Here is a 44,847-nt window from a genome sequence, read left to right on the forward strand (position 1 = left end):
CGCGCCGTCATCCGATCCTGAACATCATCCGGGCGCACAAGGGTGTTGATTACGCTGCCGCAACCGGAACGCCGGTCCACACTACGGGCGACGGCAAGATCCAGTTCATCGGCAAGAAGAACGGCTACGGTAACGTCGTCGTCGTTCGCCACAGCGGCCAGAACGAAACCCTGTACGCCCATCTGTCCCGCTTCAAGCCGGGCTTGACGCTAGGCTCGAAAGTTCGCCAGGGCCAGGTCATCGCGTTCGTCGGCTCCACCGGCCTCGCCACGGCACCGCATCTGCATTACGAGTTCCTGGTCAACGGCATTCACAAGAACCCGATGACCGTGACCCTGCCGCGCGCCGTACCGCTGAACTCGCAGTCGCTCGTGCAGTTCCGTCGCGAAACGGCGCCACTGGTCGCCAAGATCGACGCCATGAGCAACAGCAACGTCGCCCTTTCCAAGTACAAGTAAGCGCTGGCGGCCTTTCCGATGTCAGGGTTGTATCTTGGCCTGATGTCAGGAACCAGCATTGACGGTATTGATGCCGTCATTGCCGAGTTCGAGGCGGGTCGGCTGGTCAAGTTCCACGCCGCGCACCACCACAATTATCCAGCAGCTCTTCGGGCAAGGCTGATCGAGCTGTCGCTGGATCAGCCCGAGATTTCGATGCGCGAGTTCTGCACGCTCGACGTCGAAATCGGCCTGAGCTTCGCAGCAGCTGCACGTGAAGTCATTTCCCGCAGCGGAGTTCCGGCCGGCGCGATCACGGCCATCGGCAGTCATGGCCAGACCTTGTTCCATGACGGGCCACGTGGCCTGACCCTGCAACTGGGTGATCCCAACCGGATCGCAGCAGCCACGGGCATCACGACGGTCGCCGATTTCCGGCGCATCGATCTGGCGCTGGGCGGTCAGGGCGCTCCGCTGGTGCCGGCGTTCCACCACGCGATGTTTGCCCACGCCCGCGAATCCCGCTGCGTATTGAACCTTGGCGGCATCGCCAATATCACCGTGCTGCCGGGCTCGGGCCTTGAGGGTGTGATCGGTTTCGATACCGGCCCCGCCAACGGTCTGATGGATGAATGGGTGCAGGCCTGCTCAGGCCTCGCTTTCGACGCGGAAGGTACCTTTGCTGCCAGCGGTTCAGCCGATGAAGAATTGATCGCTGCGCTGCTCAGTGAGCCCTATTTCGCCAGGCCGGCACCGAAAAGCACGGGGCGAGATTACTTCCGCCTCGATTGGGTCCGCTCCTTATACCCCCCAATCGAGACGTTACGCGCAGAAGACGTGCAGGCCAGCCTCGCGGCCGTCACGGCCCGCAGCGTCGCCAATGCAATCAAGGCCGCTGCGCCCGGCGCTGCCAGGCTGATCGTCTGTGGTGGTGGTGTCGGCAACACGCTGTTGCTGCGGCTGATCGGGGACGCCTTGCCGGACGTTGTCGTTGAATCCAGCAGCCAGCATGGCCTGGCACCGGAATGGATCGAAGCCACTGCGTTTGCCTGGCTGGCGATGCGCCGTATCGAAGGCAAACCGGGCAATCTGCCGGCCGTGACCGGCGCCAGCCGCTTGTCACCGCTCGGCTGCGTGGTGCTGCCGCCTCGGTGAATTGGCTTATCGGCGCGCGGTACCCGCCCGCCAATAAGCCTGCCAGGCGACTCGAGCTCAGACTGCGAAAGACGAGCCGCAGCCGCAGGTAGTCGTCGCGTTCGGATTGCGGATCACGAACTGAGCGCCGTCGACATCGTCCTTGTAATCAATCTCGGCACCACTGAGGTATTGCAGGCTCATCGAATCGACGAGCAAGGTCACGCCGCCGTTCTCGACCGACAGATCGCCGTCCTCCACGCTCTCGTCGAAGGTGAAGCCGTACTTGAAGCCTGAGCAACCGCCGCCGGTCACAAACACGCGCAGCTTCAAGGCTTCATTGTCTTCATCGTTCAGCAGTTCCCGCACCTTCGCGGCTGCGGCGGAGGTGAAGACCACTTCAGACTGGGCACTACCCGGTATCTCGTTGCCATCCATGTCGCTCTCCAATCAATCTCGCGGAATCATCCCGCCTTGCTGCAACGCGCGTTCCTGAACGTCGAGGATTACCACGTCGGCCCTGCTTTCCAGCGACATCTGCTGACTCTTCGCCAGCGTGTCGCCGCTATCGTGCGCCAATTGCCCGTTAATGGCGGCGCCCGGTTCCATCTGCAAGACCTTGTAATAAACGTTTCCGGTCACTCGGGCCTTGGCGGTAAGCACCAACTTCTCGCTCGCTCGGACATCACCGACGATCGAACCGTTCAACATGACCGTCGGAACGCGCACATTGCCTTCAACAACGCCTGACTCGCTGATTGACAGTATGGCCGCTTCGTCGCCAGATGCCTGGACCGCGCCCTTGACCCGACCATCGATGTGGATCCCGCCCACGAAACGCACGTCACCGATGATTTCGGTCTGTCGTCCGATCAGAGTTTCGACGGTGGCAGCCTTGCCGCCAGCGCTTGATCCACCGCCGAGAAATCCCTTCATGGTTCAGCGTTCTCCCGGATTATTTTTTTCCAGTCGTACTCGTCTTCAATCGCCGCCTGCCCGCCACCGGGTTGCAGCGTCACCATTGCCCGCAGCGGCCTGAAATCCTCGGGAAGCTTCAGCTGTCCGCTGAATTCTTCGAAATACTTGAATGAAAATAGCAGATTTCGCGCGCCGTCCACGGCGATGTCGGCGAGCTTCAAGGTCTGCTTCTTGCCGCTCTTCAAACCTTCGATCGACAACTCAACCTGACCGCCGACCCGTTTGTCGCTGCGCACCGGCTGGATCAGCACCAGGTCGAAGCGATACTGGTTCGGCAGGGTCTTCACCACACTGACGCGGAACTCGTAGACTCGGACGCCGGCCTGCGATTCCTGCGGGGAGACGATGCCGCGATAGAACGCGAGCTGTTCGCGCAGGTCCGACGACTCGGCCTGCAACTGACCCAGCGACTGCTTCACGTCCTGACAGGCACCGCTATCGATCTCCTGAGAGCGGCTCAAATAGGCCACCTGATCGCGCAGGGTTTCAGCTTCGGTCTTGGCGACGCGCAGGTCGTGCGTCAGCTGCCGTCGTTCGTCGAGCAGGCGATCGCGCTCCACAGTCGCCGCAGCGAAATCCGAAACCGCCGTCGCGCGGGTCACGCTGTACAGCGCGAATCCAGCCACGAGCGCGGCTACCACCACCCAGGTGACCAGCCAGCGGCGACGCGACGACCGTTCGCTGGTGATGACAACTCGGTGCTGCCAATCAGCCATTCCGGCGAGCCTTGCCGACGATCAAGGCGCGAGCGGCGCGGCGTCGAGCGCCACGCGCTCGTCGAAACCGAACATCAGGTTGAAGCACTGCACGGCCTGACCGGCTGCGCCCTTGACCAGATTGTCGATCGCCGACAGCACCACCACCGTATCGCCATCGCCCGGCCGATGCACGGCGATCCGGCATAGGTTCGAGCCGCGCACCGAACGCGTTTCCGGATGTGAGCCCTTCGGCATCACATCGACGAACGGCTCATCGCGATAACGTCCTTCGTACAAGGCCTGCAGATCGATGTCGGTCTTCAGCAGCGTCGCGTAGAGCGTCGCGTGGATGCCGCGGATCATCGGCGTGAGATGGGGCACGAAGGTCAGCTTGACCGGGCCGTTCGCAGCCCGCGTCAGGCCCTGTTCGATCTCCGGCAGATGGCGATGACCGGCGACGCCGTAAGCCATCATCGAATCGGCCGCTTCGGCGAACAGGGAGCCGACTTTCGCTTCCCGGCCAGCGCCACTGACGCCGGACTTGCAGTCGGCGATCAAACGGCCGGTATCGACCAGTCCCGCTTCGATCAACGGCAGAAAACCAAGCTGGGCGGCCGTCGGATAGCAGCCGGCAGCCGCCACCAACCGCGCGCCGCGGATCGCCTCACGATTGACTTCCGGCAGGCCATAAACGGCTTCGGCGAGCAGTTCGGGGCTGGCGTGATCGTGCGCATACCAGCGCTTGAACACTTCGGCATCACGGATGCGGTAGTCGGCCGACAGATCGACGACCCGGACGCCGCGCTCGATCAGCGCCGGTGCCAGCCTCATCGAGGTCGCATGCGGCGTTGCGAAGAACACTGCCTGGCAGGCGGCCAACGCGTCGTCATCCGGCGCGGTGAAGCTCAGATCGCAGCGGCCGCGCAGATGCGGGAACCAGACATCGGCACGCTTGCCGGCCTCGGCACGGGAGGTCAGCACGCGCACGCGCACGCCCGGGTGCGCCGACAGCAGCCTGAGCAATTCGGCGCCGGTGTATCCGGTGCCGCCGACAATTCCGACTTCGATCACGTCCTTCCAGCCTCATGCCCATCCAGGGGGCGACGATGATACCTTGCGCACCTGCCCGCGTTGCTGGATGCCCGATGCTCTGGATCAAGGCGTTTCATGTGATTTTCATGGTGTCCTGGTTCGCCGGGCTGTTCTATCTGCCGCGTCTGTTCGTCTATCACTGCGATGTCAGCGACGACGCGGGCCACGCGCGCTTCCTGATCATGGAACGCAAGCTGTACGGCATCATGACGATCGGCATGATCGGCACCTGGGTTTTCGCGCTGACCTTGCTGGTGATGAATCCGGCCTACCTGCATTCCGGCGGCTGGCTGCATCTGAAGATCGCGCTGGCGGTGGTCCTTTCCGGCTATCACGGCTGGTTGAAGACGGTGATCCGGAAATTTGCCGCCAAGGCCAATACGCGCAGCCACAAGTTCTACCGGCTGATCAATGAAGTACCGGCCGTCCTGCTGGTCGCGATCGTGATCCTGGTCGTCGTCAAGCCGTTCTGATCTGCACGCAGCCAACAAAAAGCCCGCATCGGATGCGGGCTTTTTGTTGGGCGTTACTTGAAGCGGATCAACTTTCGCCGATCTCGCCCATCGCCGACTGCATGTAGTTCTGGATGCCGATCTTTTCGATCAGACCGAGCTGCTCCTCGATCCAGTCGATGTGGTGCTCTTCGCTTTCCTGGATCTCGACCAGCAACTCGCGCGTCACATAGTCCTTGACCAGTTCGCACTGAGCGTTGCCATCGCGATACAGCGGGTGTGCCTCGTACTCCAGCTTGAGATCGCACTCGAGGATTTCCTTCACGTCCTCGCCGATGTATAGCTTGCCGAGGTCCTGCAGGTTCGGCAGGCCATTCAGGAACAGAATGCGCTTGATCAGCTTGTCGGCATGCTTCATCTCGTCGATGGATTCGCCGAACTCGTACTTTTCAAGCTTCTTCAGGCCCCAATTGCCGAAGATGCGGGCATGCAGAAAGTACTGATTGACGGCCGTGAGCTCGTTCTTCAGGGCTTGGTTCAGGAATTCGAGAACTTTGGCGTCGCCGCGCATGGTGATGATCCGATTGAAGTGCGGGCGGAGTATAGCCAGGGACTACCGCTCAGGACAAGTCCAAGCCATTGATTTATTTGTTCTTTTGAACGATTTTGCGTGTGATTCTCAGTTCTTCGTCGCTGCGGCGATGCAGATCATGTGCCCACAGAAGCGAAACAGCGCCCACGGGAGCGCCGGAAACAAGCTGAACGGAGACGAGGCAAGGGCTGGAAACTCCGGCAGTCGCCGGAAATCAGCAGGCAGCTTGGGCGGAAAGCTCTTGGCTGCCAAGGACCGATGACGAACGCGGCAGTGCCGACAAGGCCTGCGCAAGCGTCGAACGAGCCGCGGGAACGCATTTGCCACAGCAGGTGCCGAGGCCGGTTTCGCGGGTCAGATCACGCAGCGAAATCGCATCGCCACGCTCGACCGTGCGGCGAATGGTCTTGTCGGAGACGGCTTTGCAGACGCAAATGATCATGCCCGGAGCTTAAAACTTAATGAGAATGATTGTCAATCGATGGGAAATCCAAACCATCGATGCACTTACTCCCACTGGTCACGACACCGTGATGACCCGCTTCCACGCGCCATCCCACGCTGAAATCCAGGCTACGGGCTGGCCTGATCCGGCTGCGGTTTCGACGCCGGCACCGACAGCGGCTGGCTTGGCGCCCCAATCAGCGGCGCCAGTTCACGCAGCGCGCCGCTGTAGACCTCACGCTTGAACGACACCACTTCGCTCAAGGGATGCCAGTAATCGACCCAGCGCCAGTGATCGAATTCGGGCTTGTCGGATTTGTCGAAGCAGACCATCGATTCGCAACTGGTCAGTCGCAGCAGGAACCACTTCTGCTTCTGGCCAATGCACACCGGCCGCCGGCCGCGTCGCACCAGCCGGGACGGCAGGCGATAACTGAGCCAGCCGGAAGTAACGCCCAGACATTCGACGTGCTCGGCCTTCAGGCCCAGTTCCTCTTCCAGCTCGCGATAGAGCGCGGCCTCCGGCGTCTCGCCGAACTTGATGCCGCCCTGCGGGAACTGCCAAGCGTCCTGGCCGATGCGCTTCGCCCACAGCACGCGGCCGTCGACGTGCGTCAGGATGATCCCGACGTTGGGTCGAAAGCCATCGGCGTCAATCACTTGGGCGCACTTTGCAAGGAAAGATTCACAATCGATTCTTTCATAGCCGCGTCGCCTGCGGCAAACTTCCGGCAGCATGGCGTCCTGCCAAGGCCGAGGCCTCCCGCCTCGGACTATTCAATGAAAATCCGATGAATCTCGCCGTCTTCGATCTCGACCACACGCTCCTCAACGGCGACAGCGACTACCTCTGGGGCCAGTTCCTGGTTACCAACCGTCTGGTCGATGCCGAGTACTACGCCCGCGAGAATCAGCGTTTCTACGACGAATACGCCGCCGGCACGCTCGACATCCACGAGTTCGCGGCTTTTTCGCTGCGGCCGCTGATGGCGCTGCCGCTGGCTCAGCTCGAAGGCCTGCGCGCGCGCTTCGTCGCCGAACAGATCGTGCCGGTGATCTCGACCCACGCGCCGGCTCTGCTCGAACGGCATCGTCAAGCTGGCGACGAACTGCTGATCACCACGGCCACCAACCGCTTCATCGTCGAGCCGATTGCCGCCCATCTTGGCGTGTTGCACCTGCTGGCGACCGAGCCGGAACGCGACGGCATCGCGTTCACCGGCCGCATCGCCCGCTCGAACTTCCGCGACGCCAAAGTCACCAATCTCAAGGCCTGGCTGGCCGCACATCCGGTGAAATTCGGCAGCTTGAGCGGCTACAGCGACTCGCAGAACGATCTGCCGCTGCTCGAATTCGTCGATCACCCGCATGCCGTCGATGCCGATCCAGTGCTGCGCGCCGCCGCCGAAGCGCGTGGCTGGCCGGTGATTTCGCTGCGCTGAGCTAAAGGCGGACCAAGGGGCTCAGCAGCGCCCGATGCTCGGGATGCTCATCAAGCAGGCGCTGATCGGCAAACGAGTGATCGGCGAAGTCGAAACCCGGCACCACGGCTTCCGAGACCAGTGCGTGGCTGGCGCCGTCGATCAGCTGCGAGGCTTTCCAGACGCCGCCCGGCACGTGCAGGAACAGCGCCTGACTCGGCTCGCTGCCGAGCACTACACGGCGCAGCTCACCTGAATCTTCCAGCAGCAGGTATTCCACTGGCCCGCCGCCTTGCAGGTAATGGAGGATGTCCGAGCGGTTGCGATGCAGGCGCCCGCGCGGCTCTTCGGTGGTCAGCAGGTAATGGATCGACGTGACGCGCGCACGCGGGCCGTGCGCCGTATCGACGATGGCGTCCGCAGTGTGGATGCGCCTGAACCAGCCGCCTTCCGGATGCCGTTCGAGGCCAAGGCGAGCAATCAGCGCGTCGGCCTTCATCGCAGCAGCCATTCAGCACCGTCCCGTATCAGCAGGGCCGCCAAGCGGCATTCAAGCGGGCTCAATGATCCCGCTCCGGCTTAACCTCGAAGCGATAGCCGTAGCCATACACCGCCTTGATCAGCGTCTGCTGTTCATCGGCAAGTGCAGTCCGCAGCTTGCCGATGGCATTGGTCAGCGAAGTCTCGGAAACGATGCGGCCGGGCCATATCGCTTCCATCAACTGGTCCTTGCCGACTATCTCTCCGGCGTGGCGCAGGAAATACATCAGCACTTCCAGCGGCTTCTTCGGCAGCTCCACACGAGCGCCCTCGACTCGCAGTTCCAACGCCCGCTCGTCCAGGCTGCGCCCCGCGAAATGCCAGAACACAGGACCCGCGTTGTCGTCATTGACCACCGGCCGCGGGGCACGCGCGGCCTTGAGCCGACGCAGCTGGCTGCGCACGCGGGCCAGCAGTTCGCGCGGTTCACAGGGCTTGGCGAGATAGTCGTCGGCACCCAGTTCCAGCCCGACGACACGATCGGTCGTCGCATCCTGGCTGGTCAGCATGATCACCGGAACCTGTGAAAAGCCGCGCAGCCAGGACAGCAAGGCCAGGCCGTCTTCGCAGGGCATGACCAGATCGGTAATGACGATGTCCGGCAAGCCGGCAACGGCAGCTGCGCGGAAAGCGCCAACACTGTCGAAACTGCGCACCTCGAAACCGACGCTGCTCAGGTAGCCGCCGATGAACTCGCGCAGCACGGCGTCATCGTCGACGAGATGGATGGAAGCAGTCATCGGCGAATAGTACACACGGGCGGCGCTGCCTCAGGCTTGCAGCCGACGCCATAGTGCCAGCGCGGCGTCGTACTCCATATTCGCGATCAGACTGCCGAGCGGTGCATGGGAGGCGCGCTGCGACTCGGGCAGCGCAGCCCGGAATTTCTCGAAGGTATCCCAGGCCTCGTCTTCGTCGTCTTCGAGCTGTTGCTGCAGTTGCAGGCCCAGATTCACGGCCAGCCCGGTCATGCCGGGTTCCTGCGGCACCGCCGCCGGCAGCAGCGGCAGAGCCATTCGGCTGCGCGCTTCGCTCAAGGCCGAGGCCAACTCGTCCAGTTCTTCGACCAGCGGCAGGCGCGATGCCAGGGTGGCCTCCATGTGCGCGGCCAGCCGCGACACTTGCAGGGCACCGATCTGGGCCGACGAACCCTTGAGCGTATGCGCAGTGATCGCAGCGGCCGCCGGCTGGTTCGTGGCGATCTGACCGCGCAGCAGGTCGACAGGATCGGGATCACGAAGGAAGCGCTCGACCACCCGTTCGTACAGGCCTGGCGTACGTGCCACGCGTGCCCGGGCGCGCTCATAGTCGTGGTCCGGCTGGTCAGCCTCCAGCGCGAGTGTTTGCCGCAACCCACTTTCTGAGCGTCGTCCGGTGACCCGCGTCAGTGCGCCGAACAAATGATCGACGTCGATCGGCTTGCCGACGAAATCATCCATGCCGGCAGCGAGGCAGCGCTCGCGGTCCGGTGCCATGACGTTGGCGGTCAGCGCAATGATCGGCACTCTGCTATCGCCCTCGGCAGCACGAATGCGCTGCGTCGCCTCGATGCCATCCATGCCGGGCATGCGCATGTCCATGAAGATCGCATCGAAGTGCTGTGCCGCTGCTGCCGCGATGGCCTCGTTGCCGGACGCCGCCAGCCGCACCGCGACGCCGGCCGATTGCAGAAGATCACGCGCCACTTCCAGATTGGGCGCGTGGTCGTCGACCACCAGCACCGACAGGCCGGCGAGGTCGGCTTCATCAACGACGGCCCGCACCGTCGGTAACGGGGCCGCGTCGGCTCGCTCGAACATCGCCGAGAAACGGAAGCTGCTGCCGACGCCAGGCTTGCTGTCCACGCTCATGCGGCCGCCCATCATCTCGACCAGACGCTTGGAGATGGACAGGCCGAGGCCCGTGCCACCGAAGCGTCGCGTGGTCGACGAATCGGCCTGACTGAACGGCGAGAACAGTTTCTCGATCTGTTCCGGTGATATGCCGATGCCGCTGTCGCGGATTTCGAAACCGAGACCGCAGGGACCGTCTGCGCTCGCTGGCGGGTCCAGCGCAATCCTGATCGCCACCCGTCCGGACTCGGTGAACTTCACGGCATTGCCGCCGAGGTTCATCAGCACTTGGCCCAGGCGCAAGGGATCACCGACCAGAGCGCTCGGCACATCGGCTGCCACGTCGATGCTGAAGGCCAGCCCTTTTTCCTGTGCGCGCAGGCCGACCACGCTTTCGAGATTGTCCAGTACCTGGCCGAGCAGGAACGGCGTGCGATCGAGTTCGAGCTTGCCAGCTTCGACCTTCGACAGATCGAGCACGTCGTTGATGATGTCGAGGAGCGAGCGCGCCGCCGTTTCGATCTTGGCGAAGTACTCGCATTGCCGCGCCTGCCCGGTGCTGCGCTGACCCAGGTAGGCGAAGCTGAGTACCGCATTCATCGGCGTGCGGATCTCGTGGCTGACATTGGCCAGAAACTCGCTCTTGGCACGGCTCGCGTCTTCCGCGTGTTCCTTGGCCTGCGCGAGCTGCCTTTGCAGTTCGAGCGGGCCGCTGATGTCCTGCAGGCAGGTGATGGTGACGATGGCGCCGCCGGGCTCCCTGTGCTTGCGCGTGAAATCGCGCATCGAGCGGATACGGCCGTCGCGATGCACCAGCCGGTAATTGAGCGAGACGTCGCCAACCACCCCGGAAAGGATCGACTGCATGACGGTTGGCAAATCCTCCGGCACGATCAAGCCCACCATCACGCTGGGGTCTTGAATGCAGGCTTCCGGCTCGACTCCGCAGAGCTCCCGGATGCCGTCGCTCACATAGGTGAAGTGCAGGCGGCCATCGGCTTCGAGCCGCATCTCCATCACCACGCCGGACATGCGATTGGTGACATCGCGCAAGCGCTCCGCCTCGGCCCTCGCCGCGTCACGCTCGGCCTCCAGGGTCTTCAGCAACAGCGCGCCAGGATGGTCGTCGGCCATGGTCAATCCCCTTTCACTTCGTGCCTGCCCGTTGGTCGTCATTCGGCAGCTTCACTGACAAGGCCGGACGAGGCATGCGAGCTGCCCCGTCCGGCGTGAAACGATGACTGCTGTTTGGGTGCCGGTTCTATGCCCCCGTCTGCAGCCGGGTGCGCTCCACTTCGCGGTCGTTGATCGTATTGTCGTCCAGCTGATTGCCTCTGACGCTGGCGTCATTCTGCAGCGTGACGCCATTGCTGTTCGGCGTGGTCAGGCGCACTTCGAGCGGACTGGCCGCCATCCCGGCGCGCAGCACTTGCGTGTAGCGGCAGACCACCTTGCCGGTCGGCAGGGTACAGAGCCAGTTCGCTCCCGATGCGCTGACATTGGTCACGCCAGTCGGCAGGCTGTCCTCTACGGTGACGCCAGTGGCCGCACCCAGCCCCGCATCGATGGCGGCAATGCCGGTCAGGTACTCCGGCGCGTCGAAGTTGCTGACATTGATGGTGTAGGTCAGTGCGCCGGCGGTCGGCGCCGGGTCCTTCGAGTCTGACTGGACGAGGCTCAGATTGATCCGCTGCGTGGCCTGATAGCGCTGGGCAAAAATGTCGTAGCTGGAGTTCAGGTTGGTCACGCCATGCCAGGCCGCCACCAAGTCGCCATCGGCGTCCAGGCCGATGGCCGGTCGCCGATCGGTGCCGGCGTTGCCATTGCTGACGTTGATCTCCGGGCCGATCAGGCCGCCATTGGCATTGAAGCGCTGGGCACTGATCCCGGTGCCGCTGCTGCCGGTGGAGCGGGTCCAGCCGACCACGAATTCGCCGGCCAGGTTGATGCTGATGGCGGCACCGGTCTGGTCGCCGGGCTGCAGTCCGCTGACGTTGAACTGCGGGCCGGCCAGGCTGCCGGTGGCGGTCACGCCCCGGGCCACGATGTCGTAGCCCGAAGAACTGCCGGCGGGACCTTCCCAGGCCACCACGAACGCACCGTTGCGATCCACCGCAACGGCGGGCCGTTGCGAGGGTTTGCCGCTCTGTCCGGGGCCGCCGATGAAAACGGGAGCGCCGCGCAGCGTGCCGTCACTGTTGAAGCGCTGCGCAAGGATGCTGCTCTTCAAGAACGTATCCCAGGCCACCACGAACTCGCCGCGCGGGTTGGTGGCAACCGAGGGATGCTCCTGCTTGAACTGCGTTGCGTCGCTCAGGATCCGGCGCGTGCCGTTGCGCGTGCCGTCGGCGTTGAAGCGCTGCGACTGGATGCTGGTGATCCCATCTCTTTCGGCCTGCCAGGCGATCATGAAGCGGCCCTGTGCGTCGATGGCAACCGAGGGTGCGCTGTTGTAGGCCGGTTCGAAATCGACGCCGATGACGCTGCCGATCAGGGCACCGCTGGCGCTGACTCTTTGGGCATGGATTGCTGTTCCCACCGTGGCGCCGTCGTACGGCTGCACCCAGGTCACCACGAAATCACCGTTGGCGCCGATCGCGACGGCGGGCACGGCCTTGTCGCCGGCGGAGTAGCTACCTTCATGCAGCTTGATGGCCGCGCGACCAAGGGCTTCGCCGTTGGCGCTGTAGGCGCGCGCCATGACCGAGTAATAGCCGCCAGAATTCTTGGGCTGCGACTGCCACACCGCGACGAAATTGCCGTCTGGACCGGTTGCGATCGCCGGATCGATCTGCGGGTAGAGTTCCGAGCCATTGATCGCAATGCGCTCGCCCACCGGGCCGGGATCAGCGGCTGCGGCGATGCCCGTGTGCAGCATGAAGGAGGCAGCGAGGGTGGCGAAAGCGGTGCGGCGAAGGTTCGAGCAGTTCATTGGAAATCTCCGGGGGGAAGTGGGTTCGCGAGTCGGCAGGTGCCGGTGACGAACACTTTGCCCACGCCCCTCGGGAACATCTCCACCGTTTCCAAACTTGATTCAAACCCTTTTCAAACCGCCTCCGGCACCGGCCGCCCCTCCTTCAGGGCTCCAGCCGCTCCAGGCGCCAGACGCCGCCCACCTGCCGATAGACGAGCCGGTCATGCACGCGATTGGCGCGGCCCTGCCAGAACTCGATGGCATCGGGTTTCAGCCGATAACCGCCCCAGTCGCTCGGGAACGGCAGGTTGCCGCCACCGTACTTCTGCTCGTTCTCGGCGAATCGCGCATCCAGCGATTCGCGTGACTCGACCACCCGGCTTTGCCGCGAAGTCAGCGCGCCGATCTGAGAACCCAAGGGCCGGGAACGGAAATAGGCTTCGGACTCAGCCGGCGTCAGCTTCTCGACCCGGCCTTCCACCCGGACGCTGCGCTCCAGTCGATCCCACCAGAACGTTGCAGCCGCGTGCGGATGCGCCGCCAGCGCGCGAGCTTTCCGCGAGTCGTAATGGGTGTAGAAGGCAAGGCCTGCGGCATCGAGACCTTTCAGCAGCACCACGCGAGCAGACGGACGACCATCGGCGTCGACCGTCGCCAGGGTCATCGCCGTCGGCTCGATCATGCCGATGGCGACGGCATCATCGAGCCAGCGCTGGAGCTGCTGCAGCGGATCGGCGGTGACATCGGCTTCGAGCAGCGGCGGATTGCGGGTGTACTGATTGGCCATCGGGATTGGTATCGGGGTGGGGACCGGGTTCGCCATCGGGTCGGTCGGCGTTCGAAGTCGGGCAAAATAGGAACTCGATCCATTCTGCCGGAATCCCCGATGACCTCCCCCGCCACGGAAGTACCTGCAAGCTTCAAGGCGCTGCGCATCCATCAGGTCGACAAGAAGACCGAGGCGCGTCTCGAAGCGATCACGCTCGCTGATCTCAGCGCCGGCCAAGTGGTCATCCGGGTCGCCTATTCATCGATCAACTACAAGGACGCGCTGGCGGTGACCGGCAAGGGCCGGATCATGCGCGGCTATCCGAAAGTCGCCGGCATCGATCTGTCCGGCGTCGTGGTGTCCAGCGAAGTGCCGGACTACAAGCCGGGCGACAAGGTGGTGGTCACCGGCGGCAATGTCGGCGAGCAGTTCGACGGCGGCTTCGCCGAATACGCCCGCGTGCCGGCCGAAGCCGTGGTGCGCCTGCCGGCCGGCCTTAGCCTGCATGAAGCGATGGCGCTCGGCACCGCCGGCTACACGGCAGCGCTGGCCCTGCGCCGCATGCTCGAAAATCATCAGCGGCCGGATCTCGGCACGATTGCCGTCACCGGCCCCACAGGCGGCGTCGGCTCGATCGCCATCAGCCTGTTCAAGCGCGCCGGCTTCACCGTGGCGGCAATCACCGGCAAGCCGGGTGCGGAGAAGTATCTGCGTGATCTCGGCGCCGACGAGATCGTCGATCGCAACACGCTGGATATGGGCTCCAAGCCGCTGGAAGCTGCGCGCTGGGGCGGCGCCGTCGACAACCTCGGCGGCGACACGCTGGCCTATCTGGCCCGCACCGTGAAGCCCTGGGGTTCGATTGGCGCGGTCGGCCTGGCCCAGGCGCCGACGCTGAACACCACGGTGATCCCGTTCATCCTCCGCGGCGTCAGCCTGCTCGGCATCTTTTCGGTGGAATGCCCGCGCAGCTGGCGTCTGGCGATCTGGGAGCGTCTGGCCAGCGACTGGAAGCCGGAAGGCCTGCTCAGCCTGATCGCGCCGAAGATCGTGCCGCTGGAAGAAGTGGCTGTCGTCGCCGAAGAACTGGTGGCCGGCAAGGCGCAGGGCCGCACCGTGGTCCGCATCGCCGACGATCTCTGATCGACCGCCTGCAGCCCAGCCAGCGACCATGAGCCAGCGCCACAGCCACGATGAGCATGATCATCACGATCATGGCTTGCACGACCATGACTCGCATGATCACGGCGCCGCGCACAGCCACAAGCCGGCGAAGGCCAAAGGTCATGACCACGATCATGGCCATGGTCACGGTCACCACCACCACGGCAGCAGCAACGAAACACGGCTGACCTGGGCGCTGGTGATCACGGCGCTGTTCATGGTCGTCGAGGTCGCTGGCGGCGTGATTTCCGGCTCGCTGGCGCTGATCGCCGATGCCGTGCACATGCTGACCGACTCGGCCTCGCTGCTGCTGGCACTGATCGCCCTGCGCATCGCCAAGCGGCCAGCCGACGCGCTGTTCTCCTACGGCCGCGCCCGCCACGAAGTGCTGGCGGCGTTCGTCAACGGCCTGGCCCTGCTCGGCTTGAGCGTCTGGATCATCGTCGAATCGGTGCAGCGCCTGATCACGCCGCATCCGGTGATTGGCGAGACGATGCTGATCGTTGCGGCACTCGGCTTCGCCGCCAACCTGCTGTCGTTCCTGATCCTGCGTGATGGCGAGGACTCGCTGAACCTGCGCGGCGCGCTGCTGCACGTGCTCAGCGATCTGCTCGGCTCGGCCGCTGCGATGGCTGCCGCCGTGGTGATCATGCTGACCGACTGGGTGCCGATCGATCCGATCCTGTCGGCCTTCGTCGCGCTGCTGATCGTCCGCAGCGGCTGGCGGGTGACGAAGGAATCCGCGCACATCCTGCTTGAAGGCGCACCGCGCGATCTCGATCCCGATGCGCTGGCGCACGAGCTTGCCGCCGCCGTGCCCGGCGTCACCGGCATCCACCATCTGCACGCCTGGTCGCTGACCGACAAGCATCCGGTGATGACCCTGCACGCAGTGCTTGCCGAAGGCACCGATCGCGATGTCGCGCTCGGCGCGATCCTGCAGCAGCTGAAAGTTCGCTTCGGCGACGTGCACGCCACCGTGCAGATCGAGCAGGTGGCCTGCGGCGAGCGCTGCGGGGAACCAGCGCCGCTGCTGAAAGCCTAGCCGCCTGCGCTCAGCGCTTGCGGTTGCGAATCTCGTCGAGCAGACGATTGACCGCGGCCTTTGCGCTCGCCGCCGTGCCGCCGCTGCCGAACTCGCGAACGATCACCTCCTCGACCTTGCGGACGACGTCGTCGACCGTGGCATCACCGATGTGCGCGCTGGCCCGGCTCGATGAAGGACCGGTGGCGTGATAGCCGCCGATCGCGCTGTAGATGTTGATCCGCTCTTCGAGATCGCGGGCGATATCGAGCACCTCGTAGAACGGCGTGCCCATGCGGCCCGCCTTCTTGGTGAACAGCGAATAGACGGCGGCGATGATCGACACCGGCAGCAGCACCACATTGAGCACGTTGCCCAGCACCAGCTTCAGCTGGAACACCAGCACGTCGCGAACGTAGGGCCAGCGGCCGGCCGCTGGTTCACCCTGGTAACCGGATTCGGGAAGATTCATGTTCATGGTCCTGAGTCTAGCTTGCGTCTGCGCAGCAAAAGATACGCGGCCGGCAGCACGAACAGCGACAGCAACGGTGCCGAAATCATGCCGCCGACCATCGGCGCCGCGATCCGCCGCATCAGTTCCGAACCAGTGCCGCCACCGATCAGGATCGGCAGCAGGCCGGCGACGATCACCGCAACGGTCATCGCTTTCGGCCGCACGCGCAGCACCGCGCCTTCCTCGATCGCCTCACACAGGCTGGCTCGCGTCAACGAAGCACCGCGCCTGGCAATCGCCTGATCGAGATAGATCAGCATGATCACGCCGAACTCGGCCGCCACGCCGGCCAGCGCGATGAAGCCGACGGCCGAGGCGATCGACAGGTTGTAGTCGAGCGCCAGCAGCAGCCACAGCCCACCGACCAGCGCGAACGGCAAGGTCGCCATGATCAGCAGCGCCGGCAGGAAAGCGCGGAACGTCAGGTACAGCAGGATCAGGATGATGAACAGGGTGAACGGCACCACCAGCTGCAGGCGTTTTTCGGCGCGCTCCAGATACTCGAACTGCCCGGACCAGGCCACCGAATAGCCAGCCGGCAGTTTCAGTTTCGCAGCGATCAGCGCCTGCGCATCGTGGACGTAGCCGCCAAGATCGCGGCCCCCAATCCCGGTTGCAATGTCGACATAGACCCAGCCGTTGAGCCGCGCGTTCTCGCTCTTCAACTGTGGCGGCCCATCGCTGATGGCGATCTCGGCGACTTCGCCGAGCGTGATCGTTGCGCCGGCTTTAGTGACGATCGGCAGCACGCGCAGGGCAGCCACCGAATCACGCAGCTCGCGCGGATAGCGCAGATTGATCGGGAAGCGCTGCCGGCCTTCGATGGTCTCACCGATGTTCTCGCCGCCGATCGCGAGAGTCACGACTTGTTGCACATCGGCGATCGACAGGCCCAGCCGTGCGGCCTTCAACCGATCCGGCCGCACGTCGACATAACGGCCGCCACGCACCCGTTCGGCATAGACCGAGCGGGTACCGGGCACGTCCTTCAGCAGGGTTTCGATCTGGGTGCCGATCTGCTCGATGACCTTCAGATCCGCACCGGCGATCTTCACACCGACCGGGCTCTTGATGCCGGTGGACAGCATGTCGATGCGATTGCGGATCGGCTGCACCCAGAGGTTCGCGAGGCCGGGAATCGCCAGCGCGGTGTTCAACTCGTCGATCAGCGCGTCCTGTGATTTGCCAGCGTCCGGCCAGGCGCTGCGCGGCTTGAAGCGGATCGTCGTCTCGAACATTTCCAGCCCGGCCGGATCGGTCGCCGACTCGGCACGCCCGGCCTTGCCAAACACCCGTTCCACTTCCGGGAATTGCATGATCAGCCGATCGGTCTGCTGCATCAGCTGCGAGGCCTTGTCCGCCGACAGGCCCGGCAATGCCGACGGCATGTAGAGCAGATCGCCCTCGATCAGCGGCGGCATGAACTCGGTACCGAGCCGCGCGATCGGGATCAGCGCCGACAGCATCAGCAGGCCCGATGCGACCAGTGTCGCCACCGGATGGCGCAGCACGAACGCGAGCGCCGGCCGGTACACGGCGATCAGCAGACGATTCAGCGGATTGCGCTGCTCGTCCGGAATCCGGCCACGAATGAACAGCAGCATCAGCACCGGAATCAGGGTCACCGACAAGCCCGCCGCCGCGGCCATCGCATAGGTCTTGGTCAGCGCCAGCGGGCCGAACAGCTTGCCTTCCTGCGCTTCCAGGGTGAACACCGGCACGAAGCTCAGGGTGATGATCAGCAGACAGAAGAACAGCGCCGGGCCGACTTCGACGGCCGACGCGGTGATGATCTTCACGCGTTCCTCGAAGCTCAGCGTCTCGCTGCGGCCCGCGTGTTCGAGATGCTTGTGGGCGTTCTCGATCATCACCACCGCGGCATCGACCATCGCGCCGATGGCGATGGCGATGCCGCCGAGCGACATGATGTTGGCGTTCAGCCCCTGCGCCTTCATCACCGCGAATGCGGCCAGAATGCCGAGCGGCAGGCTGACGATTGCGACCAGTGCCGAGCGCAGATGGAACAGGAACAGCGCGCAGACCAGAGCAACGACGATCATCTCCTCGATCAGCCGCGTCTTCAGCGTGCCGACCGAGTTCAGGATCAGCTCCGAGCGGTCATAGGTCGGCACGATCTCGACACCTGCCGGCAGGCCCGGTTTCAGGCTTTCGAGCTTGGCGCGTACCGCGCGGATCGTTGCCAGCGCGTTCTTGCCGGAACGCATGACGATGATGCCGCCGACCGCTTCGCCCTTGCCGTCCAGCTCGGAAACGCCGCGCCGCAGTTCAGGGCCGATCTGCACGCGGGCGACATCGCCGAGCAGCACCGGCACCCCGGCCGCACCGAGGCCAACGGGTATCGCGCGGAAGTCGTCGAGCGTCTTCAGATAGCCGCTGGCGCGCACTGCGTATTCGACTTCGCCCAGCTCCAGCACCGAGCCGCCGGCTTCGTTGTTGCTGGCGCGCACGGCGTCGATCACGGTGCTGATGGTGGTGCCGGTGGCACGCAGGCGATCCGGATCGAGAACGATCTGGTATTGCTTGACCAGGCCGCCGACGCTGGCCACTTCGGCCACGTTCTCGACACTCTTCAGCTCGTACTTCAGGAACCAGTCCTGGATCGCGCGCAGCTGGGAGATGTCGAGACGATTGCTGCGATCGACCAGTGCGTACTCGTAGATCCAGCCGACGCCGGTGGCATCCGGACCCAGTGTCGGCCGCGCCGCAGGCGGCAATCGGCCGCTGACCTGGTTGAGGTATTCGAGAACACGCGAACGCGCCCAATACAGGTCGGTCGCGTCATCGAAGATCACATAGACGAAGGAGTCGCCGAACATCGAATAGCCGCGCACCGTGCGCGCACCGGGCACCGACAGCATCGTCGTGGTCAGCGGATAGGTGACTTGATCCTCGACCACTTGCGGTGCCTGCCCCGGCCAGCTGGTACGGATGATCACCTGGGTGTCGCTGAGGTCCGGAATCGCATCGAGCGGCGTGGTCAGCGCCGCTCGCGTGCCCCACAACGCCAGGACTGCAGTGACCATCAGCACCAGCACTCGGTTGCTGATCGACCAGCGGATGATCGTGGCGATCATGGCTGGTGGCCCTGGTGGCCTTCGTGGCCGGCGTGTGGGTCTTTCACAGGTTCGGCTGGCATCACGTGGCCAGCGTGCGGATCCACCATCGGTTGTGGCTCGGCAGCCGGTGCCGACAAGCGATCCAGCGCCCCCCGCAGACTCGCTTCCGAATCGATCAGGAACTGACCGCTGGCGACCACCTGCTGGCCTGCGCTCAAGCCGTCGAGCACTTCGATGCGCTCGCCGACCTCGACGCCGGTGCGCACGGCCACCGGCCGGAAGCGCGCCTCGTCTTCGGCGATCAGCACGACGCTGCGGGTACCGGTGCGGATCACCGCTTCGGTGGGCACGGTCAGCGCTACGGCACGCGCCGCAGCTTCGAGCTGCACGGTCGCGTACATGCCGGGCCGCAGCTGCGCGCCGGGATTCTGCAGGGTGATGCGCAGCTTCACGGTGCGGGTTGCGCCGCTCAGTTCCGGATAGACGTATTCGACCTTGCCGGCGAAGGCCTCGCCCGGAACGGCGGCGACCGTGGCGCTGGCCGCATCGCCGGGCTTGATCGCCGCGCCCTGCGCTTCCGGCAGTTCGGCAGCCAGCCAGACGGTGTCCAGGCTGGCGATCTGGAACAGGGTCATGCCGGGGCTAAGCATCGCGCCCTGGCGTGCGCCGAGTTCCATCACGTAGCCATCGTTGCTGGCCAGGTAATCAACCCGACGCTCGGCCTGGCCGCGCGCCGCGATGCGGCGTATCTGTGCGTCGCCAAGCCCGAACAGCGCGAGACGCGCGCGGGAAGCGTCCTTCAGGCTGGCATCGCCGCTGCGCTGCGCGAGCAGGAATTCGTCCTGCGCGGCCAGCAGTTCCGGCGAGTAGACCGACGCCAGCAGTTGCCCACGCCGCACCGGGTCGCCGACCGCGCGCACGGCGAGTTGCTCGACCCAGCCGGCCGCACGGACCTGCACGGCTTCGATGCGGTGCTCGTCGACGGTGATCACGCCGGCCGCCAGCAGCCGCTGCGTCAGCGCCTGCCGCTCGACCGTCGCCAGCCGCACGCCCAGGTTCTGCACCACTCGCGGGTCGATGCGGAAGGCGCCGTCATCGTCCTGCGCCGTGCCAGCTTCCGCGGGCACATCGCCGTACTTAGGGACCAACTGCATGTCCATGAACGGCGATTTGCCGGGTTTATCGAAATGGCTGTCCGGCACCATCGGGTCGTACCAGTACAGCGCTTGAGGCTCGGCGGCCTGCTCGACGGGCTCCGCTGGCTTGCCGGGCCGGAACAGCAGCACGGTGAAAACGGCGATGACAGCAAGCGCTGCGAGGCCGAGGAGCAAGGCGCGATTCAAGGGACGGTTCATCAGTGGGCTCCTGCGGCGTAGGTGTCGGCAGTGGCGCCGAGGTAGCGCAGCGCCAGCGCATGGCGGCTGCGGTCGGTTTCGAGATCGAGTCGGCTCAGGCGCAGGTCGAGCGCGGCGCGGCGGGCTTCGAGCACGGCGGCGAGGCTGCCGCTGCCGGCGGCCCAGGCCAGGCGGGCCGCTTCGATGCGGGCATCGGCCTCGGGCAGGATCGTGTCGTCGTAGTGGCTCAGGCGCTGGCCGAGCAGGATCCAGTCCCAATGGTTGAGGCGCAGCTCGGCGGCGTGCTCGCGCCAGCTGTCTTCACGCAGCGCTTCGGCACGGGCCAGCTCGGCCTGCCGCGCGGCCAGGCCGCGATCCTGGCGATTGGCGGTGAACACCGGCAGATCGATGCCGACCTGCAGGTTGATGTAATCGCTGAACGCCGGCCGGTGGCCGTAGCCGACTTCAACGCTGAAATCCGGCCGGTAAGCCTGCTTCGCCAGCGCCACATCGGCGGCCGCGACTTCCACTTCGGCGGCGGCGATATCGACATGCGGATGGCGGCGCAGCGCTTCCAGCATCGCGCCCAGCGGCGGCGGCTCGGGGAAGGTTGGCGTGCCAGCCGGCAACGGTGCGTAGGCCGCTTCTCCAAGCCAGCGGGACAGCGTGCCGCGGGCGTGATAGCCGTCCTGCTCGAGCTTGGCGATCTGGTCGCGCAGCAGTTCCAGCGCCACCGTTGCAGCACGGACATCGGCCTGGGCGCTACGGCCATTGCGATAGGCGATGCGCAACGCGTCGAGCTGCAATTGCGCTTCGCGCTCGCTGGCGCGCGCCAGGTTCAGCGCCTGCAGCGGCTTCCAGACATCGAGCCAGGCGAGGCCGACATCGCGCTCGATGCTCAGTGCGTCCTTGCGCAACTGGCGTTCGGCCAGCCCGGCTTCTGCTTCGGCCCGCTCGCCACGCAGCCGGCGCTTGTCGGCACGCGGAAAGGCTTGCGCTAAGCCGACAGTGAACTGGGTGTCGTTCTGCCGGGTCAGGGTGCCGACGTGATCGCCGGTGATGGTCAGATCGCTGATGCCGCCTTTCAGCTGCGGATCCGGCAATTGCCGCGCGGCGACTGCCGATTCGCGCGCAGCGTCGATCGCCAGCGCCTGCGCTTCAAGCATCGGCTGATGATCGACGGCAATGCGGCGCGCGGCATCGAGCGTCAGCGGCTCGGCAGGCGGTGGTTCAGAAACTTCGAGCGCTGCAACAGGCAGCACGGCCAGCCCGAACAGCAGGCCGGCGAGCGTGCACCGGGCACGCGACAACAGGGGGCGAGACATGGACGGCTCCGCAGCGAACGCAAGGCACGCCGGAGAAAATCCGGCGCTTGGTGAACGTCAGACGGAGGCCGCGATCGGAGGTCGGAACGGGTGAGGCGGCGCTGCATCGGCGGTGACCGAGGTCATCGCGGCAGGCAACGAGGCGGGAGCAGGCAACAGGTTCAGCGCCAGAGCCGGCATCGGCAGCGCCGCGCTGCCGCAGGCCGCGGCGCACAGGCAGTACGCGCCGGCAGCACAGCAGGAAGGCTTGGCAGGCGCAGGCGTTTCATCGGCAGTAGCCGATGCCTGCATGCCGGCCATATCGTGGCAGTGCTTCATCGGCGCGGTCTCGTGAGTAGAGACCGGCACCTTTGCAGCCATCGCCAGCATCGCCGGCGCCATCGCAGCCGACACCGCGCCCTGCCAGAGCAGGGCGAGGATGGTCAGCAGCGAAATGGCGATTCGGCGGTTCATCGGCTCCGGAGAGACTACCCGACTGCTGCGAAGTTCAGACCGTCTTCATCAACAGGGCGACGATCTTGCGCATCCGGTCGGTGTACGGCGGGAAGAACATCTTGGCCAGCATGAAGCGCGTGCGGATCACGGCGCGCTCGTGCGAGAAATCCCTGAAGCCGTAGTGGCCGTGGGCGCGGCCGATGCCGGAGTTGTTGACGCCGCCGAACGGCAGGTTGCCGTGCAGGAAGTGGACGACCGTGTGGTTGATGCAGGTGCCGCCGGCCGAGGTCTTCTTCAGCACCGCGTTGATGGTCGGCTCGTGCTTGCTCCAGACGTACAGCGCCAGCGGCTTCGGATCGGCGTTGATGCGGTCGATCACTTCGTCGATCTGGCTGAACGGGATGATCGGCAGCAGCGGCCCGAAGATTTCCTCGGACATGATCTTGGCGTCCGCCGGAATATTGTCGATCAGGGTCGGCGCGATGTAGCAGTCGCTCTCGTCGACCTTGCCGCCAGTGAGCACTCTGGCGCCCTTGGCGGTGGCGTCATCGAGCAGGCCGCGGATGCGCGCCGTGTGCCGGGTGTTGACGATGCGGGCGAGGAACGGGCTCTGCTGCTGGCTGGCGGCATCGGCGCCGTAGCTGGTTTCGAGCACCGCCTGGCACTGGCGCACGAACTCGTCCTTGACCGAGGCGTGCACGTAGATGTGATCCGGCGCGATGCAGGTCTGGCCGTTGTTGGTGAACTTGCCCCAGAGGATGTTCTGCGCGGCGAGCTTCAGGTCCGCCGTGGCGTCGACGATGGTCGGGCTCTTGCCGCCCAGTTCCAGGGTGACGCTGGTCAGATGCTTGGCGGCGGCGGTCATCACCACCTTGCCGATCGCCGGCGAGCCGGTGAAGAAGATGTGGTCGAAGGGCAGCGCCAGCAGCGCGCTGGAAACGGCGGCATCGCCTTCGAAGATCGCCACTTCATCCGGGCTGAAGTTTTCCTTGACGATCTTGACCATCACCGCCGACAGATGCGGGGTCATTTCCGATGGCTTGAGGATCACCGTGTTGCCGGCGGCGAGCGCCGAGATCAGCGGGCAGAACGTCAGGTTTACCGGGTAGTTCCACGGCGAGATGATCAGCGTGCGGCCCTTCGGCTCGTACTGCACCCAGCCGCTGAGGCCGAAGGTCATCCGCGACGGCCAGACCGACATCGGCTTCATCCACTTCTTCAGGCCGCGCATCGCGTCATTCGCTTCAGCGACCACCGGCAGCACTTCGGTCAGATCGACTTCGGCCGGCGGCTTCTTGAAGTCGGCAGCACCGGCGGCAATGATTTCCGCGCTGTGCGCGAGCACCGCATTCTTGAGCTTCTTGATCTTGGCCAGACGCTCGTCGAGCGTCGAGGTGCGCAGGCGCAGGGCCGTGGTGCGCTGGGCCTCGAACACGCGGCGGATCTCGGTCTCGCTGACCTGGGTCTGGAACTGGGACTGCGCGGAGTTCGCGGTCGGAAGATAGGAAACGACAGTGCTCATGAACGGAACTCCTCGCGTGGTGCTACCTGGAAACCGGATCGTGGCGGCCCTCGTTACGCGCTAGCGCGATGCTTCGGGGCCCGGTGTCCGGCACTGTTTGTTTATTGAATAGCTGTTCAAGGTTTATTGAATAGCTGTTCAAGCTTAAAAAATAAGCGGCTGACGTACCAGCCACCATTCGTCACCGTATGGCTTCGCCCGACAAACGTCGTCCGGAATCCTCGGCCGATGTCCGTTTCGCAGCTTCCTTGTCCGCACCGGCCTCGGCATCATCGCCCGGCTATCCGATGCCGCCGGCCAAGACCGCGGCCACCGTTTTCGAGGAGAAACGCTTGTCCGCCTTCAAAGCCGATGCTGCCCAGGAAAATGATTACCTGCCGTTGAACCTGCTCGCCCACTGGGCGCAGACCACGCCCGATGCGATTCACCTGAGCCAGCCGCTGGCCAATGGCGAGTGCCGCGACTGGACCTGGGCGCAAGCGCAGGCCGAAGCGCAGCGAATGGCCGCGCACCTGCTGGCACAAGCTTGGGAACCGGGTTCGCGGATCGCCTTGCTGTCCAAGAACAGTGCCTGGTGGTTCCTCGCCGATTACGCGATCTGGATGGCCGGCCATGTGTCGGTGCCGATCTACCCATCGCTCACCGGCAGTTCGGTGCGCTACGTGCTCGACCACTCCGAAGCGAAGGCGCTATTCCTCGGCAAGCTCGACTCCGATGATCGCGATGCGATGTGCGGCGGCATCCCAGACGGCCTGCCGGTCATCCATCTGCCCAACGCCGCGCCGCCGAGTGCTGGCACTCCGGTCACCGAATGGGACGCGATCATCGCAACCACGCCGCCGCTGACCCCGGCAAGCTCGCGCCGCATCGACGAGCTGGCGACGATCATCTACACCTCCGGCACCACCGGCACACCGAAAGGCGTGATGCACAGCTTCGCCAGCCTGGTCGCCTCCGCAAAGCTGCTGACCACGGTGTTCGGCACCGGCCGCGACGATCGGCTGATCTCCTATCTGCCGCTGGCCCACGTCGCGGACAGAGTCGCCTCCGAACTGCATTCGCTGGCCAGTGGTTGCCGGGTATGGTTCTCGCAGGGGCTGGATACCTTCGCCGCCGATCTGCAGCGCGCCCGGCCGACGTTCTTCTTCTCCGTGCCGCGGCTGTGGACCAAGTTCCGCCAGGGCGTCAACGCGAAAATTCCGCAGGCCACCCTGGCCGCGATGCTGGCCGATCCGGTCAAGGGCCCGGCCGTGCGCCAGCAGATCCTCAGCCAGCTTGGGCTCGATGCCGCGCGCGTCGCGATGTCCGGCGCCGCGCCCATTCCACCCGACATGCATCACTGGTATCGCGATCTCGGGCTGGAACTGCTCGAGGTCTACGGCATGACCGAGAACATGGCGATCTCGCACATCACCCGGCGTGGACGTGCTCGCATCGGCTATGTCGGCCAGCCGGCAGACGAGGTCGAAGTGCGCATCGATCCCGCCAACCGCGAAGTGCTGGTCAAGAGCCCGGGCATGATGCTCGGCTACTTCCGCGAGCCGGCGAAAACCGCCGAAGCGGTCACGCCGGACGGCTACCTGCGCACCGGCGATGTCGGCGATGTCGACGCGGAAGGCTATTTCCGCATCACCGGCCGTGCCAAGGAAGCGTTCAAGACCGCCAAGGGCAAATACGTGGCCCCGGCCGGCATCGAGAACCGGCTCGGCGCCCATCCCCAGATCGAAGCCGTCTGCGTCGCCGGCCTCGGCTACCCGCAACCTTTCGCATTGCTGATGCTGTCACCCGCCGTCGCCGACCAACGCAACGACGAAGCCGGCCGCGCCGCGATCAGCACGTCACTCGCCGCGCTGCGCGAACAGGTCAACGCCCAACTCGACCCCCACGAACGCCTTGATTGCCTGATCGTGGTGCCAGACGCCTGGACCGTCGACAACGGCTTGGTGACGCCGACGTTCAAGGTCAAGCGGGCGGCGCTGGAGGCGCTTTATGGAGATTCGTTCGAGGGCTGGGTGGCTCGGCGGGAGGCGGTGGTCTGGGCTTGACTGGCAAGGCGCGACTGCAGATCGTTGAAATCCGCCCTCAGTCCCGCGCCCCAGCGTTGAAGCTCAGCAGCAGCGGAGTGATTGGCTGGAGCGCTTGATCGGGTGGTGCTACGCGGAACGGATGAGCTGGATTGGCTGCCACAAACAACGGAACCTCTCGGAGACGCTCAGGCAAACGCGGCGCATCGGGGTAGCTGCGATAGCTGAAGAACCTGAAACCGTGAGCGTAGAGCGCTTGAACCTTGGCCCACTGCTCCGTGTTCTTCATTGCTGGCGCCCGAAATGACCGTCCCATGCAGTGAATCTCACTCCCACACTGCGGGCAGCGAGCGACTGCGTCGGTACGCGGATGCACTTTGAAGCTCTTGCAACAAGAAAAGCAGGCGTGCGCGACGAGATAGGCCTCCACAGAGGCCGAACGCCGCTTGGGTGCTGATGGCGCGCGATTTCCCAGCGCACGTCTCAGAGCCATGCGCCGCCACTTTTCAGAATCAGAGTTCATTGGGCAGGCGCTGAACGCTTGGTCTTGGCCGGCTTGCCGAGATTGGCAACCCACGTGTCGATGTCTTCCGGCTTCAATTCCATGGAGCGGCCGGCGGCGATGTCTGCGAAACCGGCCTGAGCTGCCTTGCGCATGGCGTCCAGCTTCGCCGCTTCGAGCTGTTGCTGCCGTTCCAGCAGCCGCGGCCCATCCCGCACGACTTCGCTGCCGTTGTTGTACTGGCCGTTGGCGATCTGGCTCTGGATGAACGATTCGAGGTGATCGGTCAGCGCGACGCTGGTCGGCATGGCGAGGCTCCGTAGTTGTTAATAATTATTAAGCGACCGGCCGTGCCTTTTTCAAGCTCGATAGGGATGACCTTGCCGCCGCCATCAGCCTCCCCCCTCTCCCAACCCTCTCTCGCAAGGGGGTGGGCTTTCAGTTCCGCGCTGCCTGCTGGTCTCCCCTCTCCACCTGCGGGAGAGGGCAGAGGGGTTACCAGACTTACCGCCCCCTCCTTCGGCATGATCGCGGCCTCAGCGCTTTTCCAGTTCGCGATCCTTCGGAGCAAGCATGCAAAACCTCGACAGCCTGCCGGTAATCATCGGTGTCGGCGACATCACCGACCGCCCGGAGAAAGGTCAATCCGGCCATGAGCCGATGCGCCTGATCGAGCAGGCGGCGCGTCTCGCCGATCAGGACGCCGGTGGCGGCTGGCTGGCCAAGGTCGATCGGCTGTACGTGGTGCCGCAGCTGACCTGGCCCTACGAGGACCTGCCCGGTCTGGTCTCCGAGACGCTGGGCATCACGCCGACGGTGATCCCGACCGAAGGCATCAGCGGCGATTCGCCGGTGCGCTATCTGATGCAGGCCGCGGTTGCGATCGCATCCGGTGAAACCGGCACGGTGATGATCTGCGGTGCCGAGGCTTTCGGATCGGTGAAGGCGGCGGCGATGCAGCGCAAGCAGCCGGATGGCTGGACCCAGGTTTCGAAAGCGGCGCCGATGCTCGATGGTTCGGCCTATGTGACCAAGCTCGCCGCCCGCTACGGCCTCAAGGACCCGACCGAGGTCTACACGCTGTACGAGAACGCCACCCGCGCCGCCTGGGGCCAGACGGCCAGCGAAGCGCAGAACGAATCCGCTGCACTGTGGGCGCGCTACGCCGAGGTCGCCGCCGACAATCCGCTGGCCTGGGATCGCAAGGGCCACAGCGCCGAGGAGATCGCCACGCCGACTTCGAAGAACCGGCCGATCTCCTATCCGTATCCGAAGCGGATGGTCGCCCAGCTGTTCGTCAACCAGGGTGCAGCGATCATCGTCACCTCGCGCGGCGCGGCACTCGCGGCCGGCGTGCCGGAGGACCGGCTGATCTATGTCTGGTCCGGTGCCGGCGCCACCGACATCGACGATTTCCTGTCCCGTCCGGATTTCAGCAGCTGCCTGCCGATGGCGACCGCGCTGCAGCGCACCCTGGCGGTCAACGGCCTGCAGGCTAGTGATCTCGATGCGATGGAGATCTACAGCTGCTTCCCCTGCATTCCGAAGCTGGCGCTGCGTGCGCTCGGCCCGGTGCGCGACGGTGTTGCGCCGAGCGTCACCGGCGGCCTGAGTTTCTTCGGCGGCCCGCTCGGCGATTTCATGAGCCACGCGATCACCGCAATGGTCCGCAAGCTGCGCGGCGGCACGGCGAGCACCGGCCTGCTCTATGGCAACGGCGGCTATGTCACCAAGCATCACGCCGCCGTGCTCGCCACGCGGCCACCCGCCAAGCCACCGCAGGATTTCGATCTGCAAGCCGAAGTCGACGCCGGGCGCGGGCCTGCGCCGACGGTGCTGGACAGCTACGAAGGCCCGGCGACGGTCGAGTCCTATCTGGTCAAGTACGACGGCGGTGGCGATCCACAGCTGGCCACCATCGTTGCCCGCACGCCGGACGGCGCGCGCACCGTTGCCGCCATTCCGGCCGGCGATCTGCGCGCCCAGGCGCTGCTGATCGAAGGCTCGCGCGAACCGATCGGCCTGCCCGGCCGCATCGCCCTGGTCGATGGCCAGATGCGCTGGAGCTTCGAGGCGGCTGATCTGCCGCCGGTCGGCGCCCCCGGCAGCCCGGTGCTGCTCGAACGGCGTGACGGCTACGTCGCCGTGGTCACCCTGAACCGGCCGCTGCGGATGAACGCGGTCAACGCCCGCCTGGCGCGGGCGGTGGCCGAGATCATCAAGGTGACCGAGGCCGATCCGGAGATTCGCGTCGTCGTCTTCGCGTCATCGCGGCCGGAAGTGTTCTGCGCCGGGCTTGATCTGTCGGCGATGTCGAACCCGCGCGCGCTGCAGGAACTGATGGCCGTCGAAGGCGGCTTCGCCGGCTTCGTCAACGCCGTGCGCCGCAAGCCCTGGATCGCTGCAGTGCGCGGCCAGGCACTCGGCGGCGGCTTCGAACTGGCGCTGGCCTGCGAGTTGATCGTCGCTGCCGATAACAGCGCATTTGGCCTGCCCGAGGTCAAGCGCGGCATCATCGCCGCCGCGGGCGGTGTTGCCCGCCTGCCGCGCGTGTTGCCACGCAATCTCGCTGCCCAGGCGATCCTCACCGGCGAACCGATGGCCGCCGAACTGCTGCATCGTCACGGTGTGATCAACGCACTGGCACCGGCCGATCAGGTCATCGAACGCGCCGTCGAACTGGCGCGCTCGATCGCGGTGAACGCGCCGCTGGCGATCGGCGAAAGCATCCAGCTGCTGAAGTCCTGCATCGACGAGAGCGACGCCGATCTGTCGCGGCTGAGCCTGGAAGCCGGCGGGCGGCTGATGATGTCCGCCGATGCCCGCGAAGGCGGGCAGGCGTTCATGGAGAAGCGGGCGCCGGTCTGGAAGGGCAAGTAGCACGGCCCTTAAGGCAGCCCGGAGATCCATAATGGCGCCATGCATCCGAGCGCCATTCCTGCCGCCACCATCGATCTGCCCGAACGCTGGCGGCTGCTGTGGTCGAAGCTCGGCCTGGTGCCGCCCGCGGATGCCGGCACGGCGCTGATCCAGGCCTGGCGCGAGCCGCATCGCCGCTATCACACGGTCGAGCATCTCGAGGAATGCCTCAAGGCGGGTGATGAGGTTGAAACGCTGGCCGAACGGCCCGGCGAGATCGAGCTGGCGATCTGGTATCACGATGCCGTCTACAACACGGCCAGCGACAGCAACGAACTGAAGAGCGCCTATCTCGCCGAGCGGACGATGACTGCCGCCGGCTGCGATCACGAAGCGATCGGCCGGGTGCGCAGCATGATCCTGGCGACTCGCCACCACGCCCAGCCGCAGAGCACCGATGAGGCGCTGCTACTCGATATCGATCTGGCGATCCTCGGCAGCGCGCCAGCGCGCTTCGATCGCTACGACGCCGACATCCGCGAGGAGTACCACGCGGTGCCGTTTTCGAAGTACGTCGCCGGGCGGCGCCAGGTGCTGCGCGGCTTCCTGGAAAAGCCGCGCCTGTATTTCACCGGCCACTTCCATGATCGGCTCGATCAGCCGGCGCGGATCAATCTCAGCCGGGCGCTGAAGCGGCTGCGGCCGACGCGCTGAGCCGCGGCCGCAGCGGCCTGCATATTCCGGAATGAGATAAGCACCGACGGTTCGTTGCCGCAATGCGATAGAGGCCTTATCGTGCGCGACCGTCCGTTACCCATCGTTCGCACCACGCCGATGTTCCGCTCCCGCACTGCCTTGCACTCCTTCGCGCTGTGGTTGGCGCTGAGTGCGGTCGTGCTGCGCAGCCTGATTCCGGTTGGCTTCATGCCCGGCTGGACCGGCACCGGCGAGGAAGGCGGACGCTGGCTGATCATCTGCCCGGCCAGCCCGCTGAGTACGGCGCTGGCACCGCCCGCCAACAAGCACGCAGGCCATCACGATCACGCCGCGATGATGGCGGCGATGGCCAAGGCCCATGCTGCCGATCCGCATGCCGCTCATCGCGGCATGGCCAACATGGCCGCGGATATGGCGGGCATGTCGCACGACATGCACGCCGGTCACGATCTGGCGCAGCACGAGGCGCATCGCATTGCCTCGGAGCATCAAAGCTGTCCGTTCGCCGGTGCCGTAGCGCCAGCGCTGCCGGTCAGCCTGGCCAGCTTCGCGCTGGCCATTCCTGTGGCAACGCTGGGCCGTCCTGCCGCAGCCGTCAGCACCGCCACGGCCAGCCAAAGACGGCTGCCGCCGGCCCGCGCACCACCCGCCGTCATCGACACGTTCGTAGCCTGATTCGCCGCGCCCCAGAGACAAACTCTCTGGGCGCAGCGCAGGGCTGCCGTTTCGTTCGTCGATGCCGGGAAGCGTTCCCGCTGCGCCGTTCCTGACCCTGCCGCCGGCCTTGCGCCGTGCGGCTCCTGTCGAGGAAATGCTGTGCGCAGGAACACCTACCTGCATCTCCTGTCGCCCCTGACCGGGCGAGTTCTCCGGCGCGTCCAGACGACGCGCAGGAACTGGAGTGCTCTGCATGTCTGCTTTCACGATGTCTGCGCTCAGTCGCAGCACCGCTGTGTTGTCCCTGCTGGCCCCGTTGTCGCTGAGTTTTTCCGCACTTGCTGCCGATGGCATCGAAGTCGCCGTTGCACCGGTGACCGTGCTGTCCGAAGTGAAGGTCACCGCCGAGAAGGACGGTTCTTCCACCGCGCCCAGCGTTGCCGATGCCCGCGCGCAGATCGAGAAGACGCCGGGCGGCGTCGATCTGGTTGACGCTGAAGCCTTCGAGAATCGCTATGCGGTGTCGTTCAAGGACACGCTGCGCGATGTCCCGGGCGTGTTCGCCCAGGCCCGCTTCGGCGAGGAAGTGCGGCTGTCGATCCGCGGCTCCGGTCTTGGCCGCAGTGCCCATCTGCGCGGCGTCTACCTGCTCGAAGACGGCCTGCCGGTATCGCGCGCCGATGGCTTCGGCGATTTCCAGGAAATCGATCCGCTGACCACCCGCTACCTGGAGGTCTACAAGGGCGCCAATGCGCTGCGCTACGGCAGCTCGACGCTCGGCGGCGCAATCAACGTGGTGACGCCGACCGGCCGCACCGCCGGTCAAACCTGGCTGCTGCGTCTCGATGGCGGCAGCAACGACACCTACCGCGAGCATCTGGCCTACGCCAAGGATTACGGCGATGTCGATGTCTATGCGGCGTTCACCAACAGCCAGAGCGATGGCTATCGCGATCAGCAGCGCAGCGACAACCAACGCTTCAGCGGCAACATCGGCTATCGGATCACGCCGGCCGTGGAATCCCGCTTCTATCTGAACTTCAACGAGATCGATCAGGAGCTGCCGGGTGCCTTGTCCCTCAACGATGCGCTGAACAATCCGCGTTCGGTCGCGCCGACTGCCAACAGCTTCAACACCAAGCGCGACCCGACTACCCTGCGCCTCGCCAACAAGACCAGCATCAAGTTCGGCGGCGGCCAGCTCGATGTCGGCGTCTATTACTGGGACCGCCGGCTGTTCCATCCGGTGACCGGCGTGGTGGTCGACCAGCGCGGTGATTTCTACGGCAGCTTCGCGCAGTGGAATGGCGAAGGGCAGCTGTTCGGTCTGCGCAACGAAGTCACGCTCGGCAGCAATGCCGCGCTCCAGCACAACAACGCCAAGGTATTCGCCAACAGCGGCGGCCAGCGCGGCGCGATCAGCGGCGATGCCACTGAAGAAGCCGGCAGCTACGATCTCTACGGCGAGAACCGGCTCTGGGTCCGCGAAAATTTGAGCCTGATCATCGGCGCGCAGGGCCTGGTCACCACGCGTGATTACACCGATCGCCGCAATGCCGCCGAATCGGCCGAGCGCAGCTACAAGGCCTTCAATCCGAAGCTCGGCCTGCTCTGGGCGGTGGACGATCACACGCAGGTCTTCGGCAACGTCAGCACCAGCTACGAAGCCCCGGACTACGGCGCGCTGAACCAGACCACGGCGATCATCGCCGGCGGCGCGGCACTGGGCACCGGCGGCTTCGTGCCGCTCGATGCCCAGCGCGCCTTGGCGGTGGAAATCGGCACTCGTGGCGAATGGCAGCGACTGGCCTGGAACCTGAGCTACTACCACGCCAACGTCGACAAGGAACTGCTGCTGCGCGCCAACACGCCGACCACGGCGGTGCAGTTCAACGCCGATGAAACCGTGCATCAGGGCGTCGAAGCCGGGCTGGCCATCCGCCTGCTCAGCGATAGCCTCACCGCCGGCGACAAGCTGACTTTCCACCAGACTTACACCTGGAACGAGTTCAGCTTCGATCACGATGCGACTTACGGCAACGCCCGCCTGGCCGGTGTGCCGGAGCACTACTACCAGGCACAGCTGCGCTACGAGCATCCGCTGGGCTTCTTCGTCGAGCCGGGTGTGGAAGCGGCCAACCACAACTATGTCGACTACGCGAACACCCAGACCGCACCGGGCTACGCGATCTGGAACCTGTCGACCGGCGTGACCTTGCCGCACGGACTGTCGTTGTTCTTCGACGCCCGCAACCTGTTCGACCGGGGCTATGTCGGCAGCGTGTCGACCACCACCAACTTCCAGGCGGTGTCGAACAAGAACCTGTTCCTGCCCGGCGAAGGCCGTTTGTTCTTCGGTGGCCTGCGCTGGGCCTTCGGCTAGGGAGTATTGCGATGTCGAACTCTCCAAAGTTCCGTAGGGCGCATCGCGCGCTGGCCTGGATCGCCGCCGTCACGGCGATGGTCTGGGCCAGCAGTGGCGCGATCCATCCACTGATCGTCGCCATCGGCCCGAAGCCGGTGACCTTCCAGCCGCCGCAGACGAGCTTCGAAGCAGCTTCGTTCAAGGCGCCGAAGGAGGTGCTCGCAGCTGCCGGCATCGGCGAGGCCAGCCAGCTGCGCTATGTCGCCGTCGATGGCCATGCGGCGCTGCAAGTGCAGCCGGCGGGCAAGGCTGAACGCGTCTATCTGAATGCCGAAACCGGCAGCCCGATCGCCGATGCCGATCGCACGCGGGCAATCACGCTGGCGCGCCATTACAGCGGCGAGCAGACGGCGCCGATTCGCGATGCCCGGCTGATCACCCAGTTCGAGCGCGACTATCCCTGGATCAACCGCCTGCTGCCGGTCTGGGCCGTGGCTTTCGAGGACGACATCGGCACGGTGGTCTATGTCGACACCGGCAGCGATCGCCTCGGCACCTTGAGCGGCAGCAGCAAGCGCTACTGGCAGGGCCTGTTCCAGAGCTTGCACACGCTGAGCTTCATCGAGGTGCCGTACCTGCGGCCGGCGGCGATCGGCCTGATGGTCGGCCTGTTCTTCGTAACCACCGTGCTCGGCGCTGCGATGCTGCTGCGCCGTGGCAGCCAGCAGAGCAGTCGGCGTTTCCATCGTCGGCTGGCCTGGATCGCGGTGCTGCCGGCGCTGCTGTTTCCAGTCACCGGCCTGTTCAAGCTGCTGACCGATGAGCTGCCCGGTCAGGCCGCACCGCTGCCGCCAGCAATCAGCACGGCGCAGCTATCGGCACTACCGTTCAAGGCTGGCGACGGCGCGCTGATCGAAGCGATCGCCGTACCGGTGTTTGGCGGCCCGCCGGTCTGGAAAACAGTTGCGCTGCGTGACGCCAAGCCGGAAGTGCGGCTGAGTGCCGCCGATGGCAGCACGATCGACGGCGGCGACGAAGCACTCGCCCGCCGTATCGCCAGCGGTGCGTTCGGTGAGGACCTCAGCGCAGCACCAGTGCTCATCAGCAGCTTCGATCGCGACTACGGCTTCGCCAACAAGCGCCTGCCGGTCTGGCGCGCGACCGGGCCCGCCAACCAGACCTGGTACTTCGAGACGCGCAGCGGCCTGGTCGCAGCGCAGCTCGGCGGCCCGTACGGCGAGCTGAAGCAGGCGCAGGCGCTGCTGTTCAACCTGCTGCACAAGGGCCATTTCCTCGATCCGCTCGGCCTCACGCCGAACCAACGCAATCTGCTGATGAGCGGGCTGGCCGCGATCATCGTGCTGATGGCGCTGTTCGGCGTCGCCATCCGGCTGCGCGGCCGGCGCGAGCAGCGATAATCACCCTCCGCTGCGCTGCCACGAGAGAACACCGTGCAAACCCCCGCTGACACCCGCATTCCGATGGTGCTGCTGACCGGCTTCCTCGGCGCCGGCAAGACCACCTTGCTGAATTTCCTGCTTCGTCATCCCTCGATGACCGGCACGGCGGTGGTGATCAACGAGTACGGCGATGTCGGCCTCGATCATCATCTGGTCGAGCAGGCCGAGCCGGACGAAGTCGAGCTGATCGAGGGCGGCTGCATGTGCTGCACCTCGCGCGGCCGGCTCGCCGAAGCGTTGATGACCTTGTTCACCAAGGCGCAGCGCAAGCAGATTCCCAGCCTCAAGCGCGTGATCATCGAAACCACCGGCCTGGCCGAACCGGGGCCGATCCTCAGCCAGATCCTGCGGGCCCCGCAGCTGGCCGAGCGCTTCGTGCTCGATTCGGTGGTGACCCTGGTCGATGCCGCGAATGCCGGCACCACGGTCGAAGAGATCGACATCGCCCAGAAGCAGATCGCCAGCGCCGACGCGCTGCTGATCACCAAGAGCGATCTGGTCGACGAGGCCGCGCTGGCCGCGCTACGCGAGCAGCTCAAGGGCCTGAACCCGGATGCCGAGGTCTATGTGCCGAGGAAGGGCGCGGCTCAGCCGGACTGGCTGTTCACCAACGGCCGGCGGCGGCCGCAATCGGCGGACTTCAGCTTGAGCCCGCTGATCCTGAAGGCCGATTCGATCCGCCTGCTGCCGGTGGCGCCGGGCTCGGACGACAGCGTCGATTCCTGGGGCGACGGCCCGGACTGGAACGATATCCAGACCTTCAGCCTGATCCTCGATGAGCCTGTCGCCGCCTGGAAGCTGTTCGGCTGGCTGGATTTCCTGCGTTCGCTGACCGGCGCCGATCTGCTGCGCTTCAAAGGCATCGTCAATATCCAGGGCCAGGACAAGCCGACCGTGCTGCACGGCGTGCAGAACCTGCTGCATCCGGCCGAGGAGCTGCCGGCCTGGCCGAGCGACGATCACCGCACGCGGCTGGTGTTCATCACCCGCGGCTGGGGCCAGGAAACGGTGCGCAACACCCTGGCCTATCTGCAGGACACGCCGAACGAAGATCCCTTGCTGAAACCGGCCACGCCATGACCATCAACCTTCGACTGAGCTGCATCGCCACGCTATCCGCCGTCGCCCTGCTGGCCGCCTGCAAGCCGGCCCCGCCGCCGGCTGCCCCAGCCGCATCGGCGGCTCCTGAAGCCGCGGCCAGCAGCGAAACCAGGATCGGCGATCTGCTGATCCGCTCGGCGCGTTCGCGGGAGACGCCAACGGCCGGCGGTACCGGCGTCGGCTTCATGAGCATCGTCAACGACGGCAGCCAGGACGACCGCCTGATCGCGATCAGCAGCCAGGCCGCCACCAGCGTCGAACTGCATCAGATGTCGATGGCCGATGGCCAGATGCAGATGCGTGCCGTCAACGAGGGGCTGGCGATTCCCGCCGGCCAGACCGTGGAGCTGGCGCCCGGCGGCTATCACCTGATGCTGATCGGGCTCAGCCAGGCGCTGGTTGCTGGCCAGACGGTGACGCTGGAGCTGCAGTTCGAGAAAGCCGGCAAAGGCAGTGTCGAGCTGGCGGTCGCCCCGCTCGGCCCCTGACGAAGTCTCAGTTGTAATCCTCGTTCAAGGCCCGCAGGAACGCCGTCAGATCGGCTTGGTCCTGGGCGTTGATCGCGATGTTGGCGATCCTCGAATCGGCGTTGCGCAAATTTCCGGCAGCGGCCAGCGCCGCGCTCTGCGCGTAGAAGGCCAGGATCGCTTCCAGGGTATCGAAAGCGCCGTCATGCATGTACGGCTGGGAATCGCCGAGATCGCGCAGGCTGGGGGTCTTGAAGACGGCGACCGCGCGAGCCAGCAGCTCGGCATCGCTGATCGCATTGCAGGCGGTCGCCGACGGCGTGCTGCTGCATAGCAGGCTGCGGACAGCGTTCTGGCTGCGCGGGAAATCCTCGTTGGCGAAGACATTCCAGGCGCCCAGATCAGTGCGCCCCGGCGACCCCACGGCAGCGATCGCCCGGAACTGGCCGGCTCGCGTCGGATGCGCGCCCGTCGGCGGCAGCGCCTGATCGGCAACGGCCGGCACCGCTCTTTCGTCGAAGCTCGGAATCGCCAGCGCCCGAAAGCTGCCAGCACCGTGCGCACCGTCGTACTCGTTCTGGGTGACGCCGGTGTTGTGAAAACCGAAGTCGCTGAACTGAGGCGGCGCGTGACAGCTGATGCAGTTGCCGACGCCGCCGGCCGCGCGCTCGGCGGCACTCAGTCCGGCAACACTGTCCGCCGGCTCGCGCAGGAATACGCGCAGTCCGCGCAGCTCGGTTTCGGTGAACGCGAACGGCTGCAGGTGTAGCTGGAAGCGACGCAGCACATCGGCCGCGACGAACTGCGGGCTGCTCAGCGCATCGAGCTGGCTGCGCAGACGCCGCGCATAGTCGAGATCGCTTTCGCCGAACGCGGGGGTTGCCGGCAGCGCGTTGCGGGCCAGGAACAGGTCATACGGGGCGTTGACATTGAGACCATCGGCATTGGTGACGAAGCGCAGCTGGTCGACATACACGCCGATCAGCTGCGCGACCGCCTTGACGATCTGCTCGTCACTGGCCGTGTTGACATCGAGCCGAAACGCCGCCGGCAGCTTCAACGACGCGCTGGTGCCCGACAGCACGGCGCGGTAGCTGCCGCCAGCATCGGCAGCGAGCGCACCGAGGCCGTCGTCCTCGCGGATCACGCGGGCGATGTGAGCGATTGCCTGCGCTTCTTCGCCGGGCAACCAGCCGGTGTTGCGACCAGTCAGCGTCGCGAAAGCCAGTTCGGCAAGGCTGGTGAATTCACCGTCTGCATGCAGTACCAGCGTATTGGCGCGGGGCACTGTCGCATTGACCAGCGGCGGCGAGTTGCGAACCGTCAGCGCCGGGCCGTCACCGCGGTCGGTGATCACCGAGCGGCGGGCGAAATCGGCGTAGGTTCGGGCACCGCCTCCGGGCGTCGCGATCTGCTCGTCGACCAGATGGCACTGCCGGCAATTGATCGACTGCCCGGCGAAGGGCCCGGACAGCGGGCTGCCGAGACTCTGCAGGTTGGCGACGGCCGGATCGCCGACGGTCAGCGGCGCGTTGACGCTGGCCGGTGAGTGCGTCGCGAAAAACTGCGCGAAACGGGTTTCGAGAAACAGCCGCTCGCCGAATGCGACTTCCGGTGGATCCTCGAACTGCAGCGCCGGAGGCGGCGCCGAACCGCCGTCGCAGGCAGAAAGGGTCAGCGCTGCCAGCAGCAGCAACGGCCGCCATCCCGCAGCGATCGCCGCCGCCATCCCCGCCATCTTCCCTTGCCGCATGGTGCTCGCACTTTCCGGATTTGTTCGCTGCGACGTTAATGCAAACAAATCGCATTTACAAACATTTCACTAATTATTCCGGTCCTGCTGAGATTTTCGATGCTCGACCGGTCTGGCGACTGAGATGCGCCAGCGATTCGCCGTGCCGCTCCCAGTTCTGGCCATCGAAGGCTTCGATCTCCACCGACTCGATGCTGCCTGCTTCCAGACAGTTCAGATTCACCGAAAAGCCGTCCGGGTTCGAGCGCGGCACATAGAAGGATTTGATGCCGCAGACCTTGCAGAACAGGTGCCTGGCGACGCCGGTGTTGAAGGTATAGGTGGTCAGCTGCTGGGCTCCCTGCAGCAGCCGGAAGGCGCTTGCTGGCACGATCAGATGCAGATAGCCGCTGGGCCGGCACATCGAGCAGTTGCAGGACTGCACCAGCACCCGCGCCGGGGCTTGGACTTCGAATTGGACGGCGCCGCAATGGCAGCCGCCACGATGGATCACCGTTGTGCTCATGGTTCCAGACCTGCGCTCGATACAGACGCGCAGCTTACGGCGACGGCTTCAGTCCGCGCAGCGCTGGATCAACAACTGGGCATCGTGCTGTTCGAGCAGCGCTTCCAGCCGAGACGGCGTTGCGAACAGCGCGACCTTGGTCAGCGCATCGGCCACCAGGCAGCTGGACGCGATGGCGCTGAGGCTGTCGGCACCGGCATACGGGCTGCCACTGCGTGGATCGATCAGCGCGCTGGGTGACGAGCCGGCCGCGTAGTACGGCGCGCTGGTCGCCAGCGCCTGATCGTGAAGCTCGACGATCTGCGACCACTGCGACGGCGCCCGCGGATCGCGCAGCGCGATCCGCTGCGGTGCGAGGCCGAACACGCGCAGATCGCCGCCGGCGTTGACCTGCGCCTCCGCAATGCCGGCGGCGCGCAGCTGCTCGACCGCCAGATCGACCGCGTAGCCCTTGGCGATGCCGCCGAAATCCAGCCGCAGCGGCTGACGAAAACGAACCTGATCGCCGTCGATCCGCAGATCACGCCAAGTCGCCTGTGGCGCGGCCATCACCTCACTGGCCGGCAGCAGGCCGAGTGCAGTCAGGCGGCCGCCGACCACCGGATCGAAAGCACCGTCGCTGTCTTCGGCGAAGGCGAGTGCCGCTCGCAGCACGGTCAGCAGGCCCGGACTGACCGGAACCGCCGCCAGATGCGCGCTGCGATTCAGTCGTGACAGTTCGCTGGCCGGCTCGTGGACGCTCATCGTCCCGTGCACCGCGGCGATCGCGGCATACGCGGCTTCGACGGCAGCCAGCAGCCGGGGCGTATCGAGATCCGAAGCAACCGAAATCTCGACCAGCGTCCCGAGCCAGGGCCGCGCGCGGCGCAGCCGGTTCATTCGCTGCGCTGACGGCGGCCGATGACGATATGGACGACGAGCAGCGCCGCCAGCAGCAAGCCCGGCAGCCAGTGCAGCAGGCTGATCGCGCCGCGCAGCTGATCGCCGCCTGCGTAGTACAGACCGTAACCGCTGAGTGCGAGCAGGCCGTTCAGTGCCAGGAGCGAGTAGCCGGTCCGCCGGTTGCGATGCAAGGCCAGACCGCGCATCACGTGGACCGGCAGCAGGCTGCCGAACAGGAACAGGAAGCCCATCGCCGCCGCGCCGTGCACGGCCAAGGTCGGATGTTCCCAGGGGCTCGGCGACGGGCCGAATTCGCCTTCGACGGCGCCGTAGTAGTGCAGCAGCAACCAGGCTGCGCCACTGAGCAGCAGCAGCGCGATCGCCACATAGACGGCGCGCCGCTGCCAGTCCGGCATCCGCGCCGAGGCGATCGACGCCAGCCGCCGGGCGCGCAGCAGGAATGCCGGCACCGGCGCATCGGAATCGTGGGTGCCTGGCGGATGCCGGTGTTTGGAAGTCATCGCTGCAAGTCTACCGGCGCCTGGACGCCAGGCTTCAGGCCAGCGGCTTCAGCACCAGCGCCCAGGTCGCCAGCAGGCGACGGATGCCATCGGTGACGTGCTCGCAGGACAGCGTTGCACCACTGATGCCCTGGATGTCATCGCCGACTCGCAGTTCGTCGCCGGCCTTCTTGTTGACGAACTGCTTGCGCCAGCCCGGATAGCGGATTTCGCCGCCATGCGATTCGCGGTATTCGAGCACTTCCACCTGCTTGACCCGGCCGTCGGCATCGAGGCCGATCGCGTAGGTGATCAGCTCGCTCTTGCCGATCACCGCGTCGACCAGAAACCAGCCGCCATCGGCCGCGCGCCAGACCCTTACCAGGCTACCGCGCACCGGCACGCCGCTGGCTTTCTCGATCGCTTTCATCTGGATGGCGTCGAGCGTCAGTGGCTGCGCGGTCATCGCCGCCGCGCCGAACATCGCCTGCTGCGCGTCCTCGATCGACAGATAGACCGTCGCCCGCGCCGGCGCGCTGGCCACCAGAGCCACGAGCGGCAACAGCACGATCCGCGATGAGACGCTCACGTCTGGCCTCAATAGAACTGCAGACCGACGCCGAGGTTGAAGCGGTTGTCTTCCTTGGCGCGGCGGTACTGCTGGTAGTCCGCTTTCAGCACCAGGTTCGGCGTGATGAAGAAGCTGGTGCCGTAGGTGTACGCGGTTTCGGTCGGCCGATCGACAGCGCCGAAGCCGGGCGGCTGGCCGGCGTAGTCGGAGCCGGTGTTGAAACGCTCGTAGCGCAGGAACGGTGTCAGCGCGTAATCGCCGGCTCGCCAGACGCGGTAGGCGCCCTGCACCAGCCAGCCGAAATAGGCTTTCGGAATCGGCGTCAGCGCGCCGGCATTGGCCAGGTTCAGCGCCGCGGTATCGCTGAAACCGCCGTGGGCGTACAGCGTCTGCAACTGCAGCGGGCCTTGCGTGTAACGGGCATGAGTTTCCCAGAGCGTGAAGCGCGGGCTGGCGGTGACGCCGACATTCTGGTTCTGGCCGACTTCGCCGGTGAACACGCTGCCGCCGAAATTGACGCCGGTGATGCCGTCGTAATTCAGCGACACGTACTGGGCGAGATCGGACGCGCGGCTGTTGGCGAGTTCGCCGTGAATCGAGCCGAGCGGCGAGTAAGCGCCTTCCGGCGAGGCGTAATCCCAGTTCGACAGATTGAAACTGGTGGTCAGGCCGACGTCGTAGCTGAGCCCGAACGGCGTGCGGCCGTACAGCGAGATGCCGCCTTCACGTTCCGTCGACGGGATGATTCGCGTCTCGACGTTGTTGCGCTCGACGCCGAAATAGCGGGTTGGCTCGTGCGCGGTGTTCAGGTAGCCGATCGGGATCAGGATCAGGCCGACCTTGGTGCTGAGGTAATCGTTGAAGCGGTGGTCGATGTAGAACTGCTCGACTTCGAATTCGCCGCCGTCCTCGGCCGACACCACGGTGTTCTCGGTCTCGAACTCGGAGACGAAGCTGGTGCTGTCGTTGAAGCGGTAGCCGATGCCGAACACGGCGCGGCGCACGGTGGCTTCGGTGCGGCTGGCGTCGTGGTCGTAACGGCTGAAGTTGACCTCGCCGTAGCCGGACAGGAAGGCTTCCTTGTGCTCGGCGGCAGCGCGGGCGTCCTGGCGGGTCGGCTGGGCCGAGGGATCTGCCGCCGCCGTCGCGGCTGGGGCCGCAGCGGCCGGCGCGGCGGCTGCTTCGGCTCGCTCCGCCTTCAGCGCTTTCAGTTCCGCCTGCAGCGCTTCGAGCTGCTTGGCCAGCGCATCCACCTTCTGCTCCAGCACTTCCTGCTGGGTCGCGGCCATCGCTGGCAGAGACAGCGCCGCCAGCATGGCGGCAGAGACAGCGAGCGTGAATTTCCCGGGCAGTTTCCGGGAAAGCACCGTCGGCGGGTTCAGCGGCATCGGGAGCAGGGTCCTGAGTGGTTCGGCTACTGGTCACCTTGCCGTGCGGAGGGCGCAGTGAAGTTTTGGTAAATCTGAAGTCAATATTAGATGATAAGGATTCTTGTTATCAAACGACATCCATTCCGCCCGCCCTCTCGAGGCCTCTCCGTCGCCCGGCGAAGCGCCGGTTCTGCACGCTCGGCCATGACAGGTTCGGCCTAAGCCGCTACGCTGGCTGGATGCCTCCAAGCACATTCCCATTCACCAAGATGCAGGGCCTCGGGAACGATTTCGTCGTCATCGACGCCACCACCCAGCCATTCCAGCCGGATGCCGCGCTGCTGAGCCGCCTGAGCGATCGCCGTTTCGGCATCGGTTGCGATCAGGTGCTGGTGGTCGATCCCGCGCCGTCGGCCGCGGTCGACTTCGGCTACCGCATCTACAACGCCGATGGCTCGCAGGTGGGCCAGTGCGGCAACGGCGCGCGTTGCCTGGCGCGCTTCGTCGCCGATCACGGCCTGAGCAGCAAGCGCGCGCTGCGCGTGCAGACCACCAGCGCCAGCCTGGAACTGCGCCTGCTCGACAACGGCGAAGTCACCGTCGACATGGGCGCGCCGCGCTTTGCGCCGTCCGAAATCCCGCTGGCCGCCGACGCCCGCGCCGCGCATTACGAAGCCACATTTGCCGATGGCAGCCGCGTCCGTTTCGGTGCCGTCGGCATGGGCAATCCGCATGCTGTGATCTTGGTCGACGATGTCGATAGCGCCGAAGTCGGACGGATCGGCCCGCTGCTGCAGGCGCATGCGCTGTTTCCGGAATCGGTCAACGTCGGCTTCCTGCAGGTCATCGATGCGACTCACGCCAGACTGCGCGTCTACGAGCGCGGCTCCGGCGAAACCCTGGCCTGCGGCAGCGGTGCCTGCGCGGCCTTTGCCGTCGCCAGAAGCTGGGGCCTGCTCGATAGCCGCGCCGAACTGTCGCTGCGAGGTGGTCTGCTGAATCTGGAATGGGATGGCCTCGATGCGTCGCCGGTGCTGATGACCGGCCCCGCCACCACGGTTTTTGAAGGGAGATTCGAGTGGTCGATCTGACCGAAACCAGCGCGCCGGCTCCGGCCGAAACCACCGTGACGCTGCCGGACGAGGCGCAGGTGATCGCCTATCTGAACCGCGATCCGCTGCTGTTGACCCGCCATCCGCAACTGCTGGAGCAGATCGAGATCACCCACGCGGCCGGTTCGGCGGTGTCGCTGATCGAGCGTCAGGTGGATCTGCTGCGCGGCCGCAACCAGCGGCTCGAAGCGCGGCTGGAGAAATTGCTCGACAGCGCCAAGGCCAACGAGGCGCGGGCCGACAAGGTGCTGCGCCTGAGCCTGAGCCTGATCCGCGCGCCCTCGCTGGCGGCGATCGTCGCGGCGCTGAAGGCCTCGATGAAGGACGATTTCGACATCGACGACGTTTTCCTCGGCCTGCATGCGCCGGCTTATCGGCGCCATGACATCGACGGCATCGTGCCGATCGAAGCCAATGGCGCGATCGCCCGCGCCTACGACAATTTCCTGCGCACGCGGCTGATCGACTGCGGCCCGATCGAGCCGGACAAGACCAAGCTGCTGTTCCCGAAAGCCGATGTGCTGATCGCTTCGGCCGCCGTGGTGCCACTGGAGAAGGACAAGCATCTCGGCTTCATCGCGCTCGGCTCGCGCGAGCTCGAGCGCTTCCTGCCGCGGCAGGGCAAGCTGTTCCTGGAAATGACGGCGGAGCTGGTATCCGCCGCCGTCCGCGCACGGATGAGCTGAACGAGCATCAACCTGCCAGCTGCCAGTTCCGAATCGATGGGCGATGCGCTGAGCGACGCGCTTGCCCGTTATCTGCGCCACCTGACCGTGGAGCGGCAATCGCCGAAGACGACCACCAGCGCGGTCGCCCGCGAATGCGGGTTCTTCCTGGCCTACTGCCGCGAATGCGGCATCAGCGAGCCGGCGAAAGTCGATATCCACACGGTGCGCGGCTTTCTGACCCGCAGCCATCGCAAGGGCCTGCAGCCGCCGACCCTGCGTCGTTACCTGTCCTGCGTCCGCGGCCTGTTCCGTTTCCTGATCCGCAACGGCGAGCTGGACCACAACCCGGCCACCGGCGTGCGCGGCCCGAAAGGCGCGCGGGTACTGCCGAAAGTGATTCACGCCGAAGACCTGGGCGCTGCACTCGATGCGCCGGCGAACACGGCGTTCGAGCGCCGCGACCGGGCGATGGTCGAGCTGTTCTACAGCGCCGGCCTGCGTCTCGCCGAACTGCATCAGCTCGATGTGCCGCCGGATGCCGCGAACGGTTTTCCTGACCAACTGCGGGTGATCGGCAAGGGCAATCGCGAACGGATCACGCCGGTCGGCAGCCATGCGCGCGCCGCACTCGATGCCTGGCTGCGGGATCGCGCGACAATCGCCTCCATCGGCGAACGCGCGCTGTTCACCGGCCCGCGCGGTGGCCGCCTAGGTCGCACCCAGATCGGCACCGCGCTGCATGCCTGGGCGCAGCGCACCGGGCTGCCGGCGCATCTACATCCGCACAAGCTGCGCCATTCGTTCGCCACCCATCTGCTCGAAGGCAGCGGCGATCTCAGAGCCGTGCAAGAGTTGCTCGGCCACGCCCGCCTGGCCACCACGCAGATCTACACCCAGCTCGACTGGAAGCGCCTCGCCACCGTTTATGACCAGGCCCATCCGCGCGCACGCCGGAAACCGTCCGCGCCGGATACCGATTAGCACATCGATCCAGCAATCCCGGCGCAAAGCTTGCTGCGCAAATTTCGCTTGCCAATACCCTCCCCCCTCGCAGAGTCCCCCCATGACCATCGCCCGCATTCCCGCCACACTGATTCCCGGAGACGGCATCGGCCCTGAAATCGTCGACGCCACGCTCGCCGTGCTCGATGCCCTGGAAGCGCCGTTCGACTGGGACACGCAGATCGCCGGCCTGGCGGGCGTCACCCTGGAAGGCGATCCATTGCCAAAGGCCACGCTGGATTCGATCCGCCGCACGCGCCTGGCGCTGAAAGGCCCGCTGGAAACCCCGAGTGGCGGCGGCTATCGCTCATCGAACGTTCGCCTGCGCGAGGAATTCCAGCTGTACGCGAACCTGCGGCCAGCGCTGACGCTGATTCCCGGCAAGCGCTACGAGAACATCAATCTGGTGGTGGTGCGCGAAAACATCGAAGGCCTGTACATGGGCTACGAGCATTTCATCCCGATCGACGGCGACCCGCACGCGGTCGGCATGTCGACCGGCATCAACACCCGTCAGGGCTGCCGGCGCATCCTCGAATACGCCTTCGATTTCGCCATTGCCACCGGCCGCAAGAAGGTCACGGTGGTGCACTAGGCCAACATCATGAAGGCGCTGACCGGCATCTTCCTGGAG

43 protein-coding genes and 1 pseudogene are annotated in these 44,847 nt (G+C 65.5%); 18 read left to right on the forward strand and 26 right to left on the reverse strand.

The annotated features are described in order from the left end of the window. Together Q0D45_RS04460 and Q0D45_RS04465 are read left to right on the forward strand one after the other, a co-directional pair. On the forward strand, positions 1-458 hold a 458-nt coding region (locus Q0D45_RS04460; RefSeq protein ID WP_293389121.1), incomplete at its 5' end, for a M23 family metallopeptidase. A gap of 18 nt (positions 459-476) precedes the next feature. Continuing rightward, complete coding sequence (locus tag Q0D45_RS04465) at positions 477-1,592, forward strand: anhydro-N-acetylmuramic acid kinase (RefSeq protein WP_293389123.1); 1,116 nt, start codon at positions 477-479, stop codon at positions 1,590-1,592. A gap of 57 nt (positions 1,593-1,649) precedes the next feature. Here the strand turns inward: Q0D45_RS04465 and erpA are convergent, their stop codons facing one another. From erpA to argC, 4 genes are read right to left on the reverse strand one after another with little or no spacing between them, the layout of a single operon-like run. Further along, positions 1,650-2,009 (reverse strand): iron-sulfur cluster insertion protein ErpA, encoded by a 360-nt coding sequence (gene erpA / locus Q0D45_RS04470; protein ID WP_293389124.1) that lies wholly within the window; start codon positions 2,007-2,009, stop codon positions 1,650-1,652. 12 nt (positions 2,010-2,021) lie between these two features. Next, positions 2,022-2,507, reverse strand: a complete 486-nt coding sequence (locus Q0D45_RS04475; RefSeq protein ID WP_293389125.1) for a polymer-forming cytoskeletal protein — start codon at positions 2,505-2,507, stop codon at positions 2,022-2,024. Further along, the gene (locus Q0D45_RS04480) at positions 2,504-3,265 is read right to left on the reverse strand and encodes a DUF6776 family protein (RefSeq protein ID WP_293389127.1); all 762 of its coding nucleotides are present in this window, start codon (positions 3,263-3,265) and stop codon (positions 2,504-2,506) included. The genes Q0D45_RS04475 and Q0D45_RS04480 overlap by 4 nt, the downstream gene beginning before the upstream one ends. A 21-nt stretch (positions 3,266-3,286) precedes the next feature. Then, positions 3,287-4,318 carry an N-acetyl-gamma-glutamyl-phosphate reductase gene (gene argC, locus Q0D45_RS04485; RefSeq protein WP_293389129.1) on the reverse strand — a complete coding sequence of 344 codons (1,032 nt, stop codon included), beginning with the start codon at positions 4,316-4,318 and terminating at the stop codon, positions 3,287-3,289. Between the two features lie 74 nt (positions 4,319-4,392). Between argC and hemJ the strand changes: the two genes are divergently transcribed. Beyond that, entirely contained in the window at positions 4,393-4,812 is a 420-nt protein-coding gene (gene hemJ, locus Q0D45_RS04490; RefSeq protein ID WP_293389131.1) for a protoporphyrinogen oxidase HemJ, read from the forward strand. Positions 4,813-4,879: 67 nt separating this feature from the next. Here the strand turns inward: hemJ and bfr are convergent, their stop codons facing one another. The 3 genes from bfr to Q0D45_RS04505 all read right to left on the reverse strand — a co-directional run bounded on the left by bfr (position 4,880) and on the right by Q0D45_RS04505 (position 6,487). After that, positions 4,880-5,362 carry a bacterioferritin gene (bfr, locus tag Q0D45_RS04495; protein ID WP_293389133.1) on the reverse strand — a complete coding sequence of 161 codons (483 nt, stop codon included), beginning with the start codon at positions 5,360-5,362 and terminating at the stop codon, positions 4,880-4,882. A gap of 235 nt (positions 5,363-5,597) precedes the next feature. Then, a complete protein-coding gene (locus Q0D45_RS04500; RefSeq protein WP_022976954.1) occupies positions 5,598-5,825 on the reverse strand; it encodes a (2Fe-2S)-binding protein in 228 nt (75 codons plus the stop codon). A 131-nt stretch (positions 5,826-5,956) separates the two neighbouring features. Then, positions 5,957-6,487 (reverse strand): RNA pyrophosphohydrolase, encoded by a 531-nt coding sequence (locus tag Q0D45_RS04505; protein WP_293389137.1) that lies wholly within the window; start codon positions 6,485-6,487, stop codon positions 5,957-5,959. Between the two features lie 131 nt (positions 6,488-6,618). Here Q0D45_RS04505 and Q0D45_RS04510 point away from each other — a divergent pair, with 131 nt between their 5' ends. After that, positions 6,619-7,269 carry an HAD family phosphatase gene (locus Q0D45_RS04510; protein WP_293389139.1) on the forward strand — a complete coding sequence of 217 codons (651 nt, stop codon included), beginning with the start codon at positions 6,619-6,621 and terminating at the stop codon, positions 7,267-7,269. 1 nt (position 7,270) lies between these two features. Here the strand turns inward: Q0D45_RS04510 and Q0D45_RS04515 are convergent, their stop codons facing one another. From Q0D45_RS04515 to pdxH, 5 genes are all read right to left on the reverse strand, one after another. After that, positions 7,271-7,759: a cupin domain-containing protein gene (locus Q0D45_RS04515; protein ID WP_293389141.1), complete on the reverse strand. Its 489-nt coding sequence runs from the start codon at positions 7,757-7,759 to the stop codon at positions 7,271-7,273. Positions 7,760-7,808: 49 nt separating this feature from the next. Beyond that, positions 7,809-8,528 (reverse strand): response regulator transcription factor, encoded by a 720-nt coding sequence (locus Q0D45_RS04520; RefSeq protein WP_293389142.1) that lies wholly within the window; start codon positions 8,526-8,528, stop codon positions 7,809-7,811. A gap of 30 nt (positions 8,529-8,558) precedes the next feature. After that, positions 8,559-10,754 (reverse strand): PAS domain-containing hybrid sensor histidine kinase/response regulator, encoded by a 2,196-nt coding sequence (locus Q0D45_RS04525; RefSeq protein ID WP_293389144.1) that lies wholly within the window; start codon positions 10,752-10,754, stop codon positions 8,559-8,561. Positions 10,755-10,881: 127 nt separating this feature from the next. Next, positions 10,882-12,552, reverse strand: a complete 1,671-nt coding sequence (locus Q0D45_RS04530; protein WP_293389146.1) for a hypothetical protein — start codon at positions 12,550-12,552, stop codon at positions 10,882-10,884. 145 nt (positions 12,553-12,697) lie between these two features. Continuing rightward, complete coding sequence (gene pdxH, locus Q0D45_RS04535) at positions 12,698-13,321, reverse strand: pyridoxamine 5'-phosphate oxidase (RefSeq protein ID WP_293389147.1); 624 nt, start codon at positions 13,319-13,321, stop codon at positions 12,698-12,700. A gap of 99 nt (positions 13,322-13,420) precedes the next feature. Between pdxH and Q0D45_RS04540 the strand changes: the two genes are divergently transcribed. Beyond that, the gene (locus tag Q0D45_RS04540) at positions 13,421-14,446 is read left to right on the forward strand and encodes a YhdH/YhfP family quinone oxidoreductase (RefSeq protein WP_293389149.1); all 1,026 of its coding nucleotides are present in this window, start codon (positions 13,421-13,423) and stop codon (positions 14,444-14,446) included. A 28-nt stretch (positions 14,447-14,474) separates the two neighbouring features. Beyond that, positions 14,475-15,512: a cation diffusion facilitator family transporter gene (locus tag Q0D45_RS04545; RefSeq protein ID WP_293389151.1), complete on the forward strand. Its 1,038-nt coding sequence runs from the start codon at positions 14,475-14,477 to the stop codon at positions 15,510-15,512. Positions 15,513-15,522: 10 nt separating this feature from the next. Here Q0D45_RS04545 and Q0D45_RS04550 read toward each other — a convergent pair whose 3' ends face one another. Genes Q0D45_RS04550 through Q0D45_RS04575 form a run of 6 tightly spaced genes read right to left on the reverse strand, consistent with a single transcriptional unit; the run spans position 15,523 to position 23,698 of the window. Next, the gene (locus Q0D45_RS04550; protein ID WP_293389152.1) at positions 15,523-15,963 is read right to left on the reverse strand and encodes a hypothetical protein; all 441 of its coding nucleotides are present in this window, start codon (positions 15,961-15,963) and stop codon (positions 15,523-15,525) included. A gap of 2 nt (positions 15,964-15,965) precedes the next feature. Beyond that, positions 15,966-19,100 carry an efflux RND transporter permease subunit gene (locus Q0D45_RS04555; protein WP_293389154.1) on the reverse strand — a complete coding sequence of 1,045 codons (3,135 nt, stop codon included), beginning with the start codon at positions 19,098-19,100 and terminating at the stop codon, positions 15,966-15,968. Then, positions 19,097-20,437, reverse strand: coding sequence for an efflux RND transporter periplasmic adaptor subunit (locus tag Q0D45_RS04560; RefSeq protein WP_293389156.1), 1,341 nt, complete (start codon positions 20,435-20,437; stop codon positions 19,097-19,099). Before Q0D45_RS04560 ends, Q0D45_RS04555 begins: the two co-directional genes overlap by 4 nt. Further along, complete coding sequence (locus tag Q0D45_RS04565) at positions 20,437-21,741, reverse strand: TolC family protein (protein WP_293389158.1); 1,305 nt, start codon at positions 21,739-21,741, stop codon at positions 20,437-20,439. The genes Q0D45_RS04560 and Q0D45_RS04565 overlap by 1 nt, the downstream gene beginning before the upstream one ends. Before the next feature lie 57 nt (positions 21,742-21,798). Beyond that, positions 21,799-22,194, reverse strand: coding sequence for a CopL family metal-binding regulatory protein (locus Q0D45_RS04570; RefSeq protein WP_293389159.1), 396 nt, complete (start codon positions 22,192-22,194; stop codon positions 21,799-21,801). Between the two features lie 34 nt (positions 22,195-22,228). Then, complete coding sequence (locus Q0D45_RS04575) at positions 22,229-23,698, reverse strand: aldehyde dehydrogenase family protein (RefSeq protein ID WP_293389161.1); 1,470 nt, start codon at positions 23,696-23,698, stop codon at positions 22,229-22,231. A gap of 188 nt (positions 23,699-23,886) precedes the next feature. Here Q0D45_RS04575 and Q0D45_RS04580 point away from each other — a divergent pair, with 188 nt between their 5' ends. After that, positions 23,887-25,743, forward strand: coding sequence for an AMP-binding protein (locus Q0D45_RS04580; RefSeq protein ID WP_293389163.1), 1,857 nt, complete (start codon positions 23,887-23,889; stop codon positions 25,741-25,743). A gap of 37 nt (positions 25,744-25,780) precedes the next feature. Here the strand turns inward: Q0D45_RS04580 and Q0D45_RS04585 are convergent, their stop codons facing one another. Then, on the reverse strand, positions 25,781-26,011 hold the full coding sequence (locus Q0D45_RS04585; RefSeq protein ID WP_293389165.1) for a hypothetical protein: 231 nt from the start codon (positions 26,009-26,011) through the stop codon (positions 25,781-25,783). A gap of 230 nt (positions 26,012-26,241) precedes the next feature. Beyond that, the gene (locus tag Q0D45_RS04590; RefSeq protein ID WP_293389167.1) at positions 26,242-26,532 is read right to left on the reverse strand and encodes a type II toxin-antitoxin system ParD family antitoxin; all 291 of its coding nucleotides are present in this window, start codon (positions 26,530-26,532) and stop codon (positions 26,242-26,244) included. Positions 26,533-26,797: 265 nt separating this feature from the next. Between Q0D45_RS04590 and Q0D45_RS04595 the strand changes: the two genes are divergently transcribed. The 7 genes from Q0D45_RS04595 to Q0D45_RS04625 all read left to right on the forward strand — a co-directional run bounded on the left by Q0D45_RS04595 (position 26,798) and on the right by Q0D45_RS04625 (position 35,871). Continuing rightward, positions 26,798-29,104: an enoyl-CoA hydratase-related protein gene (locus Q0D45_RS04595; RefSeq protein ID WP_293389169.1), complete on the forward strand. Its 2,307-nt coding sequence runs from the start codon at positions 26,798-26,800 to the stop codon at positions 29,102-29,104. 39 nt (positions 29,105-29,143) lie between these two features. Continuing rightward, entirely contained in the window at positions 29,144-29,797 is a 654-nt protein-coding gene (locus Q0D45_RS04600) for a metal-dependent hydrolase (RefSeq protein ID WP_293389171.1), read from the forward strand. Between the two features lie 120 nt (positions 29,798-29,917). After that, entirely contained in the window at positions 29,918-30,475 is a 558-nt protein-coding gene (locus tag Q0D45_RS04605; protein ID WP_293389173.1) for a hypothetical protein, read from the forward strand. Positions 30,476-30,710: 235 nt separating this feature from the next. Then, the gene (locus tag Q0D45_RS04610; protein ID WP_293389175.1) at positions 30,711-32,840 is read left to right on the forward strand and encodes a TonB-dependent receptor; all 2,130 of its coding nucleotides are present in this window, start codon (positions 30,711-30,713) and stop codon (positions 32,838-32,840) included. An 11-nt stretch (positions 32,841-32,851) separates the two neighbouring features. Further along, a complete protein-coding gene (locus Q0D45_RS04615; protein ID WP_293389177.1) occupies positions 32,852-34,240 on the forward strand; it encodes a hypothetical protein in 1,389 nt (462 codons plus the stop codon). A 33-nt stretch (positions 34,241-34,273) separates the two neighbouring features. Beyond that, a complete protein-coding gene (locus tag Q0D45_RS04620) occupies positions 34,274-35,362 on the forward strand; it encodes a GTP-binding protein (protein WP_293389179.1) in 1,089 nt (362 codons plus the stop codon). After that, positions 35,359-35,871: a copper chaperone PCu(A)C gene (locus Q0D45_RS04625; RefSeq protein ID WP_293389181.1), complete on the forward strand. Its 513-nt coding sequence runs from the start codon at positions 35,359-35,361 to the stop codon at positions 35,869-35,871. The genes Q0D45_RS04620 and Q0D45_RS04625 overlap by 4 nt, the downstream gene beginning before the upstream one ends. A 7-nt stretch (positions 35,872-35,878) precedes the next feature. On the opposite strand, the gene Q0D45_RS04630 is transcribed toward Q0D45_RS04625, so the two are convergent. The 6 genes from Q0D45_RS04630 to Q0D45_RS04655 form a co-directional block, all read right to left on the reverse strand. Then, on the reverse strand, positions 35,879-37,603 hold the full coding sequence (locus tag Q0D45_RS04630; protein ID WP_293389183.1) for a cytochrome c peroxidase: 1,725 nt from the start codon (positions 37,601-37,603) through the stop codon (positions 35,879-35,881). A gap of 73 nt (positions 37,604-37,676) precedes the next feature. After that, positions 37,677-38,108, reverse strand: coding sequence for a GFA family protein (locus Q0D45_RS04635; RefSeq protein ID WP_293389185.1), 432 nt, complete (start codon positions 38,106-38,108; stop codon positions 37,677-37,679). 48 nt (positions 38,109-38,156) lie between these two features. Beyond that, positions 38,157-38,987 (reverse strand): FAD:protein FMN transferase, encoded by an 831-nt coding sequence (locus Q0D45_RS04640; RefSeq protein ID WP_293389187.1) that lies wholly within the window; start codon positions 38,985-38,987, stop codon positions 38,157-38,159. Further along, a complete protein-coding gene (locus tag Q0D45_RS04645; RefSeq protein WP_293389189.1) occupies positions 38,984-39,511 on the reverse strand; it encodes a hypothetical protein in 528 nt (175 codons plus the stop codon). Before Q0D45_RS04645 ends, Q0D45_RS04640 begins: the two co-directional genes overlap by 4 nt. A 34-nt stretch (positions 39,512-39,545) precedes the next feature. Next, positions 39,546-40,061 carry an FMN-binding protein gene (locus Q0D45_RS04650; RefSeq protein ID WP_366946350.1) on the reverse strand — a complete coding sequence of 172 codons (516 nt, stop codon included), beginning with the start codon at positions 40,059-40,061 and terminating at the stop codon, positions 39,546-39,548. A 26-nt stretch (positions 40,062-40,087) separates the two neighbouring features. After that, entirely contained in the window at positions 40,088-41,449 is a 1,362-nt protein-coding gene (locus Q0D45_RS04655) for a hypothetical protein (RefSeq protein WP_293389193.1), read from the reverse strand. Between the two features lie 221 nt (positions 41,450-41,670). Here Q0D45_RS04655 and dapF point away from each other — a divergent pair, with 221 nt between their 5' ends. From dapF to Q0D45_RS04675, 4 genes and pseudogenes are all read left to right on the forward strand, one after another. After that, positions 41,671-42,522, forward strand: coding sequence for a diaminopimelate epimerase (gene dapF, locus Q0D45_RS04660; RefSeq protein ID WP_293389195.1), 852 nt, complete (start codon positions 41,671-41,673; stop codon positions 42,520-42,522). Then, positions 42,510-43,229, forward strand: coding sequence for a DUF484 family protein (locus Q0D45_RS04665; RefSeq protein WP_293389197.1), 720 nt, complete (start codon positions 42,510-42,512; stop codon positions 43,227-43,229). Before dapF ends, Q0D45_RS04665 begins: the two co-directional genes overlap by 13 nt. Before the next feature lie 36 nt (positions 43,230-43,265). Then, the gene (locus Q0D45_RS04670) at positions 43,266-44,192 is read left to right on the forward strand and encodes a tyrosine recombinase XerC (RefSeq protein ID WP_293389199.1); all 927 of its coding nucleotides are present in this window, start codon (positions 43,266-43,268) and stop codon (positions 44,190-44,192) included. A gap of 82 nt (positions 44,193-44,274) precedes the next feature. Next, a pseudogene (locus Q0D45_RS04675) lies at positions 44,275-44,805 on the forward strand (isocitrate/isopropylmalate family dehydrogenase); the annotation flags it as partial. Positions 44,806-44,847 lie beyond the last annotated feature (42 nt).

The sequence above is a fragment of the Nevskia sp. genome, assembly GCF_023266035.1.
In the GTDB taxonomy this organism is placed as follows: Bacteria; Pseudomonadota; Gammaproteobacteria; order Nevskiales; family Nevskiaceae; genus Nevskia.

What these genes read in the sequence shown, in the direction of transcription:
- Q0D45_RS04630 (WP_293389183.1), bottom strand. Translation starts at nt 37,603, where the DNA reads ATGCGGCAAGGGAAGATGGCGGGGATGGCGGCGGCGATCGCTGCGGGA.
- erpA (WP_293389124.1), bottom strand. Translation starts at nt 2,009, where the DNA reads ATGGATGGCAACGAGATACCGGGTAGTGCCCAGTCTGAAGTGGTCTTC.
- Q0D45_RS04465 (WP_293389123.1), top strand. Translation starts at nt 477, where the DNA reads ATGTCAGGGTTGTATCTTGGCCTGATGTCAGGAACCAGCATTGACGGT.
- Q0D45_RS04540 (WP_293389149.1), top strand. Translation starts at nt 13,421, where the DNA reads ATGACCTCCCCCGCCACGGAAGTACCTGCAAGCTTCAAGGCGCTGCGC.
- Q0D45_RS04520 (WP_293389142.1), bottom strand. Translation starts at nt 8,528, where the DNA reads ATGACTGCTTCCATCCATCTCGTCGACGATGACGCCGTGCTGCGCGAG.
- Q0D45_RS04545 (WP_293389151.1), top strand. Translation starts at nt 14,475, where the DNA reads ATGAGCCAGCGCCACAGCCACGATGAGCATGATCATCACGATCATGGC.
- Q0D45_RS04530 (WP_293389146.1), bottom strand. Translation starts at nt 12,552, where the DNA reads ATGAACTGCTCGAACCTTCGCCGCACCGCTTTCGCCACCCTCGCTGCC.
- Q0D45_RS04555 (WP_293389154.1), bottom strand. Translation starts at nt 19,100, where the DNA reads ATGATCGCCACGATCATCCGCTGGTCGATCAGCAACCGAGTGCTGGTG.
- Q0D45_RS04605 (WP_293389173.1), top strand. Translation starts at nt 29,918, where the DNA reads ATGTTCCGCTCCCGCACTGCCTTGCACTCCTTCGCGCTGTGGTTGGCG.
- Q0D45_RS04560 (WP_293389156.1), bottom strand. Translation starts at nt 20,437, where the DNA reads ATGAACCGTCCCTTGAATCGCGCCTTGCTCCTCGGCCTCGCAGCGCTT.
- Q0D45_RS04475 (WP_293389125.1), bottom strand. Translation starts at nt 2,507, where the DNA reads ATGAAGGGATTTCTCGGCGGTGGATCAAGCGCTGGCGGCAAGGCTGCC.
- pdxH (WP_293389147.1), bottom strand. Translation starts at nt 13,321, where the DNA reads ATGGCCAATCAGTACACCCGCAATCCGCCGCTGCTCGAAGCCGATGTC.
- Q0D45_RS04525 (WP_293389144.1), bottom strand. Translation starts at nt 10,754, where the DNA reads ATGGCCGACGACCATCCTGGCGCGCTGTTGCTGAAGACCCTGGAGGCC.
- Q0D45_RS04575 (WP_293389161.1), bottom strand. Translation starts at nt 23,698, where the DNA reads ATGAGCACTGTCGTTTCCTATCTTCCGACCGCGAACTCCGCGCAGTCC.
- Q0D45_RS04590 (WP_293389167.1), bottom strand. Translation starts at nt 26,532, where the DNA reads ATGCCGACCAGCGTCGCGCTGACCGATCACCTCGAATCGTTCATCCAG.
- Q0D45_RS04550 (WP_293389152.1), bottom strand. Translation starts at nt 15,963, where the DNA reads ATGAATCTTCCCGAATCCGGTTACCAGGGTGAACCAGCGGCCGGCCGC.
- Q0D45_RS04585 (WP_293389165.1), bottom strand. Translation starts at nt 26,011, where the DNA reads ATGAAGAACACGGAGCAGTGGGCCAAGGTTCAAGCGCTCTACGCTCAC.
- Q0D45_RS04570 (WP_293389159.1), bottom strand. Translation starts at nt 22,194, where the DNA reads ATGAACCGCCGAATCGCCATTTCGCTGCTGACCATCCTCGCCCTGCTC.
- Q0D45_RS04640 (WP_293389187.1), bottom strand. Translation starts at nt 38,987, where the DNA reads ATGAACCGGCTGCGCCGCGCGCGGCCCTGGCTCGGGACGCTGGTCGAG.
- Q0D45_RS04510 (WP_293389139.1), top strand. Translation starts at nt 6,619, where the DNA reads ATGAATCTCGCCGTCTTCGATCTCGACCACACGCTCCTCAACGGCGAC.
- Q0D45_RS04610 (WP_293389175.1), top strand. Translation starts at nt 30,711, where the DNA reads ATGTCTGCTTTCACGATGTCTGCGCTCAGTCGCAGCACCGCTGTGTTG.
- Q0D45_RS04580 (WP_293389163.1), top strand. Translation starts at nt 23,887, where the DNA reads ATGGCTTCGCCCGACAAACGTCGTCCGGAATCCTCGGCCGATGTCCGT.
- Q0D45_RS04480 (WP_293389127.1), bottom strand. Translation starts at nt 3,265, where the DNA reads ATGGCTGATTGGCAGCACCGAGTTGTCATCACCAGCGAACGGTCGTCG.
- Q0D45_RS04670 (WP_293389199.1), top strand. Translation starts at nt 43,266, where the DNA reads ATGGGCGATGCGCTGAGCGACGCGCTTGCCCGTTATCTGCGCCACCTG.
- Q0D45_RS04635 (WP_293389185.1), bottom strand. Translation starts at nt 38,108, where the DNA reads ATGAGCACAACGGTGATCCATCGTGGCGGCTGCCATTGCGGCGCCGTC.
- hemJ (WP_293389131.1), top strand. Translation starts at nt 4,393, where the DNA reads ATGCTCTGGATCAAGGCGTTTCATGTGATTTTCATGGTGTCCTGGTTC.
- dapF (WP_293389195.1), top strand. Translation starts at nt 41,671, where the DNA reads ATGCCTCCAAGCACATTCCCATTCACCAAGATGCAGGGCCTCGGGAAC.
- Q0D45_RS04600 (WP_293389171.1), top strand. Translation starts at nt 29,144, where the DNA reads ATGCATCCGAGCGCCATTCCTGCCGCCACCATCGATCTGCCCGAACGC.
- Q0D45_RS04655 (WP_293389193.1), bottom strand. Translation starts at nt 41,449, where the DNA reads ATGCCGCTGAACCCGCCGACGGTGCTTTCCCGGAAACTGCCCGGGAAA.
- Q0D45_RS04645 (WP_293389189.1), bottom strand. Translation starts at nt 39,511, where the DNA reads ATGACTTCCAAACACCGGCATCCGCCAGGCACCCACGATTCCGATGCG.
- Q0D45_RS04515 (WP_293389141.1), bottom strand. Translation starts at nt 7,759, where the DNA reads ATGGCTGCTGCGATGAAGGCCGACGCGCTGATTGCTCGCCTTGGCCTC.
- Q0D45_RS04500 (WP_022976954.1), bottom strand. Translation starts at nt 5,825, where the DNA reads ATGATCATTTGCGTCTGCAAAGCCGTCTCCGACAAGACCATTCGCCGC.
- Q0D45_RS04615 (WP_293389177.1), top strand. Translation starts at nt 32,852, where the DNA reads ATGTCGAACTCTCCAAAGTTCCGTAGGGCGCATCGCGCGCTGGCCTGG.
- Q0D45_RS04625 (WP_293389181.1), top strand. Translation starts at nt 35,359, where the DNA reads ATGACCATCAACCTTCGACTGAGCTGCATCGCCACGCTATCCGCCGTC.
- bfr (WP_293389133.1), bottom strand. Translation starts at nt 5,362, where the DNA reads ATGCGCGGCGACGCCAAAGTTCTCGAATTCCTGAACCAAGCCCTGAAG.
- Q0D45_RS04595 (WP_293389169.1), top strand. Translation starts at nt 26,798, where the DNA reads ATGCAAAACCTCGACAGCCTGCCGGTAATCATCGGTGTCGGCGACATC.
- Q0D45_RS04565 (WP_293389158.1), bottom strand. Translation starts at nt 21,741, where the DNA reads ATGTCTCGCCCCCTGTTGTCGCGTGCCCGGTGCACGCTCGCCGGCCTG.